This window comes from Pseudofrankia saprophytica, assembly GCF_000235425.2.
In the GTDB taxonomy this organism is placed as follows: domain Bacteria; phylum Actinomycetota; class Actinomycetes; order Frankiales; family Frankiaceae; genus Pseudofrankia; species Pseudofrankia saprophytica.
Map to the genome: position 1 here is coordinate 3,143,737 of NZ_KI912266.1, position 57,069 is coordinate 3,200,805.

The following is a 57,069-nucleotide window of genomic DNA, read 5'->3' on the forward strand; positions in this document are numbered from 1 at the left end:
CGGGGCGGACCGTCCTGGCCGACACTCCTGCCCCGGGCGTCCGGTTACTGACGCTGAACCGGCCGGAACGCCTCAACGCGATGTCCGGTGAGCTGGTCCGGGACCTGCACGCGGCGCTCGACGAAGTGGCAGCGGACGACGAGTGCCGCGTCGTCGTGCTGACCGGTGCTGGCCGGGGCTTTTGCGCGGGGCTAGACCTGCACGAGCCGCCGAAGCCGAGCAAGGCAGGATCCGGCCCTCAGACGGGGATGCGGGTGCAGCAGGCCATCGCGTCCCTGGTTCCCAAGCTGCGCAACCTGCGTCAGCCCGTGATAGCGGCGGTGAACGGCCCGGCGTCCGGCGGTGGCTTCGCGCTAGCCCTTGCCAGCGACGTGCGGGTCGCCGCCATGTCAGCGAGGTTCAACGCCGCTTTTGTGCGCGTCGGGCTGTCGGGCTGCGACATCGGGGTGAGCTGGCTGCTCCCCCGGCTGATCGGGGCCGGCCGTTCCCACGAGCTGCTGCTCACCGGCCGTCTCGTCGACGCCGACGAGGCGCTGCGCATCGGTCTGGTCAACCGCGTCGTCGACGACGGCAAGGTGGTGGACGCCGCGCTGGAGACGGCCGCGCTGATCTGCGCCAACAGCCCCATGGGCGTGTGGATGACCAAGGAGGTCAGCTGGAGCCAGCTGGAGATCGGCAGCCTGCAGGCCGGCATCGACCTGGAGAACCGCACCCAGGTCCTCACCTCCTACACCCAGGACCAGAAGGAACAGGTCAGCGCCTTCCTGCGGCGACGTTCCCCGAACTACACCGACTCCTGACGGCCGTGCCGAGGTGACACCAGATGTGAGAGTCTCCGGACCGATGGAAGCAACGAAAAGATCGCTGCGTGAGCGGAAGAAGGAACGCACCTTCGAGCACGTCGCCCGGACCGCGGTCAGGCTCGCCATGGAGCACGGTCTGGCGGCGGTCCGGGTCGAGGACATCTGCGAGCGAGCCGAGATCGGCCGGTCGACCTTCTTCCGTTACTTCGACTCGAAGGAGAGCTGCTTCGTCGCCGGCGTGCATCGGGGGCACCTCGAGGCGGTCCTGGCTGCCATTGAGGCCCGCCCGGCGGACGAGGGACCGCTCACCGCGCTGTGCAACGCGTTCCTGGCGATCCAGGAGGACTGGCGCAGGCAGCGCGACGTCCTGATCCTCGACGCGCGGCTGCGGGCCGAGGTCCCGGCGGTGCGGGCGCACGCCAGCGCCACACACCTGGACTGGGAAACCTCCATTGCCCGGGCGATCGCGCCGCGGTTCGCCGCCCCGGACGTCGACCTCTTCCAGTCGCGCATCATGGTTGGAAGCGTGCTGTGCGCCGTTCGGGTGGCGACGGAGAAATGGCTCGCCGGGGGAGCGAACTATTCCCCGGCCGTGGAAGTCGCGGCGGCCTTCACCGTTCTCCGCTCGTACGTGACCGTCGAGGCCCCGGAAGCGGGCGAAACCAGAGATACGGGCCAGGCCGGCGGCGGTGAGCCGGGGAGTTCCGGCCATCGTTAGCACTCATATCATCCGAATCTTTCACGTGTCTTTCATGCGATGGGGTCCACGGCATGGGGAATCTGAACGGAAAGGTCGTCCTCGTCACCGGCGCGGCGAACGGTTTCGGCCGTGAGATCGCCTTCCGGGCCGCGGCGCGGGGCGCGACCGCGGTCGCGTCGGACATCGATGCATCAGGTGCCGCGGAGGTGGCCTCGTCCATCATCGCCACCGGTGGCGCCGCGTTGGGGCTGGGGCTGGACGTGCGCGACCGGCAGGCATTCGCCGACGCGACCAGTCAGGTGATCACGCAATACGGCCGGCTCGACGTTCTCGTCAACAATGCCGGTGTCATGCCGCTGGCCTTCCTCGCCGACCACGCCCGCGCCGCAGACGCGTGGGACCGGTGCATCGACATCAACCTCAAGGGTGTCCTGCACGGCGTCTGCGCCGTGTACGACCAGATGGTCAGGCAGAACAGCGGCCACATCGTCAACATCTCGTCTGTCTACGGCAACGCCGGCGTCGCCGGGGCCGCGGTCTACAGCGCGACGAAAGCCGCTGTCGCGACGCTGTCGAATGCGCTGCGGGTCGAGAGCCAGGGGCGCATCAAGGTGACGATCGTCCGCCCCAGCGGGGTCGTCGGAACGAACCTCGGCGCAACCGTCCTGGACCCCACGGCGGCCGCCCCCCTGGCCGCGCACCGGGCCTCCGAATGGCAGGACAACCTCGCCCGGTACCTCGAGGGGAAGCTGGACACCGAGCAGACGGACCCAGCGGATGCGCGCTACTGGGTCCTGTCACCGGGGGAGGTCGCCGAGCACGTGGTGAACGTGATCGACCAACCGCTCGGCGTGGCAGTCACCGACCTGACCCTGCGAGCGACCGGAGAGGACTATGTCTTCTGACACCAGCCCGGCCGGCGGCCTGACGACGTTCGACACCGAGCCGCTCGAGCGCGCACTCACCGAGAGCCTCGACGTGTTCAGCGGGCTGACGGCCGACGAGATGGAAGCCCCGTCCGCCTGTGACGGATGGACCGTCCGGACAACGCTCGCCCACCTCACCGCCGGCGTGGCGGCGATAACCGGACAGCTGCCCGCCGTGCCCTACGACAAGAACAAGGAGTTCGAAGCGGCCGTCGACGCCCAGGCACTGGATCTCGCCGCACGGCCGGCCGCGGAGCTTCTCGAGATCCTCCGATCGGCCTCGCCCGCTCTGGTGAACATCTTCGCCTCGCTGCCGGACGACTTCGCCGCGATGCCGGTGGACATGGGAACCGCCGGCACCTATCCCTTCGCGAGCCTCGCCGACGCCCTCACCTTCGACCACACCTGCCACGTCCGGTGGGACGTCCTCACGCCTCGCGGGCAAGTCCGACGCACCCTGCCCGACCTGGACGCCGGACGCCTGTCGGCCTCCCTCCGGTGGCTCACGGGCTGCATCCCGCAGATGACCACCGAACGGTTCCGGGACCTGCTCACCGACCCGCTGACCTTCATCCTGACCGGACCCGGCGCCGCGACGTTTCGACTCACACCACACGCCGCATCAGTCGAAACGTCGACCGACGAACCGACACGGGCGACGGTGAAGTCGACGACGTCGGACTTCATCCTGTGGGGAACCGGACGAGAATCTCGACAGGGCCGGGTCAAGATCACCGGTGACGTCGCATATGCGGAAAGGGCACTCGACGCGTTCCGCGTCTACTAGCGGCCGAACGCGGCCAGACGTCATACCGACGTCGCGGCCGGCAGATTCGCCGACCTGCACGCGCCTTCCGCGGTGGGCACTTTCTAGAAGGAGAGCCGGGGGCGCACGGGGTTCTTGTCATCACCAAGCGGTTCGGAGCGCGCCTGTGGAGAATCGCGCCGCGCCGGTCAGGAAGCGCGATGCCTGGAGGAAGGCAGCATGAAGGTCGACGCGATCGTTCATGACGATCTGGCGTTGGTGGGGGAGCGGGCCCGGTTGGCCCAGGAGCTCGGGTTCGACGGGATGAACGTCGCCGAGGTCGCGCACGACCCATTCCCGCCACTGACGCTGGCTGCCGTGGCGACAGAGCGGATCAGGCTGGGTACCGGGATCGCCGTGGCGTTCGCGCGCAGCCCGATGACGCTCGCCGTGCTTGCCTCCGATCTGCACCGGCTCTCGCACGGCAGGTTCGTGCTGGGCATCGGCAGCCAGATCAGGCCGCACATCACCCGACGGTTCTCGATGCCGTGGTCGCGTCCGGCGGCACGGATGCGGGAGTATGTCGCGGCCATGCGGGCGATCTGGGCGTCCTGGGCCACCGGCGACCCGCTGCGCTTCGAAGGCGAGTTCTACCAGCACACCCTGATGACGCCGATGTTCAGCCATGGCCCGTCCGAGTTCGGGGACCCGGCGGTGTTCGTCGCCGCGGTCGGGCCGGCGATGACCGCGGTGGCCGGCGAGGTGGCCGACGGCCTGCTGGCACATGGCTTCACCACTCCCGACTATCTGCGGGAGGTGACCCTGCGCCATCTGGAGCGGGGGCTGGCGGCCGCCGGCCGGACCCGGGCCGACATCGAGGTCTCCGTCCCGGTCTTCGCGGTCACGGGCCGAGACGAGGCGGAGCTGGCGGCGAACCTCGGCGCGGCCCGCCACCAGCTCGCCTTCTACGGGTCCACTCCGGCCTACCGGCCCGTGCTGGAACACCACGGCTGGGGCGAGCTCGGCGACGAGCTGCACCTGCTGTCCAAACGGGGCGAGTGGGCGCGGATGGCGCAGGCGGTGCCCCGCGAGGTCGTGGAGGCGTTCGCGGTCGTCGTGGAGCCCGCCGCCGTCGCCGGCGAGATCGCCCGCCGCTGGGGCGGCCTGGTCGACCGGGTACAGATCGGTCTACCAGACAACGACCCCGAGCGGATGGCCGCCGGTGCGGAAATGATCAAGGAGCTGGCCCAGAGGTAGCTCGTGCCCCGCATGCCCACCGACATTGCCCACGGGAGAGCCATCATGACCACCGTCGAAGGCCGGCAGTCAGTGCACCTGCCGGCGCGCGACATTCCCATCCCGTCGTCTATCAGCCCCGAGGCGCGAGCGATCCTCGCCGCGCCACGGCAGGCGGACACCGGCTACCCGCCGCACGATGACGTGGCGGCCTGGAAGAAGATGATCGCCGGCCGGCACGAAATGCTGGCCGCGATGGTGGGCAGTCGGCCGGTCGACGCCGCGGTGACCGTCGAAGACGCCGACGTCGACGGCGTGCCGGTCTACGTGGTCACCCCGTCCGGTGCGCCCGACGGCCGCGTTTACCTGGACATCCATGGCGGCGCGCTGATCCTTGGCGGTGGCGTGGTCTGCCGGGAGATGGCCGTGCACACCGCGGCCCGGCTGGGCACCCGGGTCTGGGCGGTCGACTACCGGATGCCGCCCGACCACCCGTACCCGACGCCGCTGGACGACTGCGTCGCCGTCTACCGGGCGTTGTTGGAGAACTACCACCCCGAGCAGATCATCGTCGGCGGCGCGTCTGCCGGCGGCAACCTGGCGGCGGCGCTGCTGCTACGGGCACGCGACGAGGGGTTGCCGCTGCCGGCCGCCGCGGTGCTCAACACCCCGGAGGCCGACCTCACCGAGTCCGGCGACTCCTTCCAGACGAACCTGGGCCTCGACCCGGTACTGCAGGGCAGCCTCATGCCGGTGAACCAGCTCTACGCCGCCGGCCACGACCTGGCCGATCCCTACCTCTCCCCGCTTTTCGGCGACTTCGCCCAGGGCTTCCCGCCCACCCTGCTCACCACCGGCACCAGAGACCTGTTCCTGTCGAACACGGTGCGGATGCACCGCGCCCTGCGCGCCGCCGGCATCGCCGCCGAACTGCACGTCATGGAGGCGGCCGGCCACGCCGGCTTCCTCGGCATGGCACCGGAGGATGCCGATCTGAACCATGAGGTCCGCCGCTTCGTCGACGCCCACTGGCCCGGCTGACCGCTCCTGACCTCGACCGAGCCGGCGCCACCGGATGACATGGCGCTGGTCTGGGCCCCTGGTGACCTCGTGAACGGCCTGGTCATCGACACGCGACGCATCCTTCCGTGACCTCTCGGCGGTGATCAGTGAGTTCTACTCGAACGAATACGAACGAGCCTGGTAAAAGCCAGGTCGACGCAGGTGGCCGAGTTCTGGAACCCCACAGGCCGGCAGGCACCACGGTTCGGGGAACGAGGGCACCTGCCGGCGGGACGTGATCCGGCCAATCGGTTGACCGCGATTGTTGCCCGATTCGTAGCATCTCTTCAACGTTCTGAATCGAGGTTCAGATCATGGCCGCGTACGATCTTGTCATCACCGGTGGCACTGTCGTCGACGGGACCGGCGCCACGCCGCGGGTCGCCGACGTCGCAGTACGCGACGGCATTCTTGCCGCCGTGACGGAACCGGGCGTTCTCGACGGAGCTGCGCGCGAGCGGATCGACGCCGACGGACTGCTCGTCACGCCGGGATTCGTCGACATCCACACTCACTACGATGGACAGGCGACCTGGGATCCGCTACTGACGCCGTCCTGCTGGCACGGGGTGACAACGGTGGTGGCCGGCAACTGCGGCGTCGGCTTCGCGCCCGCGGCACCGGACAGGCGCGACTGGCTGGTCAGCCTCATGGAGGGCGTCGAGGACATTCCCGGCTCCGCCCTCGTCGAGGGGATGCGGTGGGCCTGGGAGACCTTCCCTGAGTACCTCGATGCGCTCGAAAGCACCCCGCGCAGCCTCGACATCGGCGTCCAGATCGCGCACGGCCCACTGCGGGCCTACGTCATGGGGGAGCGTGGAGCCCGCAACGAGCCGGCCACGCCAGCCGACATCGAACGGATGGCGACGCTGGTCGCCGAGGCCCTCCGCGCCGGGGCGCTGGGTTTCTCGACCTCGCGCACCCTGACCCACCGTGCGATCGACGGCGAGCCGGTGCCGGGAACGTTTGCCGCCGAGGACGAGTTGTTCGGCATCGGCCGGGCGCTGCGCGATGTGGGCGCCGGTGTCTTCGAGGTCGCGCCGGCCGGCATCGTCGGCGCCGACCACGCCGATCCGTACAAAGAGGTCGCGTGGATGACCCGGCTCGCCAAGGAGATCGACCGGCCGGTCACGTTCGGCATGAACCAGACCAACGACTCGCCGCGCGAGTACCTCGACCTGCTCGCCGCGGCTACCGCGGCCGCCGAGGCAGGCGATCCGCTGATTCCCCAGGTCGCGGGACGCGCCTCCGGTCTGCTGTTCGGCCTGGAGACCACCTACCACCCGTTCATGCACCGGCCGACCTGGCAACGGCTCGTGTCGCTGGCACCGGCACAGCGGCTGGACCGGCTACGGGAGCCGGCGATCCGCGACGCGATCCTGTCCGAACCAGATCCTGAAGGCAGGCCGTTGATCCTGGTCCTGTTCGCCGACCGGACGATCCCGGTCACCGACGAGCTGGACTACGAACCGGCCGTCGAGGCCAGCATCGGGCACCTCGCCCGCACGTCCGGCCGTACCGCCTTCGAGGTGCTCTATGACCTCACGGTCGCGGGCGGCCCCGACCAGTTGTTCATGATGCCGATCCAGAACTATGCGGATTCAAGCCTCGATCCGGTTCGGGAGATGCTGCTGCATCCGCAGGCCGTGATCGGCCTCGGGGACGGCGGCGCGCACTGCGGGATCATCTGCGACGCCAGCATTCCCACGACCAACCTCACGCTCTGGACCCGGGACCGGACCCGCGGCCCGCGGCTCCCGCTGCAATACATCATCCGCAAGCAGACCCGCGACACCGCCCGGCTGTTCGGCATACGCGATCGCGGCGTGATTGCCCCGGGCTACAAGGCCGATCTGAACCTGATCGACTACGAGCGGCTACGGGTGCGGGCTCCCCAGATCGTCCACGATCTGCCAGGCGGCGCGAAGCGCTTCATTCAGCGGGCCGACGGCTACGCCGCCACCCTCGTGTCCGGCCAGGTCGTGATCCGCGACGGTGAACCGACCGACGCCCGACCCGGTCGGGTGATACGCGGCGAACAGCCATCGCCGCGCTGAGCCTCGCCGAGACTGGCAATGGGCGGGTGTCGCATCGCGGCTGTGGCCTACGCACCTGCTGCCGCAAGGGGTGCCACCGACCCGTACCTCACCGGTGATCGCCGGATCCGCACCCTGTCGAACTGACGCCGCTCGCCAGGACCACGGTGAAGCCGTACCTCGTGACCAGGCTCGCCGTGGACAGGGGCCCAGGACCCGGCCGGCCCCTCCGCGAGGCTTACGGATCCGCCAACGACCTCGGCGCGGCCGGTCCGCATCCTTCCCGCCTGACCGACGCCCGTCGGCGGCGTTCCTAGCCCTCGCCGCCTGAGCGGCCCCTCTGACCAGCCCTCCCAAGTCCAGCGGCATTCGCCGAGATCCGGAGATCGTGATGACCATCGTGAAGGACAGCCTGTACATCGGCGGATCGTGGGTGGCGCCGGCGAGCGACCGCGCGATCAACGTCATATCCCCGCAAACCGAGGAGGTCGTCGCCACCGTCCCCGAGGCGAGCGAGGCCGACATCGACGCGGCCGTCGCCTCCGCCCGCGCGGCGTTCGAGGACGGCCCGTGGCCAGGCACCTCGCCCGCCGAACGAGCGTCGATGATCCGCGCGATCTCGGCGGCGATCCAGGCCCGTTCCCAGGAGTTCGCCGAGACCCTCACCACCGAGATGGGCGCGCCGAGCACGTTCGCGCTGTTCGGCAACACCTTCGCCGCGGCCATGGTGCTCGACGGCTTCGCCGAGCTGCTCGACACCTTCCCGTTCGAGCAGGAGCGGCCTGGTCTCCTCGGCCGGATCCTGGTGGCGAAGGCACCGGTCGGCGTCTGCGCCGGGATCGTTCCCTGGAACGTCCCGCTCTTCCTGACGGCCTCGAAGATCGGGGCGACCCTCGCCTCCGGCTCCACCATGATCGTCAAGTCTGCGCCCGAGTCGCCGCTGACCGGCTACCTGCTGGCCGAGGTCCTGGAGTCGGTCGGCCTGCCGCCGGGCGTCATCAACATCATCGCCGCGGACCGGGAGATGAGCGAGGTCCTGGTCCGCCACCCCGGCCTGGACAAGGTGTGCTTCACCGGCAGCACCGCCGTCGGACGGCGCGTCGCCGCGATCTGCGGCGAGCAACTCAAGCGCTGCACGCTGGAACTCGGCGGCAAGTCGGCATCGATCGTCCTCGACGACGCCGACCTTTCGACCGTGCTGCCGGCACTGATACCGGCGGCGTTCGCCAACAGCGGCCAGATCTGCGCCGCGCAGACTCGGGTCCTGGCGCCCCGCTCCCGCTACAAGGAGATCGTCGACGGACTCGCCGACCTCGTCGCCGCCACCAGGGCCGCCGACCCGAACGACCCCGAGACCATCGTCGGCCCGCTCGTCGCCAGCCGCCAGCGCGACCGCGTCGAAGGCCTGATCGGATCCGGTATCGATCAGGGTGCCCGGCTCGTCTGCGGCGGCGGGCGCCCCAAGGACGCCCCCAGCGGCTGGTACGTCGAGCCCACGTTGTTCGTCGACGTCGACAACGGGATGCGGATCGCCCAGGAGGAGATCTTCGGTCCCGTCCTGTCGGTAATCCCCTACGACACCGAGGAGGACGCGGTCCGCATCGCCAACGACTCCACCTACGGCCTGTCCGGCTCCGTCTGGACCGCCGACGAGGCACACGGCGTGGCCGTCGGCAAGCGGGTACGCACCGGCTCCTTCGCCGTCAACTCCGGTTCCTACATGGACCTGAAGAACCCCTTCGGCGGGTTCAAGCAGTCCGGCATCGGCCGCGAGATGGGCATCGAGGGCCTCGATGCCTACCTGGAGACCCAGACGCTGGTCCTGCCGAAGGGCTGACCGGCCTTCCCTAGTGTCTCGTGATTCCGGACCGTTTTATGCCACTCTAAGTCATCTCCACAGGTCATATGCTTGATCCTTGGAGTCGAAACAACAAGGAAGCAGCATCACGAGACACTAGGTACCGGCCCCTCCCGAACACCTCACAACAACCCGACCGGCGGACTGGCCGGACCGGGAATAGCCAGCCCCTGAAATTCCTGACGCAGGACACCGGCTCAAGGCGCGGGTCGTGGTGGCCGGCGTCGCACTGTGGACTGCAGCCGGGGCGGATCCCATCGGTCCGGCCGGCGCGTTCCAAGCACGCGTGCTCTGCGAAGCAGCGGTCGCCCGGGTCATCGCCGGATACCGCACGGCACAGGAGGTTCCGCGCAGTGAAGCATCTCACCGATGACGAGATCCGGTCCGCGGCAGACATGCTCGTGGCAGCACGCAAGGGACGGTTGGTGCTGGCTGGATTGCCGGCAGACGTGACGCCGGAGCACACGGCGGATGTACAGCGAATCATCGACGCCGTGAGCGCCAGGATCGACCGACCGGTGCTGGGGTGGAAAAGCTATACGGTATACAAGCCAATGCACCCGCTGTTCTATGCGCCGATCTACGACGTCTACCAAAGCGGCGCGGAGATCCCCGCCCTAATCTCGCCGATGCGGCTCATCGAGCCCGAGATCATGTTTCGCGTCGACCGCGACCTGCCCGTGCAGGACCGTAATTACAGTATTGGCGAGATCATGGACGCGGTAACGGCAGTCGTCGGGTTCGAGGTCATCGGATCACGCTTCGTCGCGGGCTCCTCCAATGGTCAAGGGTCGTTGTACGGCTCGCTGTCCGACCACATCTCCAACGGCTGTATCGTGGTCGGTGACGAGATCCCCCAGTGGCGGGAGGTGGCATTCGAGGACGTGGCGTTGCGGTTGACCGAATCAGACCGTGAACTCGTCTCGGTGATCGGCTGCCACCCCTTCGACAACCCCTTTCTCCCAGTCGTCGTCGGAATCAACCGCATGCGACGGGGTGCGGCTGTAAAAGCGGGTGACATCATCATTACCAGTTCATCGACTAGCTTCTTCTCAGTGGAGGCCGGCGCGTTGATCCGCGCCACATACCAGGGGCTCGGCGAAGTTACGGCCACGTTTCCAGTCAGCGCGGAGCCGTGACTATTTGTGGACCTCGAAGCCCCCGAGCTCGCAGCCGAAATGATGAATTCGTTGATGGAGTCGATCAGCACGCAGGCGGTCGACCCGGGCTCGATGAGGCGAAACGAGAGCTTCTTGACAGGCAAGGACGCCTCTCCAACGAGGGCATCCGGATCAGCCGGCTGCTGGCGTTCCCGCGTGGCCAGAACCTCCCTGAAGGGTGCAACTAGACGATTGCGCAGGTCAGGCAATTGATCACGCGGCTCGTTGGTATTCGTGGAGGAGGCCGCCGAGGCGGTCGATGCGTCTGATTGGACCGCTCAGATCTCCGGCCGGCGGTGCGGCCTCCAGATTGCCGAGGCGGTGCGACTGGGGATCGGTCGCACCGCCTTCGGGTCGTGCGTGGAGGTGGTCAGGTTAGGGGGAAGAGGTATTCGTGGCCGAAGGTCTGGAGGTCCTTGATCGGTTCGATGGTCTTCTTGGGGCCGTCGAAGCGGACGATGGCGGCGCAGTCGTTGCCCAGGAGGCGTCCGGCGGGCCAGGTGGAGCCGCACAGCGCGTTGCCGAGCGCGGGGTAGTCGAACCCGGAGTTGAGGACCTTGGCGAGGGCCTCGGTGGTGACCGAGCCGTTGATCTTCGCGAAGGCCTTGAGGAACAGGTCGGCGGCGCCGTAGGAGGTCAGGGTTCCCGACGCGCTGGCGTCGGCCTGGGAACCGACGGCCTTCAGGTCGGCGTCGATCTGCTTGAAGGTGGCGCTGGGGAAGACGCCGGAGCCGAAGTTGGGCGTCATGGCGTAGACGCCGTCGAGCTGGTCGGCGAGGGGGGCTAGGCGTGGGTCGGCGAAGTAGATGAGGATGTCGCCGGTGTAGCCGGAGGAGCGCAGCGCGGCGACGAGCGGGAAGATCGTGCCTGGGGCGGTCGTCGATGCGACGAGGTTCGCGCCGCTGGCGATGATGTCGCGGGCGATCGGGGTGTAGTCGGACAGCGGCGGCGCCCCGGGGCCCGGGATCGGGGACTTGGCGTAGGGTGCCTTCATGCCGAGCCCGACGGCCATCTTCGCGAAGCTTTTGACGGAGTTCTCCGAAGCGGCGGCGCCCAGCCCGACGAACGCGGCGCTCACGTCGACCGGCTTCTTGCCGGCACCCGCCAGGTAGCTTTCCAGGCCGGCGGACGAGTAGAACGTCTGCCCGGGCAGCACACCTGTGCAGGCGACCGACTGGGTGATGGAGAAGCCGAACTGGCGGTTGTTCCAGCCGCAGTAGTCGTTCGAGATGCCCCAGCCGAAGTAGGGCACGTGCTTGTCGTTGAGGTAGTCCCCGACGGTGGAGACCGTCGCGGTGAAGGGCACCAGGCCGAAGACCTTCTTGTCCTCGACCATCTCGGTAACGGCGTCCTTGGACTTGGTCGGGTCGCCGCCGCTATCGGCGCAGCCGACGTAGGAGAAGGTGTAGCCGTTCACTCCGCCCTCGCGGTTGGCGCGTTCGAACCGCGCCTTCGCGCCGTCGCACACGCCCGGGAAGTTCTCGATACCGGTCGTGTCCTTGACGTCGGCGACGCCACCGATCGTGATGACCTTGCCGTTGACGCCGCGGACCGTGCTGCCGGTCGCGAACTGGATCGGCCCGGCCTTCTCGATCGCCAGTTTGCTGGCGGCGGCGGCGTCCATCGGCGTGCCCAGGTCGACGGGTGCCGAGGAGGTGCCGTTGTCGGTGGTGGAGCTGCACGAGGCGAACGTGACCGCGGCCACCAGCGCCGCGACGCCGGCCAACCCGGCCCGCGCTCGATGGGAACGCAGCAAGATCACAGTTTTTCTCCTTCTTGGAGAACGTCCGGACGTGACGGGTAGCTTCCGACAGCGGCCGCGCCGCAGAGGGATACGAAGGTGAGCTCGGCGAGGTCGATAGCCAGGACGCCAAACGTCGACTGCAGACAGCCGAGCGAAACGGCGTTGATTCTGTTGAGCGCGACTACGGCGGGATCATTCGGCCCGACGGGGCGGTCGTGGCTGCGTAGCTTGGCCAGCACGGCTGGTCTTTTCTTCGGCAAGGGGACCCGTTCGATGGCGACGACCTGATCAGAAGATCGCCAGCGTGGCGAGAGCTGTATCGCATATGCCAGCCTTGCTAGCGTCACGATGCCTTCGGCTGGCTGACCGTCGAGGACAACGTCTGGGGGTGGCTGCGTGGCGACTGGGGCGGCATGTCTCGGTCGATCTGTCCGTCAGCCGTACACCCGGGCTGCCGCGCGTCGATAAGTCGGTCCTCGGGTCTTTCTATGAAGATCGCCACCGAGGTACCCGCCGCTATGCGTTCGAAGCCTGTCGCGACGCCGTACACCTACGGCGACACGGGGAGGCATCCCGAGGCGAGGCAAAGGCAGCTCCTTGTCCGTAGGATACGGACCCGATCGTGACGTCCTGCTCGAATTCCGATGCGGACGCCGGCCTCAAGACTTCCCTGACGACAACTCTACGCCCCCGTAGGCAACAGGAACTCGTGCCCCCTGCGGGGATCGTCCCCGCAGGGGGCTGGCTGCCGGTCGCTGGAACAAGACCGGGAAGAGCGATCCAAGCGGCCAAGGCCGTGCGGACCCCGCCCGGCCCACGTCGACCTGGATACACAAGAAACCTAGAGAGAGCGAGAAGGGGGCGGCGGGCTAAGGAATTCCGCCAAAAATCACAACCTCGGATCATCTGGAGGTGGATTGTTGGCTCGCCGACAGTCGAGTGTTGATCCTGTAGTTGATGTCGCTCTCGAGTTCGACGATGAAGTAGTGCGCGGTGTGGCGGGACCGCGGTTGTTCGGTTCGTCGTCGGTCGCGCTGGCACGTCGCCATTCGGTGACCGCGGCGCGGCGACCTGTCCGGCGAAGACCGGCGCCAGGGTCCGCGCCGTGGTGTTATTAGAGAGGTTCGCCACACCAGTAACCGTCGCGGTTGAGTGCCGCGGGTGGTGGGACGGCGGCGAAACTACCACCCGTCGAGTCGACGTTGATGAAGTTCTCGCAGAGGATCGGCTGGGTGGGCTGGGACAGGTTGATCGGGGGGATCAGGCCGCTGGCGGTGAAATCCGTCACCCTGCGGAGGGTTTGGATGAGCGCCTGGCGGGTGGGGCAGGGTCCGGCGAGTTGGAGTCCTTGGATCATCTCGTCCGCGGCCACGTAGCCGGCGAGGGCGAGCTCGTCGGTGGGGTCCGCCAGCTCCGGCGCGTATACGGTCATGGCTTTCTGGTAGGCGTTCATCGCGGGGGAGCCCTGCGCGGCGACACTTGACATGATCGACATTCCGGCCATGTCGCGACCTCGCTGGGCGAGCAGACCGGGGCTGAAACCGGTAGCATTCAACGCCACATTGATCTTGACCCCGAGAGACTTGGCCTGCGCATAGATGTCGATAAAGGGACTCGACTGGGCGGCGCCGACGAGGGTGTCCGCGCCGGAACTTTTCAGCTCGTCGGCGACCTTGGCTGGGTCGGTGACCCCTTCGGTGTAGGTGACCTCGTCGACGATCTGGATACCGCGGCTTCGCAGGCTGGGGACGAACTGTGCCGCGAGGCTTCGGGACGCCGCGACGTTCGGGTCGACGACGACGAGCGCCTTCCTGCCGCCCTGTGCCTTGACGAAGTCGCCAAAGACGGAGGTACCGCCGGTGTTGAACAGGTTGCCGGCATGGAAGAGGTTGGGATGGTTGCTCCAGGTGGCGCTCGTCCCGGTTCCGGTGACCGGGATGGTCTCCTTATCGAGCCAGCCGGCTGACTCGTCGAGGACGATCGAGGTGGCGATCAGGCCGAAGACGTGCTGGGTGTCGACGAGGTCGTGCGCGACCTTGGAGAAGGTCTCGGCGTCGGACTGGTCGTCGCCCCATACCAGGTCGATCCCGCGGTCGTGGACGCCGCCGGCGGCGTTCTGCAGGTCGATGCGCGCCTCGACGCCGCTGCGGGCGGCCTTGAAGGCGGAGGCGATCTCGGCGGGCCCGGTGTCGGGATAGATAAGTCCGATCTTGATGGAGGTGGGCGTCACGCCTGGTGCCTGGGTCGGGCAGGCGGCGGCCCCGCTGGTGGCCGAGTTCGACGGCATGTCACAGGCGGTGAGGCCGGAAAGCCCGACCAGCACGGCCGCGATTGCCCCTGCAGAGGTCCGCACGCGCAGGCGACGAAGGATCATGACGCGCCCTCTCCCATCGAAAGATCTATGTTAATAGTGGCAATTCGGTCATTTTTCGTGGCCCCACGTTAGCGTGCCGCCCGCGACGAGATTCCAAGGGAACCGGCGGCGTGTCGCATCGAGTGAAGCCCGGCGATGCCAGCTGTGGATCTTTCTTCGAATGGGTCCTTGCGGTGCGAACAATCTTAACTCGCGATGTCGATGTCGATGTCGATGTTGGTGGGCGCCGGGCGGCGGGCAGGCCGGCGGCATGAGGTTTGCCGTAGTTGTTTGGTTGATCGCCCGGATCGGGACGACGATCGGTCCCGTGTTGGCGCTGTTCGGGGCCGTCGCCGAATCGGGGTTCTGGAGTCCCCACGGCGTTGGCGTTCGGTGAGCTGGCAGGCGCGGCGGCCGGGCGGGGTGTTTATGGTGACGTTGTACCTGCCGAAAGTACGTCCGGGCAGGTCAGGTGGCGTGTTCGTACTCGTGCAGGATGCCGCCGAGGCGATCGTGTCGGCGGACGGTGAGACGGGTCAGCCGGTCCGGCTCGGTGATTGGTTCGGGCAGCGGTTGGAGTGGTCTGGCGTTGGCGATGCTCTGGTGGGGGTGGGAGTTGTAAAACGCCTCGTACTGGCGGAGGGCGTGCAGGAGCTGCCGCTGGTTGTAGATCAGGGTGCGGTCGAGGAGTTCGTGGCGGCAAGTTCGCACCCACCGTTCCATGATCGCGTTCAGGCGGGGACGTGGATGCCGCTGCGCACGATCGTGGTCCCGGCGTCGGCGAGGATCGCGTCGAACAGCGCTGGGAATTTGCCGTCGCGGTCGCGGATGAGGTAGCCGGCGGTCGAGGCGGCGTCCTGCAGATCCATGGCGAGGTTGCGGGCGGCCTGGGTGACCCATGCTGCGGTGGGGTGTGCGGTGGTGCCGAGGATTCGGATGCGGCGGCTGGTGTGTTCGATCACGGCGAGGATGTAGAGGCGTGTCCTGGTCAGGGGCACCGTCTCGAGGAAGTCGGCGGCGAGGATGGCGTGGGCCTGGGAGCGCAGGAAGTCGGCCCAGCTGGTCGCGGTCCGGTCGGGTGCCGGGTCGATGCCTGCCTCGTGCAGGATCTCCCAGACCGTGGGCGGGGCGATCTTGATGCCGAGGGTCAGGAGCTCGCCGTGTATGCGGCGGTAGCCCCAGCCGCTGTTTTCTCGGGCAAGGCGCAGCACCAGGGCGCGGATTGAGGCCACAGTACGGGGCCGTCCGTGCTGCTTGGGTCGGGAGAGGGCGGCGTGGTGGCGGGCGATCAAGGCGCGGTGCCATCGCAGAACGGTGTCCGGGCGTACGAGGAGTCGCAGGTGGCGCAGGGTTGGCCGCGGCAGCGTGTGCAGGAGCGCGGCGAGCAGGGCGCGGTCGGCGGGTCGGAACTGGATCCGTTGGCGTCGAGCTGGCGTTACAGCACGGCGATCAGGTGGCGCAGGGTGAGGATCTCGATGTCCTTGTCACGGTCACCGCGGGGCAGTAGGCGCAGCAGCGCGAAGGCGTTGGTGACACCGAGGTAGGTCAGCCGAAGCAGCACGAAGTGGCATCCTCGCGCAGCCACCGATCCCGACGAGTGAGGGCCGGGTGCTAGGAGGGCCATGGTCGGCAGCCACGGCTGCGACTGTGCTGAGAGGGCGGATGGCATTTTCGGCGGCCACGGGGCCCTGGTACCTCGACGTCGGCCACCACATCGCTTCCGTGCTGAGCGACGCGGACCGTAGAAAACGCGAACGCGACCTTCTCGCGCACTACCTTGACCGCCTGCGGGCAGGCGGCGTCGAGACACCCGCCTGGGACGAGGTGTGGAGCGTTCTTGGCCGCGGCGTCCTGGACGGCTTTTACCTCTGGGGTGTCACGGTCAAGGTCGACCCACCATCACCGCCGCACTCCTGGAACGTCTCGGAACGGCCGCCGCCGACCACGACGCCTTCGCCACGGTCGCCGAGGTAGGGCGATGCCGCGCAGGTTCTGTGTGTACGACTGGGCGGTCGCGGCGGGGTCCTTCCTTTCGCGGGAGAGGTAAACGGACCCGCGGCCGGTGGGCAGCGGGTCCGTGGTGAGGGTCCGATTAGACCGGTGCGCGTTCGTGGGTGGCGTCGAGGGGGTCGTGTCCGTCGTCGAGGAGGTGGTGCAGTTTCTCGCCTTCGACGTCGACGTTGGGCAGGATCCGGTCGAGCCAGCGGGGCAGCCACCAGGCGGCGCGGCCAAGCAGGGCCATCACCGCTGGCATGATGGTCATGCGCACGACCACCGCGTCGAAGAGCACGGCGACGCCGAGGGCCAACCCGATCGACTTGACGATCGATTCGGGCGACAGGATGAATCCGGCGAAGACGCTGATCATGATGAATGCGGCGGCGGTGACGACCCGGGCTCCGTGGCCGAACCCGGTGATCATGGCCTGGCGTGGGGCGCTGCCGTGCGAGTACTCCTCACGCATCCGCGTGACCAGGAAGACCTGGTAGTCCATGGCGAGGCCGAACACGATGCCGACCAGGACGATGGGCAGGAGGCTGAGGATCGGTCCGGTCTGCTCGATGCCAAACAGGTTGGCGAGCCAGCCCCATTGGAACACTGCCACGACGGCTCCGAACGTGGCCGCGATGCTGAGCAGGAAGCCGAGGGTGGCCATCACCGGCACGAGCACCGACCGGAACACCAGCAGGAGCAGGACGAACGCCAGGCCGATCACGACGATCAGGTAGGGCACGAGCGCGTCGCCGAGCTTGGTGGAGACGTCGATGTTGATGGCGGTCAGACCGGTGACACCGATGGCGGTGCCGGGCGCGCTAGGGAGCTGTCGGATGGCGTGGACCAGCTTCTCGGTCGCAACATCGCTTGGTCCGGTCGTCGGGGTGACGGTGAGCAGGGCGGTGTCGCCCGCCTGGTTGATGACGGCCGGGGATACCGCGGCAACGTTGTGGAGCCCACGGATCGTCTGCGTGGCTTGGTCCGCTGCTGCCTGTGCCGACCCGGCGCGCGCGTCGATGGTGACGGTCAGCGGCGCGTTGAAGCCGGGCCCGAACGCGCCTGCCAACAGATCATAGGCGTGACGCTGGGTGGTGGCAGGCGGGGCGGAGCCGTCGTCCGGCATGCCAAGGCGCAGGTCCAGGGCTGGTATCGCGATGACACCGAGTCCGATGACGCCGATGAGCAGCGCGAGGACCGGGCGGTGGGCGATCGCCCCAGCCCGCCTCGTGCCGATGTTGGGTGCCGGCGTGGCACCGGCCTCTTTCAGGTCGCGGGCGTGCAGCCCGCGGGGGTTCCGGGAGATGCGCTCGCCGGCGAAGCCCAGCAGCGCCGGCAGCAGGGTCAGCGCGATGAGCACGGCGACGGCCACGGTGAACGCGGCGGCCAGCCCCATCTGGGTAATGAACGGAATTCCCGCGACCGCCAGCGCCGCTAGCGCGATCACGACGGTCAGGCCGGCGAACACCACCGCGGAACCAGCGGTTCCGACCGCCAGGCCGGTAGCCTCCTCCCGATCGCGTCCGGTGGCGATTTCCTGCCGGTACCGGGAGACGATGAACAGCGCGTAGTCGATACCCACGGCCAGACCGAGCATCAGGGCGAGTGTCGGCGTGGTCGACGACAGGTTCACGAACCCGCTCATGGCAGTGATCGCGCCGATACCGATGGCGATACCGAGGATCGCGGTCAGCAGCGGCAGGCCGGCCGCCACCAACGAGCCGAACGTGATGAACAGGACCACGGCGGCGACGGCAATCCCGATGGCTTCACCCGCGCCCTGCGCAGGCTTGACCGTCAACGCGTCGCCGCCGACCTCGACGGTCAGGCCCTGGGCCCGGGCCTTGTCCGCCACGGCGGTGAGCGCGCCGCGGGCCGGGTCGGTCAGCTCCGCCGACGGCACCTGGTAGGTCGCCCTCGCGACGGCCACGGTGCCGGCGCTGTTGACCGTGCCGGGCTGGAACGGGTCGCTGACCGAGGCCATCTGTGGAGCCTTCTTCAGCTGTGCGATCGCGTCCTCGACAGCCGGCCGCATATCACTGAGCCGCTGGCCGTCCGGCGCGGCGAACACGACATTCGCCGTGGCGCCACCGGCCGACGCCTGCGGGAACCGCTTGTCGAGGAGGTCGATCGCCTGCTGCGACGGCGTACCCGGGATGCGGAACGCGTCGGAAGTAGATCCGGACAAGGTGGCGGCGCCGGCCAGCGCGCCGGCGAGGACCGCGAACCACACCGCCGCGACCAGCCACCGTCGTCGGAACGCGAACCGGCCGAGCCGGTAGAGGAACGAGGCCATGAGTGTCTCCTGCTCAAGGGAGTTTGGGATTCGCCAGCCACAGACGGGCCCTGGATGCAGGCGTGGCGATTCGGGTCCCGCCGGCATTCGTGGCTCCCGGCGACACGGGTGACGCTAGTCGTTCGGCAAGGAGTTGACTAGCCGATCGTAAGGTACGTCACCTGCTAAACGGCTAGGATCTTGCTTTACGAACGACAAGTTCGTGCCGCACATCGACGGTGCCGTGCACTGGCCGATCGGCAGGTTGATTACTTGCCAGTCGGCAAGCTAAGCTGTGGCCCCTTGAAGACTCGGCAAGGAGCGATCATGAGCCTGGCGGCGCTGAAGGCACCCGGAGTGACCGATACCCGGCGCCGCATCGTCGACACGGCGGTCCGCCTGTTCACCAGGCACAGCTTCGCGGGCACGTCACTGCAGATGATCGCGGACGAGCTGGACATTACCAAGGCGGCGGTCTACCACCACTTCCATACCCGCGAGGAGCTTCTCCTCGCGGCGGTCGAGCCGGTGCTCGAGCCGTTGCGGACCATCGTCGAGACGGCCGAGACGCAACGCACTCCCCAGGCCCGGGCGGAGTACATGCTCGTTGGCTACGCCAACCTCGCGGTGCGCAATCGTGCCCTGCTCTCGGTGTTGGCCGCCGACCCTGGCGTGACCGATGTCATGCTTACCCAGCATGGCCTGGATGACTTGATCAACCGTCAGTTGAATCTTCTCGCCGAGGTCGACCGCGGCCCCAGCGGGCGGGTCAAGGCCGCCCTCGTGCTGGCCGGAATCCCCGGCGCGGTCGCGCCGAGGCTGATCGGCCTCGACGATGACGTCCTGCTCCAGTACGTCATCGAGGCGGGCCGCCGCACGCTGGGACTCCGCACACCAAGGCGGTCCACCCGCGACGCGGCACCTAACGTGCCCGAACGTCGATAACGCATCAAGCAGGTTCACTGCGGCAGAGGCCTGTCCCAGGTGGCTGTGGGTGCCCGATATCCGGTCGCAGGGTTGCACCCGGGTCCACGTGCCCGGCCCAGGCAACCTGCCCGCGAGGTCACGGACCAACCGCGACCCGACCAGCCCGTGCAGCGCTGGTCGCCCTGCAAAAACTCGACTGGCTCGCCAGACACGCTCGCTAGAAGTACTACCCGCCAGGTCGTTGTCGATCTGGACAATGAGGTGGCGGACATCCGAACTCAGGTGGGCGGGCTTTCGTCACTGCCGTCGGGTCGGTCGTATGCGTCAGATACCGAGGTAGCGCAGCACCGCCAGGACGCGTCGGTGGTCGGCCGCGGAGACTGGCAGCATGAGCTTGGTGAAGATATTCGCGACGTGTTTCTCGACGGCCCGTTCGGTGACGGTCAGCTGTCGCGCGATCGCGGCGTTCGACCGCCCTTGGGCCATCAGTGCCAGCACCTCGCGCTCGCGTGGGCTCAGTGTGTCGACGGCGGCGCGGCTCTGGCTTGCCCCGATCAGCTGGCTGACCACCTCGGGGTCGAGCGCGGTGCCGCCGGCTGCGACCCGGTCGAGTGCGTCGACGAAGTCCTTGACGTCCAGCACGCGTTCTTTGAGGAGGTAGCCGACTCCTGCCGAGCTGCGTGCCAGCAGCCGGCTCGCGTACTGGGTCTCGACGTACTGGGAGAAGATCAGCACTTTCAGGTTCGGGTCCCGCTCGCGCAGTTCGATGACGGCGCGCAGTCCCTCGTCGGTGTGGGTAGGTGGCATTCGGATGTCGGAGACGACGATGTCCGGTCGGAGCTGACCGACCGCGGCCTTCAGCGCCTCGCCGTCTGCCACGGCGGCCACGACCTCGTAACCTTCCTCGACGAGCAGTTGGACGAGGCCTACCCGCAGGACCACCGTGTCTTCCGCGATCACTATCCGCACGGGTCAGCCTCAGTCTTCCGGTCCCTGAACGGAACGTCCACGGTGATCATGGTGGGGCCGCCCGGGGGACTGCTGACCGCGAGTGAGCCGCCCAGCGTGTGCACGCGTTCCGCGAGGCCACGCAGCCCGCTGCCGGCACCGGCGTAGCTGGCTCCCCCGATCCCGTCGTCGCTGACGGTCAGGCGCAGGGTGTCGCTGTCGGTCGCGATGCCGATCGAGCAGGCCGTCGCCTGGCTGTGCTTCCCGGCGTTGGCCAGCAGTTCGGTGGTGGCGAAGTACAGCATGGTCTCGACTGAGGCCGGCGGCCGGCTCGGCAGGTCTACTCGGACCGTGGTCGGGATCAGCCCTCGGGCGGCGAGCGTGGCAAGCGCCGGTTCGAGGCCGGCATCGAGCGCGGGTGGGTGAATTCCTCGCACCAGTTCGCGAAGATTGACGATGATCGTCTTGACCTCGTCGCGTGACTCCCGGACCAGCTCCCGTGCCCGCGCGACGTCGGCCTTGTCGAGCCGGCTCTCGGCCCGCCCGAGCCGCATCCCGAGCGCGACGAGCTGGGCCTGCGCACCGTCGTGCAGGTCACGCTCGACCCGGCGCAGCGTCGAGGCGGCCTCATTGACCGCATGCAACCGGGTCTCCTCCAGCTCTCTGATCCGCAACGAACTGTCCGAAGGGCCGAGCAGCTTCGGCAACAACCAACGGTCGAGGCCGAGCACGGCCCGGGTGAGCCAGGGCGCCGCCGCCAGCACCAGCACGCCGACGCAGCTGACCGCCAGCCCCAGCGGCCAGCTGTCGAGGTAGAAGTGCCCGAGCTGGAAGCCGTAGGAGCGCTCGGCCCTGCCGGCGTCGGCCTCGCGCGACCCGATGACCTTCGACAGCACTGGATAGAACAGAAACGTTGCGCCGTAGGCCCAGGGCAGGAAACCGGCCGCGAACTGGACCGCGCCAGCCGGGATCCGGACGGCGAAGCAGCCCACGGCTCGCCAGGCGACCGGGTCGGCCAGATGGTAGGTGAGGAAGCCGAGGACCCCCCGCCGCCGCCGGGGCCGGTCGGGTCTGGCGACAGGCAGCCACAGCAGCGAGCCGGCCAGCCACCGCTGGACGTTCGCGAGGCCCCGGTCGAACGCGAGCACCGGTATCAGCACAGGTGCGACGACGAACACCGTCGCCGACAGCGCGCCCACCAGCACGGTGGCGACGACGGCGGCCACGCCTACGCAGGCGGTCGGAAGGCTCACGAGCGCGTAGAGGCATTCCCGCCAGGCGCGCGCACCGTAGGCCGTCCGCAGTGCGGCACCCAGACCGCGCCCACCCCACCCTCGTGCCGTCGGGCTCCTCACCGTCCGGCTCCTCGTCGTCCGCCGTCCACGGTCCACCTGCCCATCGGTGCGTCGCCCCGGTACGTCGTCGTCTCGCCCGGCCGGTCAGGACACGTCCCGGCGCTTGACCGAGACGAACCCGGTGGCGAGCAGCACCGCCGTCCAGACCACCAGGATTCCCAGGCACGCCAGCGGCGGGTAGACATCGTTGACGTCGTGACCGTTGCTCATGACGACGAGGCCGCTGGTCACGGGCAGCGCGGCGACCAGGTGCTCGGCGAACGAGCCCGGCAACAGGCTCAGCACGAGCGGCGCCACGTACTGGAGACTGGCCATCGCGCCGATGCCCGCGGCCGGGTGCTGCACGATCGCGCCGATGGCGAGCGCGATCAGGCCTGTCAGCGCCATGAACACCCCGAAGGCGAGGATCGCGCGCACCGTGGTGGCGTCGCCGATCGACGTCGAGGCGTGCTCGCTCGTGATGGCCGAGCCGACGAGGAACGCCGCCACCGCCACCGCCTCCGCCACCAGGAAGAGCAGACCGCCGAAGACGACGGCCTTCGCCGCCAGGATCGGCGTCCGACGCGGGGTCGCGAGCACCGAGGCGCGGATCATCCCGGTCGCATACTCCGACGCCATCAGCAGGACACCGAGGACACCTACGGCGAGCTGGCCGAATGTGGCGCCGGGCTGCAGGATCACGGCGACGTTGTCGGAGGTGAAACGTTCCTTCGTCGCCGCGTCGAGCGTCGGCCACGACGACATGAGCGCGGCGGAGGCGAAGACGGTGAACCCAAGCGAGATCACCGCCATCGCGAACAGGGACCAGCCGGTCGAGCGCACCGTCCTGATTTTCGTCCACTCGGCCCGACACAGGTCGCCGAACCCGGCGACCCTGGCGGCATCCGGAACGGCAGCAGCCCCCCTGCGAGACGCGATCGTGGCGGTCATGATGCTCCCTTCGCGGCGTACTCGACCGAGCCAGCCGTCAGTCGCATGAATGCCTCTTCGAGCAGTGCCGGTCGGGCGACGGCAGGAGTGGCGGCGTAGAGCCGCGGGTCGGTGTAACGCTCGACGAAGTCCCCAGTCGAGCAGTCCGCAAGCAGCCGGCCCCGGCCGAGGATGAGCAGGTGATCGGCGGTCACGGCCATCTCGTTCATCAGGTGCGAGGAGACCAGCACGGCGCGGCCCTCGGTGGCCAACCGCTTCAGCAGATTCCGAAGCCACCGGACGCCTTCCGGATCAAGGCCGTTGACCGGTTCGTCGAGGACCACGACCCCCGGGTCGCCGAGCAGCGCGGCGGCGATGCCGAGGCGCTGCGCCATGCCGAGGGAGTAGCCGCCAGCCCGGCGGTCGGCCGCGTCCCGCAACCCGACGAGGTCGATCACCTCGTCCACCCGGTGGATGGGGAGGGCCTGCGACTGGGCCAGGCACAGCAGGTGGTTCCGTCCCGACCGGCCCCGGTGGAACGATCTCGTCTCCAGCATGGCGCCCACCCGGCGCAGTGGGGCGTCGAGCTCGGCGTACGACCGACCGTAGACGGTCGCTGTACCAGCGTCCGGCCGTTCCAGACCAAGCACCAGCCGCATCGTGGTGGACTTCCCAGCACCGTTCGGACCGAGAAAACCGGTCACCCTGCCAGGAACGACCGAAAAACTTAGATCATCGACGACCGTCTTGCCGCCATAGCGTTTCGTCAGGCCAAGCGCGCGGATCGCCGCCACCTGAGGATTTTCCTTGGAGGTCATGCCTCGAGACTGCCGATTGTGAGCCCTCCGCCGCGAGGGCGCGGCCCCCTGTCTTCCAGGTGGGGATAGCACGAATCGCCGGCGTCCACCCGGACTTCGCGCGGCACGACAATCATCCCCACGCTCAGCGGCGGACGGGCCCCACACATCACTATCCGCGCCCCGCCCGGCCGCTGCGCCTGCCAGCTCATCGAACGCCAACGCCGTGTAGAGCATCAGAACTTCGATTCGGGCGATGACCTGTACGTATGCGTGTCCGCAGGACTCGTGTCGGGCAGGCTGGCTGGCATAGTGTGATCCCTGCTCCACGGCCCGGCGTGCAACGTCCTCGGACTGATGGCGCTTCAGACCCGCGGGGACCGCGCGAAGGACCTGGGAACTCTCGTCCTGCACCACCAGCGCAGGAACACGATTGTCGACACCGAGCCCGCCATGATCTCCCGTCGCGGTGTCTGCTCAGTTCAGCGCCCTGACCGTGCGGTTGCACCCCACAGGTCGTTGCCGAGCCAAGCCCGAACGGGAGGCTGAGCGCGACGACGACGGTGCTCAGTACGGTGACCAGGCGGAGCCGCGGCCAGTTGGCCGCTGGGATGAGGGGACGCAGGTCCTGCGGCTGCCGCTGGCATAGTGATCGCCTCTGGCTGGTTTTCGCCGGCTGGGACCGCCGTCGTATGGGTGCGGGTCATCGGTGTGCCCCGGTCCCTCCGGCCAGGAGGGCAAGGTCGAAGACCTCGCTTAGGCCGATCATGTAGGAATGGGTTGAACCCCCCTTGGACACGATCCATTACCCCACGGTAGGCGTCGTCGATCTTCAGGTCGGCCTTCACCGTGCTGGTCTCGACCTGGTAGGTCAGCCGTAGGCCCAGGTGGCGGTACAGGTCCGTCTTCTCTACTAGTTCCACTTCGGCGAGTGCTGTGGCTACGTCGCCGAGGGACGTGACCAGGTTGCTGATCTCCTCGCGGGTGAGCTGTCGTTCCTGTCCTTGCCGTACTTGGCGGAGGTCCCGCTCGGCGGTGGTCTTCTCCGCCTGGGCCTGTGCGATCCAGCCGGTGACGACCGCGGGGTCGGCGCCGGCGTCCAGCGCGGCTCGGTAGCGGGCCAGCTTGGCGTTGCTCTCCTCGATTGCCCGTCGGGCCTGCTCGGTGGCGAGGTCGTCGGAGACGTGCCGCTGGGCCAAGTGGCAGCAGACCAGCCAGTCAGGGCTGCGTGATGGGCGGGATACGGATCCAGAGGGTGGCGCAGGCGGCGACCAGCATGCCGTCCCGGGCGTAGAGAGCGGAGGAGGCGCGCAGCTTGCGGCCTTCGGCCGAGTCTGCGCGCGCGACAACGACGTAGGTCTCGCCGGGAAGCACCGATCCGGCGACGGCGACGGTCTGGCGGGCCAGCAGCGCAGCCAGTGCCTCGGTCGGCAGGGCGGCCTGGTGTACCCAGAAGGACGCGCAGTCGAGGGCTGACCACAACAGGTGCCGACCGATCGTGCCATCGGCGCTGGCGAGTGACGGGTGGACGGTCCACGGGGTGGCCGTCAGGCCGGGCGGTCCGCCGGGGACCGGGCCGGCGAGCAGCCGCAGCCCATCGCCGGGCGCGCGGCCGGTGCCACACCCGAAGCAGTTCGGGAACGGGTGCCCGCCGCCGCCAGGAAATCCGGGAAATGCCGCCGCCGCCTGCTCGGCCGCCGCGAGCTCGATGAAGGGTGCCGGATTGGCGCGGATGCTGTCCGGTACGGCGTGTGCCTCGACCAACAGCGTCCCGTCGTGCAGGAGGCGCACTCCGCCGTCGACCGCCGCCTCGACGGTCAGCGTGACGTCCAGCGGTGTCCGTGCCCGCAACACTACCTCGGCCGCCCATCCGGACCCGGCCGAGCTGTCCTGCTCGGGGAGACGCTCGGCCACCGTACCCGCGATCCAGCCGCCGTTCGCGCTTCCCGGCGGCCCCTCGAACCGAGCCGGCACGGTCACGGTGCCCGTCGAGGTCGGGACCTGCATGTCGATCCGGTCCAGTCTGCCCACCCGCAGGATGCTAACGATCGGCCCTGTCCCATGTGCCCCAACGTGACCGAACGCGTCAGACCGGGACTGTTTCACCAGCGGCTCTGTCGCGCATCCGGTGGTGACGCAGAGTCAGTGGCCATCGCGTACCGACGCGCGACGGATTTGTTCTACGGCGCGGCTTCTGGGACCTCCCTACGGCGGTTGCTCATCTCGCGTTCGATCGCGACCTGTCCGGATTCGACGGCGTTGGCGGGCGGCTGCCGCCATCAACACCCGCTAACAGACGGTCACTACCGAATATGGGACAGAGCCGTTGTTCTTACAGGCCCTCACGATCGTCCGCAGCGGCATCGGGATCTGGACCGGTCAGGTGTTGCGGCCGCCGTTGACGCCGAGGATCTGGCCGGTGATGTAACTGGCCTCCTCGCTGACGAGGAACGCGCAGGCGGCGGCGATATCCTCCGGACGGCCGATCCGGCCGACCGGGGTGGCCTCGGTCTGCGCCTCGACGCTGGCCAGCCCTTCCGTTGCCGACTGGCGCAGCATCGGGGTGTCGATAAAGCCCGGCGGGATCGTGTTGACGGTGATGCCCTGGCGGGCGAACTCGCGGGCCAGCACCTTGGTGAGGCCGACGACGCCCGACTTGGCCGCGACGTAGGAGGCCATTCGCGGCACGCCGCTGTGGACGCTCGACGAGGAGATGTTGACGATGCGCCCCCAGCCCTCGCCGATCATGCCGGGGAGAACGGCCTGGCAGCAGTGGAACGTCCCTGTGAGGTTGACGGCGAGCGTCTGGTTCCACGTCTCGAGCGTGAGTTCGAGGAACGGGCGGTGGGAGGCCATCCCGGCGTTGTTGACGAGGATCGTCGGGCAGCCGAGCCGCCCGCGCACCTCGTCGACGCCGGCATCGATGCCCGCGCGGTCCGTCACGTCGACGTCCACGCCGATCACCTTGCCGCCGGCCGCCTCGATCGAGACGGCCAGGGCATCCGCGGCCGCGCCGTCTCGATCGAACACGGCGACGGCGTTGCCGTCGTCCGCCAGCCGTCGGGCGATGGCCGCGCCGATACCTGAGGCGCCACCGGTGACAATTGCGATGCGTCCGCTCACTGAAGCTGTTCCCTCCCGATTCCGAGCTAATGACAGAATGAATCCAGTCCGGTTGGACGGAAAAGGTCACTGGATTGGCTCGTCGCCGAGGAGTGTGCTGCGGTGCATGCGGCGCTCCTGGGCGTGGTCGAAGGGGCACGCCCGGTGGACCAGGCCGCGGTTGTCCCAGATCACCATGTCGCCGACCGTCCAGGTATGGCGCAGCACTCGGTCCGGGGCGGTGGCCCGGGCCAGCTGGTCGTCGAGCAGGGCCCGGCTCTCGTCGGGCGCGAGCCCCGGGATGTGTGAGGCCGTCGCGCCGAACACCAGCGAGTTGCGACCCGACCGGTGCCGCCATACCAGCGGGTGCTCCCGGGGCGGCCGGCGCGGCCCGCGCCAGTCGGCGAGCTGCTCGGGTGTCGGGTCCGGGTAGCTCAGGCGCTGCGCAGCCTCGAACGTGTGCACGACCCGCAGGCCGGCGAACCGTTTCTTCTCCGCGGCGGACAGCGCGTCGTAGGCGGCGTAGGTGCTGGCGAACTCCGTCTCGCCGCCGTCGGCGGTGACCACGTGGGCGCTGAGCACGGACGCCTTCGGTGGGGGGCCGCCGTCGAGCGCGCCGTCCATGTGCCAGTGGACGTTGCTCTCGAAGTATGACTTGTTCGGGTTTGCCGGATCGAAGCTGATCTCCATGATCTCGGGGGTTCGATATCTCCGAAAGACCGCGAGTTCGCCCAGCTTGCGGCAGAACGCGACCTGGGCGGCGTCGTCGATGTGCAGCTCACGGAACAGCAGCACGCCCCGCGTCTCGAGCGTCTCCAGGCACGCCGACGGCAGGTCCTCGTCATGCAGGAGGCGGTCGACGTCGACGCCCTTGGCCGTGGCCCCGATGACCTCTCCCAGCTTTTCCGTCACCAGCGCGGCCACCGTCACTTCTCCCTTGACGTGGTAGGCGCCAGTTCCGCCAGCCGTTTGGCGGCCAGCTCGCGCAGCTCGCCGGTCTTGATCTTCGCGGAGCCGGTCATCGTGATGTCGTCCTCGTCGAAGAAGAGCACCTGGCGCGGGACCTTGTAACTCGCCAGTCGCGTCCGCAGCAGCCGGCGGATCTCGTCGGCCTCGATGCTCGCGTCCGGGTGCCGCACGACACAGGAGACGACGACCTCGCCGAGCGTTGCGTGCGGAACACCGACGGTCTGGGCCAGTCTGACGCCGGGAATGGCCACCAGTGCCTCGTCCACCTCCCGCGGTGAGACGTTCGCGCCGCCGGTCTTGATGATGTCGGTGAGCCGGCCCTCCCAGAAGAGCAGGCCGGCGTCGTCGAGATACCCACCGTCTCCGGTGCGGAAGAAGCCATCGGCGTCCAGGGACTCGTCGAGCGGAACCCCGAGATAGCCGAGCATCAGGGTCGGGCTCCTGACGCAGATCTCGCCGCGTTCGCCGCGCGGGACCACGACACCCGTCGCCGGGTCCACGATCCTGACCGTGACGCCGGGCAGCGGCTTGCCGCTGCTGCCCTTGTGCTCCTCTGGCGGCGTGTTCGCGGGGAAACAGGTGGAGATCGTGAAGGTCTCGGTGTTGCCGTAGGCGTGGCCGGGCTCGTGCCAGACAGCCGACACGGTCGGGTGCCGCGCGATCGGCGTGGCGGCGTCCGTGAACCGCATGGCGCTCAGGTCCACGTCGTTCCAGTTGGGCGCCTCCTCGAGCTGTGCCCACTGGTGCGGCCAGGCGAACGGGAAGGTCACCCGCTCCGCCTGCATCAGCTCGAGCGCCTCGGCGGGGACGAACGTGGGCTGCAGCACCACGGTGCCGCCACTGGAGAAGGTGCCACCGATCGCCATGCCGAAGTTACCGGACCAGAACAGGCCGTTGGCGACCCAGCAGCGAACATGGTCCTGCTCGGAGAACCGGTAGATCCGAGGGAAACGCCACAACTGGAGGGCCACGCCGCGGTGCGAGTTGAGAATGCCCTTGGGCCGGCTCGTGGAGCCCGAGGAGAAGAACAGCAGCGCCGGGTCGCTCGGCCGCGTCGCATCGGCCGTCGCCTCGACCAGCTCCCGCGGCTCGCGGTGCCCGCGCGTGAGGAACGCCTCCCACGGTTCGACCGCACCGCCGGACGCGCCCTGGCCGAGGGCGACGAGCCGGCGCAGGAACGGGAACTTCGCCGACTGCAGCTCACCAGGCGCCGCCTTGACGATCTCCGGCTCGAGCTCGGTCAGCATGTCGACGAAGTCCTTCGTCAGCACGTCCCGCTCGACCAGCAGCACGCCGACGCTGGAGGCCCGCAGCAGGTACTCGAGCTCGCTCGGCGTCGAAAAGGTGCTCAACGCCACCGCCACGCCACCGGCGAGCGATACGCCGAACACCGACGCCACCCACTCCGGCCGGTTGGTCATCAACACACCGACCCGGCTGTCCCGGCCCACCCCGCAGGCGCGCAGCGCGCTCGCGACCTCGAACGCCCGTTCCCACAGCTCGGCGTAGGTCCAGCGAGTGACCGCGCCCCCGGCCGCGCGCAGGACCAGCGCCTCGCGCTCGGCGAAACGCCCGCAGACCTCACGCAGGTAGCCAGGCAGCGTGAGCACCCCCAGCCCCGGCTCGGTGGCTAACGGCGGTCCCGACACAATGGACAACACGGTGGGTGAAGAAACAAGCGTGTCTGGTTCAGGGCTCATGGGCGCCCCTCCTGTCGGTCAGCCGGCGGCCTGGTGGCGGACCACCGAGACGCGGTGGACCGAGTGATGATGGACAGGGATTGTTGGCGGCCGGGGCCTCCTCGACCCGTGTGAAGAACGCGCCGCCTCCTCGCGCTCGCGCATTACCGCTCCGGGCCGGATGAATGGCATGTCCCGCCGGCTTCCGGCGCCGTGTCCTGGCGAGGTGCTCCGCCGGTCTCCCGCGGCGCTCACCAGGAGCCGGGGAGGTGGGGGACAAGGTCGGCCTCGGGCTCCACGCCGAACGAGCGCAGCGCCATCGCCACCAGCTCGTAGGTGCCCACGGTGAACACCACGTCCATGAGCTGCCGGTCGTCGAACTCGCCGGCGAGCGAGTTCCAGGTCTCGCCGCTGATCGCGCCGTGGGTGACCAGCTCGTCGGCTGCCTTCAGCAGGGCCTGCTCGGTGGCCGACCAGCCCGACATGTCCGCCGGCTGGGCGATCCGGTCGATCTCCGCGGGCTGCAGCCCGGCGGCCTTGCCGAGGATGCTGTGCTGCGCCCACTCGTAGTCGCAGCGCCGCAGCGACGCGACCCGCAGGATGAGAAGCTCCCGCTGCCGGGCCGACAGCGCCGACCCGTACAGCAGATGGCCGTTGAAGGCGAGGAACGCCCTGGCCAGCTGCGGGTAGCGGGCCAGCGTGCCGAACAGGTTGGACCCGCCCTGGCGGCCTTCCTCCGGCCGGTCGCCGCGAACCGCCGAGCGGTAGCTGGCAATAAAGTCCGTAAGCTCCGGCGGCCATTCAGTCCTTGGTATCGGTGGTATGCGCGCCATCGTCGGTCGCTCCTGTCCAGTCACGAGCTACTTTTTGGTCGAGGCCGAGACCGATCTTCAGCAGGTGGACCCGGGCCCGTCGATGGCCTACGAGCTGCTCACGCCAACGGCTGCCCGTCAGCCCGCGGAAAGAGGTGGGCCATGACATTCCTCTCGTCACGAACACTTCGCGCGCTGCGAGCCGGTCTTCCTCTGACGGCTCGACGAGCCGGGGCCGCCGCGAGGCGCTCCCATCCCGGTCAGGCAAGGAAGCCCGCGTAGTCGCTCTCGACGGTCTTCGCTATCAGTCGCAGCAGCGCCGGCCGGCCCGCCGGGTTGAGCAGGAACCGCCGGGGCTTGCCCGGCACGTTCGTCCCGTAGTACTGGCCATGCTCCACGAAGCTGGTGTACCGCAGCGCGTTCGCCATCGTCTCGGCCCACTGCTCCTCGTCCGCGAGCGGGACTTCGACGCGGTTGTTGCCGTGCTCGCGTGCGTGGTTCAACAGGTCGGCGACGAAGTCGACCTGGTCACCGCCGTAGCGCGGGTTGTTGCCCGCCGCGCCGTGCGGGCCGCCCGGGAAGAAGAAGTTCGGGAACCGGTGACACATGAGACCGAGGAAGGTCCGCGGGCCTTCGGCCCAGTACTCATTCAGGGACAGTCCGTCGACGCCGTCGATGCCCATCCGCAGCATGGCGCCCGTGCCGAAGTCGAAGCCGGTCGCCCAGACGATGAAGTCGAACTCGCGCGCCCCGTCCGTCGTCTCGATGCCGGTCGGCGTGACTCGGACGAACGGCGTCTCACGGGTCGAGACCAGCTCGACGTTCGGCTTGTTGAACATCTCGTAGAAGCCCGCGACGAAGGGCGGCCGCAGCGCACCGTAACCGTGGTCGGGAATGAGCCGGTCAGCGACCGACTGGTCGGTCACGATGCCGCGGATCTTCTCCTCGAGGAATTCGCACCACTCCTTGTTGGCCTTCGGGTCTAGCAGCATGTCCTTGTAGTTGCTGCTCATCTTGGCGAATCCGGGACTGTTCCAGATGGTCTCGTAGAACTCCCAGCGCAAGACCTTCGAGTCGTCGAAGGTCTTGCGGTCGGAGCGCTCGTGCAGGAATCCCGCGAACGACACCGCCAGGGCGTCGCGAATCTTCTCGAAGCTGCCCTTGAGCTCGGCCTGCCGCGCTGCGGAGATCGGGCGGTTGTTCAGCGGGGTGCACCACGAGGGGGTGCGCTGATAGATCGTCAGCGACACGGCCTCGTCGGCGATCAGCGGCGCGACCTGCACCCCGCTCGAGCCGGTACCGATCACCGCCACCCGCTTGCCCGCGACGTCCACGGGCGCCTTGGGCCACCGTCCGGTGTGGTACTGCTCGCCCGCGAACGTCTCGCGACCAGGCGCCTCCGGATAGAGCGGCACCGAGAGCACGCCGGTCGTGCTGATCAGGTAGGTCGAACGAACGACGAGCCCATCCTCGGTCCGGGTCGTCCACGTCCGCGACTCCTCATCCCAGTCGGCGGCGACGACCAAGCTGGCGAACCGGATGGAGTCGCGCAGGTCGAACCTGTCGACCACGTGGTTGAGGTAGCGCTCGGTCTCGGGTTGTGCGGCGAACTCCTCGCTCCACTCCCAGTCCCGCCAGAGCTCCGCGGAGAAGAGATAGCCGTAGGTGTAGCTCTCCGAGTCGAAACGGCACCCCGGGTAACGGTTCCAGTACCACGTACCGCCGACCCCGTCGCCCTGTTCCAGCAGTCGCACGGAGTACCCGTCTTGGCGCGCACGATATAACTGGTTGATCCCCAGGATGCCCGCACCCACGATGACGATGTCGACGTCAGCTTCTTCCATGTCTCCTACAGCCACATCGCAGCAGTGCCCGGCGGTGGTACTCGGAGGCGGCGGCCACCGGCTACGCCACGCCTTCCTGCTGCTGCCTGAGTCGAGGTGGTGGGGCGAGCCGGACACGGTCGGTCGGGTCTCAGAGCGTCAGGGCCGCGGCGGTACGCGCCAGCTCCAGGAGATGGACGCCGCCGGCGCTGGCGGTGATGGCGGGTACCTTCGCCGCGGGCTCGACGAGCAGGACGTCGCCCTTGGTGAATTCCACAGCTCCGACGGTCATCGAGCCGTCGAGGACAAGCGTGGCTCGCCAGTCGTCGACGGCCGCGGGTGGCAGCATCGCGCCGGCCGCGAGCCTGCGGTCGAAGACGATCCCACGCTCGGGATCGGTCGAGTCACCGAGGTCCCAATATGCGTTGCCGTCGAGGTGCCCTTTTTGCAGGCCGGGCGTTCCGTCAACCGGAACAACCTGCCTGCGTCCGTTCTCCACGAGGGCCGGTGGCCGCGGGACGAAGACCGATGTGTCGAGACCTTTGAGGTACACGAGTGCGGGGTGGTCGCGGTATTCCTCCCCGTAGCCGCCGGGGGAAAGGACGTCGCGGGCGAAGATCTCGAGCAGCTCGCAGCCCTTGGGACCGTTCATCAACAGCCCGTACTCCACGCCCGGTGCGGCTATGAGCACGTCGCCGCGTTCCATCCACCAGTCGCCCATGAGGAGGCTGCCGTCGAGGACGACCACCGCGGTCCAGCAGTCGTGCCAGTGCAGCGGCCAGACCTGGTTCGCCGCCATCCGGATGTCGGGGAGCAACATGCGCCACGGGTCCTCCGGCCGTCCGAGGAACCACATCTGGGTCCACGCACCGCCGCCGGGCTGGTCCGAGTCCTGGACGACTCCGCCCGGCCCGTCCTTGCCGCCCGGCTCCAGCCGTGAACGCGTGACTCCCGCCGCCACGAGGTCGGACGGCGGGTCGTTGAAGACGAGCACGGGCATCTGGATTCCCCTCCGTCGGTGCGGCCAGGGCTGCCGCGGGGTACCGCCGCGGCCGTCGCGCCCGGTCGTCCAGGGCCAGGCGGCCGACCGCGCCGACGCCGTCTTGGCCAGGCTCGTCGGGCTCTCTCGAGGTCGGCCTTGTGTTGTATACGACTCTTGTTGTTGTATACAAGCAAGTCGACGTGCGCAAGAGGGGATCGACCTTGACCGGCGAGTTGGTGAGCGCGATCCGCAGGTGTGGCGAGAACAAGTCCCCGGTGGGTGCCGACCTGACGCACATGCGATGGCCCGGCCCGGGAAGGGCCAGCCTGAGATGGCGGGGGAGCGGTAGCCAGGACGCCGCATCGGCGCGCGGCGGTCCGGGCGGGCGTGGCGCGCGAGGCGGGCGCACATGAAGCCCGCGGGCGGCCCGGTTGCCGCTGAGGGCCGGCCGGTGCCGGTGGTCGACGATGGCAGCCGTGACTTCTGGCTCGGCGGTGCCGGCGGGCAGCTTCTGATCAGGGCCTGCACCGGGTGCGACCGGTTGTTTCATCCGCCGGCGCCTATCTGCCCGCACTGCTGGTCCCGTGCGGTCACGTACCGGGCGGTGTCCGGGCGGGGGGCGGTCGAGTCCTACACGGTGGTGCGTCGGCCGTGGGTGCCGGGCTATGAGCCGCCCTATGTCGTGGCTCGGGTGGTGCTGGCCGAGCAGCCGGACCTGCGCCTGTTGACCAACGTGGTCGGCTGTGACGTCGAGGCGGTCACCACCGGCATGCCGGTCGAGGTGACCTTTGAGCGGCGAGGTGACGTGTTCGTGCCCATGTTCAGGCCGGTCGCATGACCGCCGAACGCCAGGCGATCATCTCCGGCATCGGAAGGTCGGCTACCGGCAGACGCCTCAACCAGTCCGCGACCGAGCTGACCCTGGACGCCTGCCTCCAGGCCGTCGCGGACGCCGGCCTGACTCCGCGCGAGATCGACGGTCTCGCGTCCTGGCCCGACTACCAGGCCCCGTTCGGCTTCGGCGGGCCCCGCGTCGGCGAGCTGCACTCGCTTCTGCGGCTGGACCTGTCGTGGATTCTCGGCTGCGGCGACGGCGCCAACGTCACCGGCATCCTCGGCATCGCCGCGCACGCGGTAGCGGCCGGGCTCGCGCGCCACGTGCTGGTCTACCGCACCGTCACCGAGGCGACCGCGCAGGGCGCCGGCCGGCGCCCGGCCGTGATGGCCGCGCCCGGAGCGGCCGCGGACTGGAAGTCCGCCTACGGGGTCGGCTCGCCCGCGCAGCTCGCCGCGCTGTGGGCCCGTCACCACTTCGACCGCTACGGCACCACCCGAGACCAGCTCGGCTGGGTCGCGGTGAACAACCGGCGCCATGCCGCCGCCCATCCGACCGCGATCTACCGTGAGCCGATGACGATCGAGGACTACCTCGCGGGGCGGATGATCAGTGAACCGCTGTGCGTCTTCGACTGCGACGTCCCGGCCGACGGGTCGATCGCCTTCGTCATCTCTCACGTCGACCACCGCCGTGACGTCGACCGGCCCGTCTACTTCGAAGCCGTGGGCGGTGGGCGACCCATGACCTCCAGCTGGGAGTTCTGGCCCGACCTCGACGTCATGGCGGCGATGCCGGCGGCCCAGCAGATGTGGTCGCGCACCTCCTTGCGGCCCGCGGACGTCGACGTCGCCGGCATCTACGACGGGTTCAGCATCTTCGTCCTGTACTGGCTGGAGGCGCTGGGCTTCTGCGGCCGGGGCGAGTCGGGACCGTTCGTCGAGGGTGGCAAACGGATCTCCCTTGACGGTGAGCTGCCGCTCAACACGTCCGGCGGCCAGCTGTCGGAAGGCCGTTACCTCGGCTTCGGCCTGGCCTACGAGGCCTTCCTGCAGCTCCGCGGCCAGGCCGGTGCCCGTCAGGTCGCGGACGCGGAGGTCGGTCTGGTCACCGGTGGCGGCGGCCCGCTCGCACAGGCCTTCCTCTTCGCCAACGACCGCTGAATCAACGTGGCTGGGGAGGGCCTGATCGGGCTGCCTCACGACCAGGCCGGCGCCGATGGGCGACGTCATGCTCGTGACCTGCCGGCCTCATCCTTTGCGTGATCCACCGGCGGTGCCGACGCGGGTGACGCTGGCGGCCAGATCCATCCCTTGCGCATCTCCCCCGAGTTGTATACAAATGAGAACCCGGGTCTTGTATACAAAAGGTGATGTAGCGCTTCGCTGTCGCTGGCGATCGGCCCTCCGGCCCTCGCTGAGCCGCCGCCATCGTCGCGGACCGGGTTGGGAAGGGGAACGGATGTGAAGACGGATCGAACCGCGGGCGTGTCGCCGAGCGTGCAGCGCCGGTTGTACGAGCTGATGGTGCTGATGAAGGCGGCCGACGACCGGTTGGGCAGGGGGATCGCGTCGGGCGAGCTGCAGTGCGTGTACTGGCCGTCACGGGGGCAGGAGGCGATCGCCGCGGCAATGGGGGTGTGTCTTCGGCCGGATGACCAGCTGGTCACGACCTATCGGGGGTTGCACGACCTGATCGGTAAGGGTGTGCCGCTGGTGGAGATCTACGGCGAGATGCTGGGCCGGCGGGTGGGGGCAGGCCGGGGCAAGGGCGGGACGATGCACATCGCCCGCCCGGAGTCTGGCGTCATGCTGTCGACCGGGATCGTGGGAGCCGGACCACCGGTAGCGGTGGGGTTGGCGATGGCCGCACGGCGCAAGGGTCTCGATCGGGTCGCCGTCGCGAGCTTCGGTGACGGGGCGACCAACACCGGTTCGTTCCATGAGGCCGCGAACATGGCGGCGCTGTGGGACCTACCGCTGGTGCTGGTGTGCCAGAACAACCTGTATGCCGAGATGACGGCCACTGAGCACACGATGAAGATTGCTCACGTCGCGGATCGGGCGGCTGGGTATGGGATGCCGGGCATCCGCGTGGACGGTAACGATCCGCTTGCGCTTGTCGCCGCGTTGACGGGGGCGGTGGAGCGGGCGCGCGGCGGGGGCGGGCCGACGCTGCTGGAGTGTGTGACGTTTCGGTTCCGTGGTCACTACTTCGGGGATCCGATGGCGTATATCCCGGCCGAGCAGTTGGCTGCCGCTATGGCGGCTGATCCCATCCCGCGGTTCCGGTCTCTGCAGCTCTCGGCCGGGATCTGCGATGAGCAGGACCTCGCGGGCATCGAGGCGGCCGCCGTCGCGGCGGTCGAGGAGGCGGTGGCCACTGTGTTGGCGGCACCGGTCCCGTCTTTGGACGAGCTTGATCGTGATGTGTATGCCGACTCGCGTAACTGCCCGGCATAGCGGCCGCCCCGGCCGGTACCTACCTGTGTAGAGGTGGACGTGGACGAACGACGGATGACGATGACCGAGGCGTTGAACCTGGCGTTAGATCAGGCGTTGGCGCGTGACGAGGGCGTTTTCCTGTTGGGCGAGGATATCGCCGATCCGGGGGCGTCTGGTCCGACGAAAGGCCTGTCGACGAAGTACGGCGTCGACCGGGTGCTGGATACGCCGATCTCGGAGGCGGCGATCGTGGGCGCGGCCATCGGCGCGGCGATGGAGGGGTTCCGCCCCGTCGCCGAGATTATGATTATGGATTTTATCGGGATCGCGGCCGATCAGCTCGTCAACCATGCGGCGAAGCTGCGGTTCATGACCGGTGGGCGGACGAGCTCGCCTATCACGGTGCGTACGCAGGTGTATGGCGGGATCGGGACCGGGGCGACGCATTCACAGTCGTTGGAGGCTTGGTTCATGCATATCCCGGGGTTGAAGGTGATCGTGCCCTCGACGCCGCGAGACGGCAAGGGCCTGCTGACGTCGGCGATCTTCGATGACGACCCGTGCCTGTTTGTCGAGACGATCCGGTTGCGCGGCCAGCGCGGGATGGTCCCGACCGATCCGGCGTTCGCGATCCCGCTTGGTCAGGCGGAGGTGAAGCGGCCGGGTACTGACGTCACGTTGGTCAGCTATGGCCGGGGAGTGGTCGAGGCGCTCGGGGCGGCCACCAGGCTCGAGAAGGAGGGGATCAGCGCCGAGGTGCTCGACCTGCGCACCCTGGTCCCGCTTGACGTGCCGGCGATGCTCGAGTCCGTGGGCCGCACGAGGCGGGCCGTCGTCGTGCACGACGCCGTCCAGTTCGCGGGGCCTGGCGCGGAGATCGCCTCGATCCTGCACAGCGAGCTTTTCGGCGTGTTGGCGGCGCCGGTGGAGCGGGTGGGTGCCCGATTCGTGCCGGCTCCGGCGGCACCGGCGCTCGAGTCCCAGATATATCCGAGCGCTGAGCGCATCGTCGCGGCTGTTGGTCGGACGCTGCGGGGCGCGACGGTTAAGGCAGGCGTTCATGACTGACTTTACGATCCGTATCCCTCGGATATCGGTGGCGATCTCGGAGTCGGAGCTCACGGAGCTGCTCGTCGACGAGGGAGGGCATGTCACCGAGGGCGCCCCGCTGTTCGTCATCGCCACGGACAAGGCCGAGAACGAGGTCGCCGCTGGTGCGTCCGGCACCGTCCAGTGGAGCGGTGAGGTCGAGACGGTCTACGAGATCGGGGCCGAGATCGGGACTATCCGCACATCGGGCTGACGCCCACGCGGAAGGAGATTGCTGTCGATGGCCATCACCGACGATCGACGACCCGTCGCCACTCGCGATGTGCCGTACGCGATGCGGGACCGGTTACACGTGCCTCGCGAGCGCTACTACGACCGGGAGTTCTTCGAGCTGGAGAAGGAGCACCTGTGGCCGCGGGTCTGGCAGATGGCGTGCCGGGCCGAGGAGATCCCCCGGCCCGGGGACTTCGTCGAGTACGAGATCTGCGACCAGTCGATTCTGGTGGTGCGTCAGCCTGACGGGTCGGTCAAGGCGTTCCACAACGCGTGCCGTCATCGGGCGACCCAGCTGTGCAAGGGTTCCGGGCGGCTGCCTGGCGGGCAGATCGTGTGCCCGTTCCACGGCTGGCGCTGGAACCTCGACGGCACCAACTCCTTCGTGTACGGCGCCGACGGGTTCGCGCCGGAGTCTCTGCGCCCGGACGACATCCGGCTGGTCGAATGCAAGGTCGAGGAGTGGGGGGCCTGCGTCTGGGTCAACATGGACCCGGGTGCCCGCCCGCTACGGGAGGCGCTCGCCCCGGCGGCGGACGCGCTGGACGCGGTCGGCGCCGAGAACATGCGTGTGTGGTGGTGGAAGGAGACCATCCTCAACGCAAACTGGAAGACCGCCCAGGAGGCTTTCCACGAGGGCTACCACGTGATGTCCACGCATCCGCAGCTCACCTTCGGCCAAGGTGAGGACTACCCGTACTCCAACGTCGAGTACATCCCGCTCGAGAACGGCCACGGCCGCTTCCTGGGGCGGTTCGACCCGACCGCGGGCGGCATCTCCCAGGGGCGGGGCGCGGAGGCTTTCCTGTCGCGGTCGCAGACGTTGTGGGAAGGGCAGGACGCGATGACGCTGGAACGCGACCTGCATGTCTTCCGGGGGATGCGCAACCGGGTCCCGCCCGGCGAGGACTTCGCGACCGCGGCCATCAAGGCGCTGTTCGACTACGCCGAGGGCGCCGGCATACCGCTGCGCCCGACGCCGGAGGGCATGCGGATGTGGGGCGGCGAGGTGTTCCTGTTCCCCAACTTCATCGTGATCCCCCAGTTCGGCAACGCGCTGTCCTACCGGATCCGTCCCCACAATGACGATCCCGAGTGGTGCCGCTTCGAGGTGTGGTCGTTGACCATGTACCCGGAGGGCGAGGAGCCCGGCCGGCCGAAGCTGAAGGGCCGCTTCGCCGCCGACGACACCGAGAACTGGGGCCTGATCCCGCGCCAGGACTTCAGCAACATCGAGCGCCAGCAACGCGGCCTGCATTCCCGGAGCTTCCGACAGCATCGGCTGGCCACGGAATGGGAGCCGATCATCAGCAACATGCACGTCGAGCTCGACCGCTACCTCGCCGGCTGAAGGCGCCCACTCCACAACCATCGACTTCATCGGAGGGGTTCACCGTGGCGGACTCGGAGTACACGACCGACGTCGTCGTCGTGGGATCGGGCGGCGGGCTGGCCGGCGCCCTGACCGCGGCGGCGAGCGGGCTGGAAACGCTGGTGATAGAGAAGCAGCCGATGCTCGGCGGCTCGACGGCCATGTCGGGCGGCGTCCTGTGGCTGCCGAACAACCCGCTCATGCAGGACGAGGGCGTTCCCGACAGCCTCGAGGACGCCTTGGCGTACTTCGACTCGGTCGTCGGCGACGTGGGTCCCGCGTCGTCGCCCGAGCGTCGGCTCGCCTACATCACCGAGGGCGCGAACATGGTCCGCTTCCTGCGGGAGCGGGGGCTGCGGTTCGAACGGTGCGAAGGCTACAGCGACTACTACGCACAGATGGCGGGTATCCGTGGTGGCAACGCCCGCGGGCGCTCCATCGAACCCGCCGTGACCAACGGCAAGGAACTCGGGCCGTGGCTCGAGAAGCTGATGCCGGGCATGACGGTCGCGATGGGAATCGTCGTGATGACCCGCGAGGCGGCCACGCTGTCGATGGTCAAACGGAGGCCCAGGGCCATGCGCACCGCCGCACGCGTCGGCACACGGACAGCTGTCGGCCGGCTGCGGCGCCAGGCCCGCCTGGCCAACGGCGCGGCGCTGATCGCCCAGACCCTGAAAGCCGCCCTCGCGGCCGGGGCATCGGTGCGGACGAGCACCAGCCTGGTCGACCTCATCATGGAGGATGGCCGGGTGGCCGGCGTGGTGGCCCACCGGGACGGGCAGACCGTGCGGATCCACGCCCGCCGCGCCGTGCTGCTCAGCTCGGGCGGCTTCGCCCGCAACGCGCAGATGAGACAGAAATACTCGAAGCAACCGAACGACGCCTCGTGGACCATCGCCAACCCAGGCGACACCGGCGAAGCGATCGAGGCCGCCATCCACCACGGCGCCGCCGTCGACCTCATGGACGAGGCACTGTGGATCCCGGCCTCCATGCAGCCCAGCGGCCGGCCGAGCATGCACAACGGCGAGCGCGGCAAACCCGGCTCGATCATCGTCGACAAGGGCGGCAAACGGTACTTCAACGAGGCAGTCTCCTACATGGAGGCCGGGCGGCAGATGTACGCCCACAACACCGACGGCGGCTCCATCCCCAGTTGGCTCATCATCGACTCCCGCCACCGCGCCCGCTACCTGTTCGCCTTCCGTGCGAAGACCCCCGACGAGTGGCTCACCAGCGGCTACCTGAAGAAGGCCGACACGATCGAACAGCTCGCCGAGGCCTGCGGCATCGACCCCGCCGGGCTGACGGTCACGGTGAAGCGGTTCAACACGTACGCGGAGCAGGGCAATGACCCGGACTTCCACCGCGGCGACGGCGCCCACGAGCGCTACCAGGGCGATTACGGCAGCAAGCCGAACGCCTCGCTCGGACCCCTCGCCAAGCCGCCGTTCTACGCCGTCGAGATCTATCCCAGCGACGTGGGCACCAGCGGCGGCCTGCTGTGCGACGAGCACGCCCGCGTCCTCGACGCCAACCACGACCCCATCCCCGGCCTCTACGCCGCCGGCAACTGCACCGCCTCGGTGATGGGCCGCACCTACCCCGGCGCCGGCGCGAGCATCGGCGGCAGCTTCGTGTTCTCCTACATCGGCATGAAACACGCCGCGCTCGTCGCCTCCGGAGACAGCGTCGCCCGGTGACCGAACAGCGCGGCCGGCACGGGCGGGCACCGGTGGTGCACGTCGACCCCGTCGGGGCCGACCTCGAGCTTGAGCCCGGTGAGACGATCATCGAAGCCGCCTGGCGTCTCGGGTACCACTGGCCGACAACCTGTTATGGCCAGGCGACGTGCACGGTGTGTCATCTCGAGGTGCTCGCCGGCGACGAGCACCTCACCCCCGCCGACGAAGAGGAGCGGCACGCCCTCGAGAACCGGCTTCCCGGGGCTGATCGCCGTGATCTCGCCCGGCTACGACTGGCCTGCCGGGCGCGGGCAACCGGCGACGTCACCGTACGGAAAAAGGGCGTTCGACGTCAGGAGACCGTGCCGATTCCCCCGGCTGGGCCACTGTGAGGCAGGACGTCGGACTGCCCGAAATGGAGGAATGGAGACGTCGAGGAAGGTGCGATGACACAGAGCGCGAGCTGCGAGCAGGCAGCGATCCAGCAGCTGCTCGACAAGCAGGCGATTCGCGAGGCGATTCTGCGGTACTGCCGGGGCGTGGACCGGTGCGACCCGGATCTCATCAGCTCGGCGTATCACCCCGACGCGATCGACATCCATGGCCGCCAGCGCTTCACGGGCGAAACCGTCGGGCAAGGCATCGTGGACCTCGTCCGCTCGGCGAAAGTCGCGATGAACCACATCACGAATCAGCTCATCACCTTTCACGGCGATGGGACTGCCGGCTGCGAGACGTACTTCACCGTGTGGCAGAGCGCTGAGACCGAGGGCGGCGATCGCCTCGTCGTCGCGCTCGGGCGATACGTCGACCGCTTCGAACGCCGCGCGGGCGGGTGGAAGATCGCACACCGGCTTGTGATCGTCGAGCTGACCCGCGTCATCCCTCCGGGCGACCTCATGAAGCCGCCTCTCGGTCTTGGTTCCCGGGACCGGAACGACCCGTCATACGCGGCGCTCGTGCCCTGACCTTCCCAGGCTCCGCGGTGGCTCGGCGGGGTCCTTCGGAGCTCTCGCGGGTGAGCGCCATGCACCGCGTCTCGCGGGCTGTCCATCGCTCCCACCGCGACCGATTGACGGATTGTTGTATACAAGTGCCGGGTTCTTGTTGTATACAAGTCCCTACAAGTAGGGCGCCCGTGAGGCGATCGACGAGGATGCGAGGGCGAGGCGGTGGCCGACAAGCTCGCGTACGACCTGTTAGCAGGGGTCAGGGTAATTGAGGTGGCGGCATGGCTGTTCGCTCCGTCGTGCGGGGCAATCCTCGCGGACTGGGGCGCCGACGTCGTCAAGGTCGAGCCGACGACGAACGGGGGTGATCCCTACCGCGGCTTCTTCCACACCGGTCCGGTCAACCCGACGATCGAGCTCGCCAACCGGGGCAAGCGCAGCGTGGCCGTCGATCTGTCGACGCCGGCCGGGCGCGAGGTGCTGATGCGGCTGGTCGCCGAGGCCGACGTGTTCGTCACCAGCCTGCTGCCTGGTTCGCGCGGGCGGCTCGGCATCGACGTCGCCGACATCCGGGCGGCGAACCCCTCGATCATTTATGTGCGGGCCAGCGGCTACGGGCCTCGTGGCCCGGAGGCCGAGACCCCTGGCTTCGACGCCGCGGTGGCGTGGGCCCGGGTCGGTATCGCCCAGTTTCTCACCGAGCCGGATGCCTACCAGCCGACCCATCCGCCTGGTGGTATCGGTGACTGCGTGGGCGGGCTGTCTGGCGCTGGCGCCATCGCCGCCGCTCTCTACAAGCGGGCGCGCACGGGCGTGGCTTCGGAGGTCGACATCTCGCTGCTTGCCGGCGGCATGTGGATGAACGCCACCGTCCTCATGACGGAGGCCAACGCCGGACCAGAGGGCTCGTTGATGCGGCGGGTCGACCGCGGGCTGGTCCGCAATCCGCTGTCGAACAGCTACCGGACGAAGGACGGCCGCTGGCTGTCGATGGTCGTCATACAGCCGGACCCGCACTGGCGCGGCTTCTGCCAGCACATTGGCCGGCCGGAGCTGGCCGACGACCCGCGATTCGCGGACTTTCATGCCCGCATGACGCACAACAGCGAGTTGATCGGCTTGCTGGACGAGGTGTTCGCGTCCCGCACGCTGGATGAGTGGCGGGCGGCGTTGGGCACTTTCGACGGGGTGTGGGATGTGCTCCAGACCCCCGCCGAAGCCGTATGTGACCCGCAGGCGCTCGCCAACAACTACCTCCTGCCGGGGGAGGAGCCAGGCCCGCCGCTGTCGGCCGTGGCGTCGCCGGCGCAGTTTGACGGACAGCCGCTCGCGGCGGCGCGCCGCGCACCCGAGCACGGCCAGCACACCGAGGAGGTCCTGCTGGCGTACGGCTACTCATGGGACGACCTCGCCGCTCTCAAGGAACAGGGCGCCATCATCTGAAAGGGGTACTCGCCGTGGAATACAAGGTCATCTCCGCCGACAACCACATCATCGAGCCGCCGCACACGTTCACGACCTATCTGCCCAAGGAGTACCGCGACCGGGCGCCGCGTATTCTGCGCGGCGCGGACGGCGGTGACGGCTGGAGTTTCGACGGCAAGCCGCCGGTGAAGACGTTCGGGTTGAACGCCGTGGCCGGCCGCCCATACGAGGACTACAAGGCCAGCGGCCTCACGGTGGAGGAGATCCTGCCGGGCAACTACGACGGCACCGCCCACCTGAAGGACATGGACACCGACGGCGTCGACGCCGCCACTATCTACCCCATGGCCTCGCTCACGGGGTACGTGCTCGACGACCGTCCGTTCGGTCTCGCGATCTTGCGCGCGTACAACGACTGGCTTCTGGATGAGTTCTGCGCGGTGAATCCCCGGCGGCTGATCGGTCTGCCGCTCCTGCCCGTGGACGACGGGCTGGACGTCCTGCTGGCCGAGTTGGAGCGGGTGGTCGCCAAGGGTGCCAAGGGCGTGTTCATCCCCTACTGGAGCGAGACTCCGTACTACGACAGCTACTACGAGCCTTTCTGGACGGCGGCGGAGCAGGCGCCGGTGGCGGTGTGCATCCACCGGACCATGGGTGGGAAGGAGCCCCCGACGCTGGCCACCCCGAGTCCGGACGCCGCCGCGGGCATCAACCTCTCCGGTGTCGTGCAGCGGTTCTTCACCGCCGTCGGGCCGTTCACCCAGCTGACTTTCACTGGGCTGTTCGAACGGCACCCCCGCTTGAAGTTCGTCGATGCCGAGGTGAATCTCGGATGGCTGCGGTTCTGGATCCAGATGATGGAACAGGAGTTCGAGCGCCAGCGGCACTGGGCGAACCCACCGCTACACACCCCGCCCAGCGAGTTCGTCGGCAAGAACCTGTTCGTCAGCGTGCTCGACGACTTCGTCGGCTTCGAGGACGCGGGGCGTGATCCGCTCGTGGCGTCGGCGGCCATGTTCTCCACCGACTACCCGCACAGCACCACCCTGTTCCCGAAGACCCAGCAGTACGCAGCTGAGCTGACCCGAAGCCTTGACGACGACCGCAAGCAGGCCATCCTGGCCGGCAACGCCGTAAGGGTGTTCAACCTCGCCTGAACTGTTCGGACCTCGCCCGCGTCGCCACCTCCCCGGCGAGTCGCCACGCGACGGACTGCGGCCGGCATGATGGGCTGCGGTGAACTGTTGGAGCAGCGTTCAGGACAGGCATGGGCAACGGAATGACACAGTCGACAACGACGACCAGTTCGCCCTCGCGGCGCAACGTGCAGGAGCTTGTCGATGACGTCCGCGGGCGCATCATCCGCGGCGAGCTCGAGCCCAGTCAACGCTTGTGGGAGGAGCGGCTCGCGGCCGAGCTTGGCGTGTCGCGGATCCCGATGCGGGAAGCGCTGCGTGCGCTGGCGGCCGAGGGGTTCGTCCGATCCGAACGCTACGGCGGCACCTACGTGGCCACCATGGACGCCGAGGCCGCCCACGACCTGCTCGACGTGCGGGCGGTCCTGGAGCCGCTGGCCGCGGCGCAGGCGGCCATGCGGTGCAGCCCCGAGCACCTGGAGACGTTCCGTCGGCTCCTCGACGAGGGTGCCCGAGCGGCCCGCGAGCGGCGCTACGAGGACACCCGCAGCATGAAGGGACGGTTCTATGAGCACCTGACCGTGGCGTCCCAGAACAGCACGTTGATCGCGCTGATGCACGTCGTGCGCTACAAGATCGAATGGGCCACGTCGATCGAGCTCGTCAGCAGCACGCCACGGGAGATGCGATCCCTTCGGGCGAAGGTCATGCGCGAGATCGTCGACGCCATTGCCGACCGCGACCCCGTGCGTGCGGCGACGGCGGCGGCGGACAACATCGACGCCATCTACGCCTCGATGGGATGGCGGCGCGCGGTCCACGCGCGGTTCGAAGCCGCCAGCACATCCGAATAGGCACCGCGCGGGCAGGAGACGCCGCCCGGGTTGACGGCGAAGCTCGTCCCGGCCGGCGGGGCCTGCCCGGGGGTGGTCCCTTCGCGGGCGCGATTCACCCCGAGACGGCCCGCGCGGCGCCGACTGCTTCTTGTACACACTGATCCGCTTTGAATGCAATGCCGAGGCTGGAGTCCAGGTGATCCCCACCCGTGTGAGCACGTGAGCAGTACCGGGCGGATGCCCCGGCGCCCGGAGAGGCCATCGCGGCCGTCCGTATGTATCTCGACAACGTTCAACCAGAGAGGTTGACATCATGGGTGTTGAAACAGCGCCCGCTGAGGAGCTCTCGGCAGTCGGCGGTATCAGGCTGGAAAAGGTGACGGGGACCATCGGTGCGATCGTTCATGGGGTGGATGTTCATGTCTCCCACGACGACGATGTGACATCGGCACTGCGGCGGCTGTTACCTGAGCACGGCGTACTGTTCTTCTATTCTGATTCGGACATCGGCGAGGAGACCTTCTCGTCATTCGCCACAGCCTTCGGTGAGCTCTACGTCTACCCTTACGGGAAAGGCCCGGGGCAGTTTGTGACCGAGGAGGGCGCCGACGCGGTACGACTTCGGACGAGTTCCTGGCACACGGACGGGAGCTCGCAGGAGAGGCCACCCCTAGCGGCGCTCCTGTCTCCGGTCCAGGTTCCGTCCTTCGGCGGGGACACGATGTGGTCGAGCATGACCGCGGCGTTCGACGCCCTTTCGTCCCGCTACCAGCGGTTGCTCGATGGCATGGAGGCCGTGCACAGCACCGCCGCGGTGGCGCGGTCCCACGGCGACGGCGGGCGTGCCTTCGGCGAAGGGGAACGCCACGTGCATCCCGTCGTCATCACCGATCCGGTGACCCGGCGCAGGGCTCTCTACGTCAACTCGGTCTACACCGAGCGGCTCGTCGGGGTGAGTGAGCGCGAGAACGAGGCGCTCCTGCGGATGCTGTACGAACACGTCAACACGCCGGAGTTCCACGTGCGCCTGCGGTGGCGGCCGAACATGATCGCCGTGTGGGAGGAGCGGGTAACGCAACATCGCGCGATCGCCGACTACACGGAACGGCGAATCCTGCGCCGCATCACCATCAGCGGCGATCCCCCGGCGGCCTGACCGCGTTCCGAGTACTTCGGCGGCTCCTGCGGCGCTGGACCTCTGGTATGCCTTCTCCCGCCCTCGCCTGCCCGCGGCCATGAACCCGAGGCGGGTCAGGAGCGGCTCGCGCGAGCCGTCTCGCCGGGATGTAGAGCACAACGAAGCGCCGTCCGTGCCGTTGGAGGACACGGCATGACATGCCATGACGACCGGGGGCGAGGAGTGGCTGGTAAAGCATCGAAACGTCGCCTTCCACTTCACCCTGGCGGCGCCGATTTCGGGTTCCACTTATGGCTTCGACCACAAGGCCGGCCGATGTGACGCCAGCCGGCGTGGCGACCTGGAGATGCATATGACAAAGCAGAAGCTCATCATCGAGGTCCGGATCAACGAGGGAACGCCGAGAGATATCAGCCCACACGTTCCCTACAGCCCTGAGGAGATCGCCGACCAGGCGATCGAGTGCTGGCGGCGGGGTGCGTCCGTCGTGCACTACCACGCCCGGGACCCCGAAACGGGCGCCCAGTCCTCGGAGGTGGACCTGTACGCGGACGTGGTGCGGCGGATCAAGCAGGAGAGCGATCTCATCACGTTTCCGACGCTGGGCGCGAGCATGTTGCCCACCGTCGAAGAGCGGGTGGCACACATCCTCGAGATGGCGAAAGATCCGGCGACCAGACCCGACGGCATCCCGGTCGACATGCTGACCACGAACCTGGACCGGTACGACTCGAGACGCAGAGAATTCGCCAGCGTTGACCGGGTCTACCTGAACACCACGAAGATGCTCACCGACCTCTGTGAGACCGTGAGCGCCGTCGGGGTGCGTCCGGTGCCGATGATGTGGAACATCGCCGGGGTGCGGCTCACCGAGGCGTTTCTCGAGATGGGCCTGTACCAGGAGCCGCTGTTTTGCGAGCTGACGGTGTTCGCGGACCCGTTCGTCAGCTACGGACATCCGGCCACGATCAGAGGTCTGCACGCGCTGCTCGACTTCGTTCCGCCCCGGGCGAACTGGCAATGGCTCACGAGTGTGATCGGCGGCAACGCGTTCCCGGTGCTCGCCGGCGCGATCGAGGCCGGCGGCCACGTCGCCATCGGCGTCGCCGACCACTCGTACCCCGAGCTCGGCCTCCCCACGAATGCCGAGCTCGTCGCCCGTGTCGTCGAGATGGCGCGGAGCATGGGCCGGGAGGTTGCCACGGCGGCGGAGGCCCGCGAGATGCTAGGCCTGCCGGGAGGTGAGGTTTAGCCATGGGCATCCTCGACGGCAAAGTAGCGGTGATCACCGGTGCGGGTTCGGGGATCGCGAAGGCGTCGGCGAAGGTCTTCGTGCGAGAAGGGGCCAAGGTGGTGGCCGCCGACATCAGCGGCGCGGAGAAGGACACCGCTGCCGAGGTCGGGGAAGGCGTGCTTCCCGTCCACTGCGACGTGTCGAAGGACGCCGACGTGGCGGCGATGTTCCAGGCCGCGCTGCGGGAGTTCGGCCGTGTGGACGCGGTGCTCAACGTGGCCGGCACACACGGGCGCCGGCCCCCTGAGGTGCTGACGGTCGACGAGTTCGACAAGATGACCGCCGTCAACCTGCGGGGCGTCCTCCTCGTCACGCAACATGCGATTCCGGCCATGCTCGAGGGCGGCGGCGGCGCGTTCGTCAACGTCTCGTCGGTCTCCGCGATCAACGTCCAGAGCCGCACGTCGTTCATGTACGCGGCCGCCAAGTCCGGCGTCCACGCCCTCACCAAGTCCGTCGCCGTCGAGTACGGTCCCCGGGGCATCAGGGCGAACGCCATCGCACCCGGCTTCACCTTCACAGAGATCATGACCATGGGACCGGACCTGCTGCGCGAGATGAGCTCGAAGGCGGCGCTGAACCGAGCCGGTCACCCGCAGGAGCTCGCCGAGGTCGCGGCGTTCCTCGCCTCCGACCGAGCCTCGTTCCTGACCGGCGTGATCATACCGGTGGATGGCGGGTGGTCGGCGAAGCTTGCCTGACAGCCGGACGGCCTGCCGTCCGGTCGAGGCGGCCGCGCGGCTCGACCTTCGGCATCATGCCCGGCGGCAGCGCGTCCGGCGGAAGCGGACGCCGCTATCGGGTCGGACATCAATCCGCCAAAGCGCCGCGGGCGGGTATGGGGCGCCTTGCTTGGATCAGACCCAGTCTCGCTGCCCGGAGTGTGGGAGGCTGGAGACAACGCCGCAAACCGGTAGGGAAAGGACAAGGATATGGCGACGGTCACCGAGTCGAAGCTCAGTGTCGGCGAAACGAGCCTCTATATCGACGGTGAACTGCGAGGCGCCGCCGGGGGCCGTACCTATGACAATATCAGCCCTTGGACCGGAGAGGTCGTAGGCAAATCTGCCGATGCCTCCGCCGAGGATGTCGGCGATGCCGTCTCGGCCGCGCGCCGGGCCTTTGACACCACCGACTGGTCAACCAATCATGCCAAGCGCCTGGAACTGGTGACGAAACTCTACGACCTGTTCCGCGCCAACACGGACCGCTTAGTCCAGATTGCCCGTGACGAAGCAGGGTCGACCCTCTTCATCGCCAGAAACGTCCAGATCCTCCAGTCGCTCGCGGGCTACCAGGACCTCATCGACGCGTTCGCCAAGGTCCGCTGGACGGAAGATCGCGGCAGACGCGGCCCGGAGGGACGTGTCAGCCACCGCATTCAGATGCGCGAGGCAGCAGGTGTGGTTGGAGCAATCACACCGTTCAACGTACCCTTCTACGTCAACATCGAAAAGGTTGTTTCGGCCTTGCTGTCGGGCTGCACGGTTGTGCTGAAGCCCGCCCCCGACACGCCTGCTCTCGGGGCGATCTGGGGCGAGATGGCAGCCGAGGCGGGCTTTCCGGCTGGCGTGCTGAACGTCGTGACCGGCAGCGATCCCGCCCTGGGTGAACTGCTGGTCACTGATCCCCGCGTCGATCTCATCGCCTTCACCGGCTCGTCGGCGGTCGGAAAGCGGATCATGGAAAAGGGCGCATCGACGCTGAAGCGTGTGCTGCTCGAACTCGGCGGCAAGTCCGCCAAGATCATCCTCGATGACGTGGAGGACTTTGCGGGCGAGGTGGCTTCTTCCGTCATCGCGGGCCATTCGGGTCAGGGCTGTACGGTACGCTCGCGTCTGCTTGTGCCCAGGAACCGCTACGCCGAGGCGATCGAAATCCTGAAGTCGACCTATGCGGCCTACGACGGCAAGTGGGGCCACTATGACGATCCCCGGGATCCCATGGGCCCGGTCATCTCGCGGCGGCAGATGGAACGCATCAAGGCTTATATCGATGTCGGCCTGCAGGAGGGCGCTACCCTGATCGCCGGCGGGCGGATCGGCGCGGCGAAGCGGGGCTTCTTCATCGAACCCACCTGCTTTGCCGACGTGACCAACGACATGGCCATCGCCCGGGAGGAGATCTTCGGGCCTGTGCTTGTCGTCATGCCCTACGAGGACGAGGACGACGCCGTGCGTATCGCTAATGACAGCGAATATGGCCTTTCGGGTGAGGTGTCGTCCGGCAGCATCGAGCGCGCGATCAAGCTCGCCGCTCGTTTCCGTAGCGGTACGGTCAGCATCAACGGCGGCCGCTGCGTCGACGGAGACATTCCCTTCGGCGGTTACAAGTCGAGCGGCCTCGGCCGCTCCTGGGGTGTCGAAGGCATCGAGGAGTACACCGAGACGAAGATCGTCTCTTACCTGGTGCCGGGCGTATCCGCCGGCGCCTGAGCCAGCTTCAGGTACGCGGCCGCCGGGCCCGGCGCCAGCGCTCTAACCGGGCCCGGCGCCGTGGAGCACGTGTCTGGGACGCTCGCAGGATTTCGGCTGGGCGTTCACCCCGTGCCCCTGAGACTGATCGACCGCAGGGCCAGCTCCGGTGCCGTCTTCTCCGCCAGTTCGGGAGCCTCGCCGCACCTGAGGGTGGGGACGTCGCGGACGACCTCGATCGTGGCGTCCGCCGTTCCCGGCCCGGTCGGCCCGCGCCAGGTCAGTTCCACGGTCGCCGATCGGCCGCCCGGCGCGATGTCGGTGCGTGACGAGGTCAGCTGGTGGTCCAGCCAGGCCCAGCCGAACCGCTCGAACAGCTCCCGCTCGGCGACCTGTCCCCAGGCGTCCAGCGCGGTGGTACCGCGGTAGTGCTGCCGCAGCGGAGGCGGCCCGAGCCGGCGCACGACCGCGTCGATGGCGTCGACGTCGAGGAAGCCCCAGGCCCGCCCGTCCGGCAGGGTGAAGCCGGTCGGGGCGAAGCGGTGTCCGCCGGTGTGGCTGCACCGGCGGACACGCACGCCTGGCCAGGTCCTCGCCACGTCCAGCGCCAGCCGCGTTCCCAGCCGGGCGCAGCAGCGATCCCGCGCGCCGTGCCCGCACAGCAGCACGTCGGCGGGGGCGGGCAGGTGACCCGGATCCGACCGCGGCGCCTCGAGCAGGCGGGCGACCTGGCCGGCGAGGCGTTCCGCGGGCACGACGTGGTCGGTGCCGGCGAACCGACTCGAGTCGGTCCGGCGCCAGATCGTCACCCGCACGCCGGGGACGTCCGCGTCGTCGGCGTGCGGTCTGACCGCCAGCAGCCGGGTGCGGGGCGGGCACCGCCCCAGCAGGTCGGCGAAGGCCGGTATCGCGCCGATGTCGCTGGGCCAGGGTGGTGGCATGTCGACGAGCACGAACGTGTCGCAGGTCAGCGCGGACCCGATCGGGTCGACGCCCTGGGCGCGGGTCCAGGGCGCGCATCGGTAGTCCAGTGCCGGGGAGACGGCGCCGACGTTCACGAAGGTCACCTTTCGTTGTCCTCGATCTCGTCTATCGACTGGGCGCTGAAAGCAGGATGCCGGCGACCCGCCTCGGGACACCGGCCCGCTGGCGATGGGAACACCGGCCCGCTGGCGATGGCGACGCCAGCGGGCCGACCATGCCCAGGACCACGCCGCGGCTGCCGTCGTGGGGGCTGCCGACGTGGGGCGGCGAGTCACTTCTCCGCGAAGAACGCGAAGTCTTCCAGCACCTGCTGCTGGTGCGCCCGCACCACATCCCCCATCTCCGGATGGGTGATGATGTGGGCGCGGTTCGCGCGAATGCCTCGCACGACAATCGGCCCCACGGCCTCGATCGGCAGCATTCCCGGCACCGCGCCCGGCGACAGTACCCGACCCGCCATCGGATCGGCCATCGGTCCACCGAAGCGCTCCGGTCGGTGCCGGGCCGTGGTCGTGACCAGGTTGGTCGCTACCGCTCCGGGACACAGCACCGACACTCCGATGCCGTCGGACGCCAGCTCGTGCCGCAGCATGTTGCCGTATCCGACCACGGCGTGCTTCAACGTGGTGTACACGCCGGTTTCCGTTCCGCCGGTCTGCTCCGTGGGCAGCGCCACCAGGCCGGCCATCGATGACGTGAGGACGATGTGCGCCCCGTCGTCGTGCGCACGCAGAAGTGGCAGGAACGCGTCGACGACGCGTACGGCGGCCGTGAGGTGGAACTCGGTGAACCACGCCCACACCTGTTCGCTGGACGCCGCGGCCGGAGCGCTGGTGTGGACGCCGACCGTGTTCACGAGGACGTGGACGTCGCCCAGATCATCCGCCGCCCCGGCGGCCAGCGTCGCCAACGAATCGCGATCGGTCGCGTCCACGCGCGCGGAAAGCGCGTCGCCGCCGCGCCCCGCGATATCGTCGCGTACCGCCCTCGCGTTCTCGGGGTCAATGTCGGCGACGAGGACCCGCATGCCCTCACCGGCGAGACCCAAGGCGATCCCGCGCCCGATCCCGCTGCCGCCCCCGACGACCACCGCGCCGCGTCCGTCGAGCTTGTCCATGGTCGTCATACTCATCTGCCTTCTTGGGTGGCGGTGCGTTGAAGGATGGCGTGTCGGGCGACGTTGGTGGCGTTGTGCCATCCCGATCCGCCGGCGTAGACGCCGGTGTGGGCGATCACTTCGTAGATCTGGTCGGGCGTGATCCCGAGATTGAGCGCGTTATTGACGTGGATGTGCAGCTCGTCGTTTTCCACGAGAACCTGAAGGACGGCCATCGTGATGAAGCTCCGGGTGGGCAGCTCCAGTCCAGGCCGGCCCCACACTTCGCCATAGCCGTAGTCGGCGGTGATCCAGGCGAGGTCCTGTTCGACGGGGAGGCGGCCGGGCCTTGCCGCGGGGAAGGGGACGCCGGGCAGCTGTGTGAGGAGCGGAGCGTTCTCGCCGTGACCGATGCGCCCGACGCCGAGGATGGCGACAATCCGGGTTCTGGCGGCCCGCCGCTCGGTGTCATCCATCGGCGGTTTCGGTTCGCCCGGGGTGGCGTTGCCGGCGGGGAGGATCCCGCGCGCGACGAAGACCTCGCCCGCGACGTCGGCGGCGTTCTCCCAGGCGGACAGGCCGGCATAGACGCCGGCATGCAGGAGGGCTTCGTGGATCTGTTCTGGGGTGATGCCGATGTTCACCGCGCTGTTGATGTGGCGGTAGAGCTGGTCGGAGCGGCCGAGGGCGGTCAGGGCGGCCATCGTGATGAAGCAGCGGGCTTTCAGCTCGAGGCCGGGGCGGCCCCAGATCTCGTATTCATAGAGTTGGGCACCGCGTATTTCGGCCTCGATGGGGAGCGCTGTCGCGGGTCGAAGGTGCCCGCCGCGCCGGCGGGGAGGTAACGGCGGTGCGTCCGGGGAGGTTCCAATCCGGTCGATGCCGAGTTCGCGGCGCACGCGTTGGTAGGCCGCTTCACGTTCCGCCTGGGTCATCATGCCGACCTGCCTGGCCGGTCGAGAGGCTTTCGGGCAGGGACCTGCATGCTGGGCGTCTCCTCTACTTCAGTTCGGCGATCTCGGCGGTGGGCAGCACGGTCGCGATCCGCCACAGCCCGAGCCAGCTGTTGGGGAACACACCGGCGTCGACAAGCGCGGCGTGCGCCCCTGGCTCGGGGTCGTCGCACGCGTCGGAGCAGACGGTGACTCGGTAGCCGACGTCGACGGCCCACCGGGTGGTGGACAGCACCGTCCCCCCGGTTGCCACGCCCGCGACGATGAGGTGACTGATCCCCGACTGTCGTAGAAGGTCGTGGAGACCGGTGCCGGCGAAGGCGCCGATGGTGGTCTTGCCCAGCACGTACTCGCCTTCCACGGGTGCCACCGACGGGTGGATGTCGTCGCGCATCGGCTTCGGCACCACATGAACGACGGGTACGCCCAGCTGGCGGGCCAGGCCCACTGCGTGGCCGGCCCGATCCACGACCGTGGGGTCATGGCAGAAGCGCTCGACGATGTACTGGGTGAAGTCCAGGACCACCAAGGCGGTAGTCCCCGCTGTCGGCGCCGTGGACAGCGTCATCGGTCCCTCCATGAAGTTCGTCGACATCTTGTATACATTGGTTCTTGTTGTATACAACACGCTCGAGATCTGCAAGAGGTCGACCTGGCTACTGGCCAGCCCGGGGATGCTGGCGCCGTCTGTCCGGCCCCGTCGGCCTCAAGATCGCCACCGGCGTCGGGGCTTGCCCCTCTCCACCGGCAGCGATCGGCGACGGTCAACGACCGCCAACCGATCCGGGTCGACCATCCGCACAAGGAGCTCATCACACGGCTCCTCGCGGAAATCTGCGAGGTCTGCCAGCGGGCGGGCGAGGTCGAGGTCCACCACGTCCGCACCCTAAAAGACCTTGGAACATCCGGACCCGCACAGCCCCGGTGGGCAGCGACCATGGCAAACCGGAGGCGAATAACCCTTGTGCTCTGCGCTTCCTGCCACGGCCAGATCCACACCAGGCAGCCAGCCATACCGCTCACCCAGTAGTCACCGGTGAGCCGATGATCGGGAAACCATCAAGTCCGGCTCGGCGGGAGGCCGCGCGGAAAAGGATCAGCCCACGCTGGCACCTCGCTGCGCGGCCGACCCATCCGCCTGGCTCGGCGGCTACCGCCGCCTGACGATCCGCTACGAGACCAACGGCCGCAACTTCCTCGCGTTCCTCACGCTCGCGGCCACACTGATCTGCTGGAAGAGGCTTGCCGCGTGAGACAACCTCGAAGTGCCCCGATGAGCTGCGAGAGCGGGCGATCCGGCTGGTGCTGGACGCCAGGGCCGAGCCGGGGACGAGCGCGAAGGGCGTGTGCCAGCGGATCGGGGGACAGCTGGGGATCTCCCCGGATACGCTACGGACAGCTACCCATCGCGATCTTAACCCGCGCTCCCTTCGGCGATCATCAACGATGGGCTCACGATGATGACGGCGTTCCGATCTGGGCAGGCCGGTCGGGTGGGGCCTTGCGGGGTGGGGAGTGGGGTGACGTTGTGGGTGAGCAGGCGGAGATCTCGACGGCGAGGCAGGCCGCCAACGACGAGTTGGTGCTTGCTTTTGGGCGGTTGCAGGGGGCGGCCAACCGGCTGGAGTACATCCTGGGGCGGGTGTTGGAGGAGGAGTGCGGGATCAGTCATCTCATGTTCGAGGTGCTGCTGATCCTGGGGCGGGCGGGAGAGCCCGGGTTGTCGATGCGGGCCATCGCGCAGGAGCAGGTACTGACCACGGGCGGTGCGACGCGCCTGGTGGACCGTATGGAGGCCGCCGGGCTGGTCGAGCGGGCCGAAGACCCCGCAGACCGGCGCGGCCGACTGGTGCGGCTGACCCCGCGGGGCGAGGAGGCGACGGTGCACGCCGCCCGGGTGCACGTCGGGAACATCCGCCGCTACTTCCTGGAACCCGTGCCGGCCGAGGACCGGGAACGGTTTGCCGAGGATCTGCGCATCCTGAGCCACGCGGCGAGGGACATACTGCCCCGATTGCCCTGAACCGCAGCCCGCGGCGGCCGGCGGCGCGGTGGGGCCTGAGCGGCGGATGTGACCACCCTGGCGGAATACCTGACCAGTCAGATACTGTTCTGTCGGAGGAGGCGCTTGCGCTGGGCGGGCGCGTACCACCCCTCCTAAGGTCTCTGATGCAGCTGATCTACGTCTTCGATGCCTACTGTGGCTGGTCGCACGGGTTCTCCGGAACGTTGCGCGAGGTCGTCTCCCCGCCATCCGGCGCTGCCGGTGGAGGTGGTCTCCGGGGGCCTGTTCACAGGTTCGCGCCGGGTGCCGATTCGCGCGTTCGGCTACGTCCGGGGCGCAAACGCCCAGATCGCCGAGATGACCGGCGCGCCGTTCGGTGAGGCGTACGAGCTGCTGATCGCGGACGGCTCGTTCGTGATGGACTCCGAGGCAGCCGCCCGCGGCGTGGCCGCCCTGCGCCGGGTCGCCCCCACCGTGCTGTGGAACTGGCCATCGCGTTGCAGCACGCCATTTACGTCGACGGTCTGAGCCTGTCGGACGCGGGCACCTACCGGAAGGTGGCCGGCGTGGACGGCGACGCGGTCGTGGCCGCCTTCGAGGCACCTCAGGCGCAGGCAGCGGCTGAAGCCGAATTCCGCCGCGCCGCCGATCTGGGCGTCACCGGCTCCCCACCCTTCTCGCCGTGGCCGCGGGCCGCGTCGCCGCCTTGGCTCGCGGCCACGCTACCGCCGACGACGTTGATCGGCGCCTGTCACATGGAACTCCGTGCCACCTCCGCCTGGCTCACACCCCGGGGCGAATCGGTCAGCGGCAGCCAGCCGGACCCGCTCCCGCCGTATCTGCTCGGCGGGCGTCAGCCCGCCACCAGCCGCATACCTCACCTCTCCCTCGACACCACCCAGACCGGGCCCACCATCCACGGCTGTTGAACCCCGCGGACAGTCCCACTGCCGCACTCGTGGTAGCCGGGAATGCCAGCGCGCGGATGAGGACAAAAGTGGCCTGCCGGGACACGATCGTCAGTCGCGCGGAGGACGGATATGGAGATCGGGACCCATCCGCGGATCTTCTCTCGGATGTCTCTGGCCGGGTCCTCCCCACACCTTCGACGAGGTCCTCCTCATTGACGTTGCGGACCACAAGAAAGGGAAGTCCATGTACCGGAGACTTGCTCTGATAGCCTTGGCCGTCGCGGCGCTGCCTGCGTGCGGCCCGATCGATAACGCGACCGACACCCGACGATGGGTCCGTCGCCCATCGCTGCCGCGGCGCCAGTGACAGAAAGCCCGACAGCCGGTCTCATTAGTGAAACCGACGACGACGGTCGGTACGTGAGAACGTTTCGCCGGGAGTTTCCCGACCTCGCCGGTGGCAAGACTGACGCCCAGATCCTCAGCGACGGCGAAGCCGACTGCTCCGATATGGCCTCCAACTGGACGGTGACCGCGCCTTCGATGAGCCAGCGCCACGGCCTGGGCAACTCGACAGCCGACCAGTTCGTTCTCCACAACATTGCGCTGCTGGCGATGTTCACCATCTGCCCCGCCCGCTGACCCGGCCCGTGACGACGATGGTCGGCGCCTGGGGCCAACTCAAGGCCGGCGGGGACTGGTTCAAGATCGGCTCTGTCGTGCTCTCGGTAGTAACGCAACGTCACATGGTGTCGTGACGCAGCAGCAGCGAGCGCGCCGGTCGCTGCCGTGCGTCAGCTGTCGGCGAGCTGGCGCAGGAGGCGGACGCCTGGCATGCGGTCGTCGGCCTGCGTCGGAACGTCGAAGATCTCCTGCTGGACACATCCCTGTGTGCCCGCCGCCGCGGTCGCACCCACCCCACGGGCAGGCGGCGATCTGGCTGCTGCGGATCAGACTGCTTTCTGGTCGTGCGGGCCTACGACACCTCCGTCGGAGCCGACGCCTGCCCTGCCTTCCCGAGCCGGGGCCGGGCCGCGGCGGACGCCGCCGGGTAGCTGTCTCCTGGGTGCCC

Annotated in this window: 55 protein-coding genes (1 of these 55 only partly in view); 32 read left to right on the forward strand and 23 right to left on the reverse strand. The window is 68.5% G+C overall.

Translation table 11 applies throughout. The features are described 5' to 3' along the window. The 9 genes from FRCN3DRAFT_RS0212990 to FRCN3DRAFT_RS0213030 form a co-directional block, all read left to right on the forward strand. Positions 1-800, forward strand: partial view of an enoyl-CoA hydratase/isomerase family protein gene (locus tag FRCN3DRAFT_RS0212990; protein ID WP_007514082.1) — the 3' portion only. 43 nt of this gene lie to the left of the window's left edge; only the last 800 of its 843 coding nucleotides appear in the window; its start codon lies beyond the left edge, outside the window; its stop codon occupies positions 798-800. Positions 801-843: 43 nt separating this feature from the next. Further along, the gene (locus FRCN3DRAFT_RS0212995; protein ID WP_007514083.1) at positions 844-1,521 is read left to right on the forward strand and encodes a TetR family transcriptional regulator; all 678 of its coding nucleotides are present in this window, start codon (positions 844-846) and stop codon (positions 1,519-1,521) included. 53 nt (positions 1,522-1,574) lie between these two features. Then, a complete protein-coding gene (locus tag FRCN3DRAFT_RS0213000; RefSeq protein WP_007514084.1) occupies positions 1,575-2,408 on the forward strand; it encodes an SDR family oxidoreductase in 834 nt (277 codons plus the stop codon). After that, positions 2,398-3,216 carry a maleylpyruvate isomerase family mycothiol-dependent enzyme gene (locus FRCN3DRAFT_RS0213005; RefSeq protein ID WP_007514085.1) on the forward strand — a complete coding sequence of 273 codons (819 nt, stop codon included), beginning with the start codon at positions 2,398-2,400 and terminating at the stop codon, positions 3,214-3,216. The genes FRCN3DRAFT_RS0213000 and FRCN3DRAFT_RS0213005 overlap by 11 nt, the downstream gene beginning before the upstream one ends. Before the next feature lie 198 nt (positions 3,217-3,414). Next, complete coding sequence (locus FRCN3DRAFT_RS0213010) at positions 3,415-4,431, forward strand: TIGR03617 family F420-dependent LLM class oxidoreductase (RefSeq protein ID WP_007514086.1); 1,017 nt, start codon at positions 3,415-3,417, stop codon at positions 4,429-4,431. Positions 4,432-4,476: 45 nt separating this feature from the next. Beyond that, complete coding sequence (locus FRCN3DRAFT_RS0213015; RefSeq protein WP_027140529.1) at positions 4,477-5,451, forward strand: alpha/beta hydrolase; 975 nt, start codon at positions 4,477-4,479, stop codon at positions 5,449-5,451. Between the two features lie 335 nt (positions 5,452-5,786). After that, positions 5,787-7,529 (forward strand): N-acyl-D-amino-acid deacylase family protein, encoded by a 1,743-nt coding sequence (locus FRCN3DRAFT_RS0213020; protein WP_007514088.1) that lies wholly within the window; start codon positions 5,787-5,789, stop codon positions 7,527-7,529. Positions 7,530-7,899: 370 nt separating this feature from the next. Further along, positions 7,900-9,345 (forward strand): aldehyde dehydrogenase, encoded by a 1,446-nt coding sequence (locus FRCN3DRAFT_RS0213025; RefSeq protein WP_007514091.1) that lies wholly within the window; start codon positions 7,900-7,902, stop codon positions 9,343-9,345. Between the two features lie 374 nt (positions 9,346-9,719). Then, positions 9,720-10,505, forward strand: coding sequence for a hypothetical protein (locus FRCN3DRAFT_RS0213030; RefSeq protein WP_007514092.1), 786 nt, complete (start codon positions 9,720-9,722; stop codon positions 10,503-10,505). A 391-nt stretch (positions 10,506-10,896) separates the two neighbouring features. Here the strand turns inward: FRCN3DRAFT_RS0213030 and FRCN3DRAFT_RS0213035 are convergent, their stop codons facing one another. From FRCN3DRAFT_RS0213035 to FRCN3DRAFT_RS58135, 6 genes are all read right to left on the reverse strand, one after another. Next, positions 10,897-12,288 (reverse strand): ABC transporter substrate-binding protein, encoded by a 1,392-nt coding sequence (locus tag FRCN3DRAFT_RS0213035; RefSeq protein WP_007514094.1) that lies wholly within the window; start codon positions 12,286-12,288, stop codon positions 10,897-10,899. Continuing rightward, entirely contained in the window at positions 12,285-12,617 is a 333-nt protein-coding gene (locus FRCN3DRAFT_RS0213040; protein WP_131803615.1) for a hypothetical protein, read from the reverse strand. The genes FRCN3DRAFT_RS0213035 and FRCN3DRAFT_RS0213040 overlap by 4 nt, the downstream gene beginning before the upstream one ends. 767 nt (positions 12,618-13,384) lie before the next feature. Further along, entirely contained in the window at positions 13,385-14,644 is a 1,260-nt protein-coding gene (locus tag FRCN3DRAFT_RS0213045) for an ABC transporter substrate-binding protein (RefSeq protein ID WP_007514096.1), read from the reverse strand. A 447-nt stretch (positions 14,645-15,091) separates the two neighbouring features. Continuing rightward, a complete protein-coding gene (locus tag FRCN3DRAFT_RS58125; protein ID WP_232794028.1) occupies positions 15,092-15,334 on the reverse strand; it encodes an integrase in 243 nt (80 codons plus the stop codon). A 20-nt stretch (positions 15,335-15,354) separates the two neighbouring features. Continuing rightward, positions 15,355-15,855, reverse strand: a complete 501-nt coding sequence (locus FRCN3DRAFT_RS58130) for a hypothetical protein (protein ID WP_007514099.1) — start codon at positions 15,853-15,855, stop codon at positions 15,355-15,357. Between the two features lie 203 nt (positions 15,856-16,058). Next, positions 16,059-16,184, reverse strand: a complete 126-nt coding sequence (locus FRCN3DRAFT_RS58135) for a hypothetical protein (protein WP_007514100.1) — start codon at positions 16,182-16,184, stop codon at positions 16,059-16,061. A 101-nt stretch (positions 16,185-16,285) separates the two neighbouring features. Between FRCN3DRAFT_RS58135 and FRCN3DRAFT_RS0213060 the strand changes: the two genes are divergently transcribed. Beyond that, entirely contained in the window at positions 16,286-16,597 is a 312-nt protein-coding gene (locus FRCN3DRAFT_RS0213060; RefSeq protein WP_007514101.1) for a hypothetical protein, read from the forward strand. 118 nt (positions 16,598-16,715) lie between these two features. Here FRCN3DRAFT_RS0213060 and FRCN3DRAFT_RS0213065 read toward each other — a convergent pair whose 3' ends face one another. Further along, complete coding sequence (locus tag FRCN3DRAFT_RS0213065) at positions 16,716-18,911, reverse strand: MMPL family transporter (RefSeq protein ID WP_007514102.1); 2,196 nt, start codon at positions 18,909-18,911, stop codon at positions 16,716-16,718. Positions 18,912-19,217: 306 nt separating this feature from the next. On the opposite strand from FRCN3DRAFT_RS0213065, the gene FRCN3DRAFT_RS0213070 reads away from it, so the two are divergent. Further along, on the forward strand, positions 19,218-19,835 hold the full coding sequence (locus FRCN3DRAFT_RS0213070; protein WP_007514103.1) for a TetR/AcrR family transcriptional regulator: 618 nt from the start codon (positions 19,218-19,220) through the stop codon (positions 19,833-19,835). A 306-nt stretch (positions 19,836-20,141) separates the two neighbouring features. On the opposite strand, the gene FRCN3DRAFT_RS0213075 is transcribed toward FRCN3DRAFT_RS0213070, so the two are convergent. The 11 genes from FRCN3DRAFT_RS0213075 to FRCN3DRAFT_RS0213125 all read right to left on the reverse strand — a co-directional run bounded on the left by FRCN3DRAFT_RS0213075 (position 20,142) and on the right by FRCN3DRAFT_RS0213125 (position 33,211). Beyond that, on the reverse strand, positions 20,142-20,786 hold the full coding sequence (locus tag FRCN3DRAFT_RS0213075; protein WP_007514104.1) for a response regulator: 645 nt from the start codon (positions 20,784-20,786) through the stop codon (positions 20,142-20,144). Continuing rightward, positions 20,777-22,120 (reverse strand): sensor histidine kinase, encoded by a 1,344-nt coding sequence (locus FRCN3DRAFT_RS44315; protein WP_007514105.1) that lies wholly within the window; start codon positions 22,118-22,120, stop codon positions 20,777-20,779. The genes FRCN3DRAFT_RS0213075 and FRCN3DRAFT_RS44315 overlap by 10 nt, the downstream gene beginning before the upstream one ends. Positions 22,121-22,204: 84 nt before the next feature. Next, entirely contained in the window at positions 22,205-23,050 is an 846-nt protein-coding gene (locus FRCN3DRAFT_RS0213085) for an ABC transporter permease (protein ID WP_007514106.1), read from the reverse strand. Further along, positions 23,047-23,847, reverse strand: coding sequence for an ATP-binding cassette domain-containing protein (locus tag FRCN3DRAFT_RS44320; protein WP_007514107.1), 801 nt, complete (start codon positions 23,845-23,847; stop codon positions 23,047-23,049). Before FRCN3DRAFT_RS44320 ends, FRCN3DRAFT_RS0213085 begins: the two co-directional genes overlap by 4 nt. Positions 23,848-25,044: 1,197 nt before the next feature. Next, a complete protein-coding gene (locus tag FRCN3DRAFT_RS0213095) occupies positions 25,045-25,857 on the reverse strand; it encodes a hypothetical protein (RefSeq protein WP_051466247.1) in 813 nt (270 codons plus the stop codon). Between the two features lie 348 nt (positions 25,858-26,205). Further along, positions 26,206-26,949 carry an SDR family NAD(P)-dependent oxidoreductase gene (locus tag FRCN3DRAFT_RS0213100; protein ID WP_007514109.1) on the reverse strand — a complete coding sequence of 248 codons (744 nt, stop codon included), beginning with the start codon at positions 26,947-26,949 and terminating at the stop codon, positions 26,206-26,208. 66 nt (positions 26,950-27,015) lie between these two features. Next, positions 27,016-27,852, reverse strand: coding sequence for a TauD/TfdA dioxygenase family protein (locus FRCN3DRAFT_RS0213105; RefSeq protein WP_007514110.1), 837 nt, complete (start codon positions 27,850-27,852; stop codon positions 27,016-27,018). Between the two features lie 2 nt (positions 27,853-27,854). Further along, entirely contained in the window at positions 27,855-29,597 is a 1,743-nt protein-coding gene (locus FRCN3DRAFT_RS0213110) for a class I adenylate-forming enzyme family protein (RefSeq protein WP_007514112.1), read from the reverse strand. Between the two features lie 230 nt (positions 29,598-29,827). Continuing rightward, on the reverse strand, positions 29,828-30,409 hold the full coding sequence (locus FRCN3DRAFT_RS0213115; RefSeq protein WP_007514114.1) for a carboxymuconolactone decarboxylase family protein: 582 nt from the start codon (positions 30,407-30,409) through the stop codon (positions 29,828-29,830). Positions 30,410-30,648: 239 nt separating this feature from the next. Further along, positions 30,649-32,232, reverse strand: coding sequence for a flavin-containing monooxygenase (locus FRCN3DRAFT_RS0213120; protein WP_007514116.1), 1,584 nt, complete (start codon positions 32,230-32,232; stop codon positions 30,649-30,651). A gap of 130 nt (positions 32,233-32,362) precedes the next feature. After that, positions 32,363-33,211, reverse strand: coding sequence for a cupin domain-containing protein (locus tag FRCN3DRAFT_RS0213125; protein WP_007514117.1), 849 nt, complete (start codon positions 33,209-33,211; stop codon positions 32,363-32,365). Positions 33,212-33,602: 391 nt separating this feature from the next. Between FRCN3DRAFT_RS0213125 and FRCN3DRAFT_RS0213130 the strand changes: the two genes are divergently transcribed. From FRCN3DRAFT_RS0213130 to FRCN3DRAFT_RS0213205, 16 genes are all read left to right on the forward strand, one after another. After that, positions 33,603-34,031, forward strand: coding sequence for a Zn-ribbon domain-containing OB-fold protein (locus tag FRCN3DRAFT_RS0213130; protein ID WP_007514119.1), 429 nt, complete (start codon positions 33,603-33,605; stop codon positions 34,029-34,031). Continuing rightward, on the forward strand, positions 34,028-35,191 hold the full coding sequence (locus tag FRCN3DRAFT_RS0213135) for a thiolase family protein (protein ID WP_007514120.1): 1,164 nt from the start codon (positions 34,028-34,030) through the stop codon (positions 35,189-35,191). Before FRCN3DRAFT_RS0213130 ends, FRCN3DRAFT_RS0213135 begins: the two co-directional genes overlap by 4 nt. A gap of 300 nt (positions 35,192-35,491) precedes the next feature. After that, entirely contained in the window at positions 35,492-36,490 is a 999-nt protein-coding gene (locus tag FRCN3DRAFT_RS0213140; protein WP_007514122.1) for a thiamine pyrophosphate-dependent dehydrogenase E1 component subunit alpha, read from the forward strand. A gap of 54 nt (positions 36,491-36,544) precedes the next feature. Then, positions 36,545-37,540: an alpha-ketoacid dehydrogenase subunit beta gene (locus tag FRCN3DRAFT_RS0213145; RefSeq protein WP_007514123.1), complete on the forward strand. Its 996-nt coding sequence runs from the start codon at positions 36,545-36,547 to the stop codon at positions 37,538-37,540. Next, positions 37,533-37,775, forward strand: a complete 243-nt coding sequence (locus FRCN3DRAFT_RS0213150) for a lipoyl domain-containing protein (protein WP_007514125.1) — start codon at positions 37,533-37,535, stop codon at positions 37,773-37,775. Before FRCN3DRAFT_RS0213145 ends, FRCN3DRAFT_RS0213150 begins: the two co-directional genes overlap by 8 nt. Positions 37,776-37,802: 27 nt before the next feature. Further along, entirely contained in the window at positions 37,803-39,146 is a 1,344-nt protein-coding gene (locus tag FRCN3DRAFT_RS0213155) for an aromatic ring-hydroxylating oxygenase subunit alpha (protein ID WP_007514126.1), read from the forward strand. A gap of 44 nt (positions 39,147-39,190) precedes the next feature. Then, positions 39,191-40,873, forward strand: coding sequence for an FAD-dependent oxidoreductase (locus tag FRCN3DRAFT_RS0213160; RefSeq protein WP_007514128.1), 1,683 nt, complete (start codon positions 39,191-39,193; stop codon positions 40,871-40,873). After that, the gene (locus tag FRCN3DRAFT_RS0213165; protein WP_027140534.1) at positions 40,870-41,247 is read left to right on the forward strand and encodes a 2Fe-2S iron-sulfur cluster-binding protein; all 378 of its coding nucleotides are present in this window, start codon (positions 40,870-40,872) and stop codon (positions 41,245-41,247) included. Before FRCN3DRAFT_RS0213160 ends, FRCN3DRAFT_RS0213165 begins: the two co-directional genes overlap by 4 nt. 54 nt (positions 41,248-41,301) lie before the next feature. Continuing rightward, on the forward strand, positions 41,302-41,823 hold the full coding sequence (locus FRCN3DRAFT_RS0213170) for a nuclear transport factor 2 family protein (RefSeq protein ID WP_007514132.1): 522 nt from the start codon (positions 41,302-41,304) through the stop codon (positions 41,821-41,823). A 204-nt stretch (positions 41,824-42,027) separates the two neighbouring features. Beyond that, positions 42,028-43,248 (forward strand): CaiB/BaiF CoA transferase family protein, encoded by a 1,221-nt coding sequence (locus FRCN3DRAFT_RS0213175; protein ID WP_007514134.1) that lies wholly within the window; start codon positions 42,028-42,030, stop codon positions 43,246-43,248. 14 nt (positions 43,249-43,262) lie between these two features. Further along, positions 43,263-44,387: an amidohydrolase family protein gene (locus tag FRCN3DRAFT_RS0213180; protein WP_007514135.1), complete on the forward strand. Its 1,125-nt coding sequence runs from the start codon at positions 43,263-43,265 to the stop codon at positions 44,385-44,387. A gap of 122 nt (positions 44,388-44,509) precedes the next feature. Further along, positions 44,510-45,220 carry a GntR family transcriptional regulator gene (locus FRCN3DRAFT_RS0213185; protein WP_027140535.1) on the forward strand — a complete coding sequence of 237 codons (711 nt, stop codon included), beginning with the start codon at positions 44,510-44,512 and terminating at the stop codon, positions 45,218-45,220. 295 nt (positions 45,221-45,515) lie between these two features. After that, complete coding sequence (locus FRCN3DRAFT_RS0213190; RefSeq protein ID WP_007514139.1) at positions 45,516-46,358, forward strand: TauD/TfdA dioxygenase family protein; 843 nt, start codon at positions 45,516-45,518, stop codon at positions 46,356-46,358. A 334-nt stretch (positions 46,359-46,692) separates the two neighbouring features. Further along, entirely contained in the window at positions 46,693-47,592 is a 900-nt protein-coding gene (locus FRCN3DRAFT_RS0213195) for a beta-keto acid cleavage family enzyme (RefSeq protein ID WP_027140536.1), read from the forward strand. Between the two features lie 2 nt (positions 47,593-47,594). After that, the gene (locus FRCN3DRAFT_RS0213200; RefSeq protein ID WP_007514142.1) at positions 47,595-48,335 is read left to right on the forward strand and encodes an SDR family NAD(P)-dependent oxidoreductase; all 741 of its coding nucleotides are present in this window, start codon (positions 47,595-47,597) and stop codon (positions 48,333-48,335) included. Between the two features lie 231 nt (positions 48,336-48,566). After that, positions 48,567-50,069, forward strand: coding sequence for an aldehyde dehydrogenase family protein (locus FRCN3DRAFT_RS0213205; protein WP_007514144.1), 1,503 nt, complete (start codon positions 48,567-48,569; stop codon positions 50,067-50,069). 104 nt (positions 50,070-50,173) lie between these two features. Here the strand turns inward: FRCN3DRAFT_RS0213205 and FRCN3DRAFT_RS0213210 are convergent, their stop codons facing one another. The 4 genes from FRCN3DRAFT_RS0213210 to FRCN3DRAFT_RS0213225 form a co-directional block, all read right to left on the reverse strand. Further along, a complete protein-coding gene (locus tag FRCN3DRAFT_RS0213210) occupies positions 50,174-51,115 on the reverse strand; it encodes a ferredoxin family protein (RefSeq protein WP_007514146.1) in 942 nt (313 codons plus the stop codon). A 188-nt stretch (positions 51,116-51,303) separates the two neighbouring features. After that, the gene (locus tag FRCN3DRAFT_RS0213215) at positions 51,304-52,164 is read right to left on the reverse strand and encodes an SDR family NAD(P)-dependent oxidoreductase (RefSeq protein WP_232794029.1); all 861 of its coding nucleotides are present in this window, start codon (positions 52,162-52,164) and stop codon (positions 51,304-51,306) included. Next, positions 52,161-53,063 carry a carboxymuconolactone decarboxylase family protein gene (locus FRCN3DRAFT_RS0213220; RefSeq protein ID WP_232794030.1) on the reverse strand — a complete coding sequence of 301 codons (903 nt, stop codon included), beginning with the start codon at positions 53,061-53,063 and terminating at the stop codon, positions 52,161-52,163. The genes FRCN3DRAFT_RS0213215 and FRCN3DRAFT_RS0213220 overlap by 4 nt, the downstream gene beginning before the upstream one ends. 64 nt (positions 53,064-53,127) lie before the next feature. After that, positions 53,128-53,649 (reverse strand): cysteine hydrolase family protein, encoded by a 522-nt coding sequence (locus FRCN3DRAFT_RS0213225; protein ID WP_007514152.1) that lies wholly within the window; start codon positions 53,647-53,649, stop codon positions 53,128-53,130. On the opposite strand from FRCN3DRAFT_RS0213225, the gene FRCN3DRAFT_RS57410 reads away from it, so the two are divergent. From FRCN3DRAFT_RS57410 to FRCN3DRAFT_RS56135, 5 genes are all read left to right on the forward strand, one after another. Beyond that, positions 53,563-54,111 carry an HNH endonuclease gene (locus tag FRCN3DRAFT_RS57410; RefSeq protein WP_335341732.1) on the forward strand — a complete coding sequence of 183 codons (549 nt, stop codon included), beginning with the start codon at positions 53,563-53,565 and terminating at the stop codon, positions 54,109-54,111. The genes FRCN3DRAFT_RS0213225 and FRCN3DRAFT_RS57410 overlap by 87 nt on opposite strands. A 498-nt stretch (positions 54,112-54,609) precedes the next feature. Continuing rightward, entirely contained in the window at positions 54,610-55,104 is a 495-nt protein-coding gene (locus FRCN3DRAFT_RS0213230; RefSeq protein ID WP_007514153.1) for a MarR family winged helix-turn-helix transcriptional regulator, read from the forward strand. Positions 55,105-55,389: 285 nt separating this feature from the next. Then, positions 55,390-55,614: a hypothetical protein gene (locus FRCN3DRAFT_RS58140; RefSeq protein ID WP_198535967.1), complete on the forward strand. Its 225-nt coding sequence runs from the start codon at positions 55,390-55,392 to the stop codon at positions 55,612-55,614. Further along, a complete protein-coding gene (locus tag FRCN3DRAFT_RS58145) occupies positions 55,566-56,015 on the forward strand; it encodes a hypothetical protein (RefSeq protein WP_007514156.1) in 450 nt (149 codons plus the stop codon). Before FRCN3DRAFT_RS58140 ends, FRCN3DRAFT_RS58145 begins: the two co-directional genes overlap by 49 nt. Positions 56,016-56,417: 402 nt before the next feature. Next, a complete protein-coding gene (locus FRCN3DRAFT_RS56135; protein ID WP_071042304.1) occupies positions 56,418-56,639 on the forward strand; it encodes a hypothetical protein in 222 nt (73 codons plus the stop codon). Positions 56,640-56,791: 152 nt separating this feature from the next. Here the strand turns inward: FRCN3DRAFT_RS56135 and FRCN3DRAFT_RS57090 are convergent, their stop codons facing one another. Continuing rightward, complete coding sequence (locus FRCN3DRAFT_RS57090; protein ID WP_269799821.1) at positions 56,792-56,914, reverse strand: hypothetical protein; 123 nt, start codon at positions 56,912-56,914, stop codon at positions 56,792-56,794. Positions 56,915-57,069 lie beyond the last annotated feature (155 nt).

Coding starts and splice junctions, on each gene's coding strand:
- FRCN3DRAFT_RS0213185 (WP_027140535.1), top strand. CDS start 44,510: ATGACACAGTCGACAACGACGACCAGTTCGCCCTCGCGGCGCAACGTG.
- FRCN3DRAFT_RS0213045 (WP_007514096.1), bottom strand. CDS start 14,644: ATGATCCTTCGTCGCCTGCGCGTGCGGACCTCTGCAGGGGCAATCGCG.
- FRCN3DRAFT_RS57410 (WP_335341732.1), top strand. CDS start 53,563: ATGGCAGAAGCGCTCGACGATGTACTGGGTGAAGTCCAGGACCACCAA.
- FRCN3DRAFT_RS44320 (WP_007514107.1), bottom strand. CDS start 23,847: ATGACCTCCAAGGAAAATCCTCAGGTGGCGGCGATCCGCGCGCTTGGC.
- FRCN3DRAFT_RS0213015 (WP_027140529.1), top strand. CDS start 4,477: ATGACCACCGTCGAAGGCCGGCAGTCAGTGCACCTGCCGGCGCGCGAC.
- FRCN3DRAFT_RS0213065 (WP_007514102.1), bottom strand. CDS start 18,911: ATGGCCTCGTTCCTCTACCGGCTCGGCCGGTTCGCGTTCCGACGACGG.
- FRCN3DRAFT_RS0213150 (WP_007514125.1), top strand. CDS start 37,533: ATGACTGACTTTACGATCCGTATCCCTCGGATATCGGTGGCGATCTCG.
- FRCN3DRAFT_RS0213220 (WP_232794030.1), bottom strand. CDS start 53,063: ATGACCCAGGCGGAACGTGAAGCGGCCTACCAACGCGTGCGCCGCGAA.
- FRCN3DRAFT_RS0213025 (WP_007514091.1), top strand. CDS start 7,900: ATGACCATCGTGAAGGACAGCCTGTACATCGGCGGATCGTGGGTGGCG.
- FRCN3DRAFT_RS0212995 (WP_007514083.1), top strand. CDS start 844: ATGGAAGCAACGAAAAGATCGCTGCGTGAGCGGAAGAAGGAACGCACC.
- FRCN3DRAFT_RS0213060 (WP_007514101.1), top strand. CDS start 16,286: ATGGCATTTTCGGCGGCCACGGGGCCCTGGTACCTCGACGTCGGCCAC.
- FRCN3DRAFT_RS0213135 (WP_007514120.1), top strand. CDS start 34,028: ATGACCGCCGAACGCCAGGCGATCATCTCCGGCATCGGAAGGTCGGCT.
- FRCN3DRAFT_RS0213115 (WP_007514114.1), bottom strand. CDS start 30,409: ATGGCGCGCATACCACCGATACCAAGGACTGAATGGCCGCCGGAGCTT.
- FRCN3DRAFT_RS0213190 (WP_007514139.1), top strand. CDS start 45,516: ATGGGTGTTGAAACAGCGCCCGCTGAGGAGCTCTCGGCAGTCGGCGGT.
- FRCN3DRAFT_RS0213195 (WP_027140536.1), top strand. CDS start 46,693: ATGACAAAGCAGAAGCTCATCATCGAGGTCCGGATCAACGAGGGAACG.
- FRCN3DRAFT_RS0213125 (WP_007514117.1), bottom strand. CDS start 33,211: ATGCCCGTGCTCGTCTTCAACGACCCGCCGTCCGACCTCGTGGCGGCG.
- FRCN3DRAFT_RS0213225 (WP_007514152.1), bottom strand. CDS start 53,649: ATGACGCTGTCCACGGCGCCGACAGCGGGGACTACCGCCTTGGTGGTC.
- FRCN3DRAFT_RS0213200 (WP_007514142.1), top strand. CDS start 47,595: ATGGGCATCCTCGACGGCAAAGTAGCGGTGATCACCGGTGCGGGTTCG.
- FRCN3DRAFT_RS0213130 (WP_007514119.1), top strand. CDS start 33,603: ATGAAGCCCGCGGGCGGCCCGGTTGCCGCTGAGGGCCGGCCGGTGCCG.
- FRCN3DRAFT_RS0213145 (WP_007514123.1), top strand. CDS start 36,545: ATGACGATGACCGAGGCGTTGAACCTGGCGTTAGATCAGGCGTTGGCG.
- FRCN3DRAFT_RS0213020 (WP_007514088.1), top strand. CDS start 5,787: ATGGCCGCGTACGATCTTGTCATCACCGGTGGCACTGTCGTCGACGGG.
- FRCN3DRAFT_RS0213010 (WP_007514086.1), top strand. CDS start 3,415: ATGAAGGTCGACGCGATCGTTCATGACGATCTGGCGTTGGTGGGGGAG.
- FRCN3DRAFT_RS0213085 (WP_007514106.1), bottom strand. CDS start 23,050: ATGACCGCCACGATCGCGTCTCGCAGGGGGGCTGCTGCCGTTCCGGAT.
- FRCN3DRAFT_RS0213215 (WP_232794029.1), bottom strand. CDS start 52,164: ATGAGTATGACGACCATGGACAAGCTCGACGGACGCGGCGCGGTGGTC.
- FRCN3DRAFT_RS0213070 (WP_007514103.1), top strand. CDS start 19,218: ATGAGCCTGGCGGCGCTGAAGGCACCCGGAGTGACCGATACCCGGCGC.
- FRCN3DRAFT_RS0213005 (WP_007514085.1), top strand. CDS start 2,398: ATGTCTTCTGACACCAGCCCGGCCGGCGGCCTGACGACGTTCGACACC.
- FRCN3DRAFT_RS0213155 (WP_007514126.1), top strand. CDS start 37,803: ATGGCCATCACCGACGATCGACGACCCGTCGCCACTCGCGATGTGCCG.
- FRCN3DRAFT_RS0213120 (WP_007514116.1), bottom strand. CDS start 32,232: ATGGAAGAAGCTGACGTCGACATCGTCATCGTGGGTGCGGGCATCCTG.
- FRCN3DRAFT_RS0213205 (WP_007514144.1), top strand. CDS start 48,567: ATGGCGACGGTCACCGAGTCGAAGCTCAGTGTCGGCGAAACGAGCCTC.
- FRCN3DRAFT_RS0213110 (WP_007514112.1), bottom strand. CDS start 29,597: ATGAGCCCTGAACCAGACACGCTTGTTTCTTCACCCACCGTGTTGTCC.
- FRCN3DRAFT_RS0213170 (WP_007514132.1), top strand. CDS start 41,302: ATGACACAGAGCGCGAGCTGCGAGCAGGCAGCGATCCAGCAGCTGCTC.
- FRCN3DRAFT_RS0213000 (WP_007514084.1), top strand. CDS start 1,575: ATGGGGAATCTGAACGGAAAGGTCGTCCTCGTCACCGGCGCGGCGAAC.